Origin of the sequence: Duffyella sp. Ts4 (genome assembly GCF_051851875.1) — a bacterium.
Classification (GTDB): domain Bacteria; phylum Pseudomonadota; class Gammaproteobacteria; order Enterobacterales; family Enterobacteriaceae; genus Duffyella; species Duffyella gerundensis.
Window position 1 is genome coordinate 1 of record NZ_JBLYPN010000022.1, and the last position, 47,622, is coordinate 47,622.

Genomic DNA, 47,622 nt, shown 5'->3' on the forward strand with positions numbered 1-47,622 from the left:
AACCTGCGACCAATTGATTAAAAGTCAACTGCTCTACCAACTGAGCTAACGACCCACTTTATGCCACCTGAACCGCTTTAAGATATGTCCCGGCAACGGCGGCATATATTACTGATTTAGCGGGGGAGCGCAACCCCTTTTTCCGCGAATACCGCTAACTGCTTACCTTTAACGCACTAAGGCCAGAAATCATACGATATCTGGCTTTTCATCGCCTTTTACAGTGCTGCTATGCGTTTTTGCGCCTGCTTAGCAGATTCACTGTTGGGATACTGCTTAACCACCTGTTGAAACACTGCTTTAGCCTTCGCGTTATCACCTTTGTCCTGCATGATGACGCCGACCTTAAACAGCGCTTCCGCACTTTTTGGTGATTTCGGGTATTTTTTTACCACTGTGGCAAAAAAGTACGCGGCATCATCCTTTTTGCCCTTGTTATAAAAGAGCTGCCCAAGCCAGTAATTGGCATTCGGCTGAAAGGTAGAATCAGGGTATTTTTTTACGAAAGCCTGAAAAGCAGCGATCGCCTGATCGTACTGTTTCTTTTGCAATACCAGATCAACAGCGTTGTTGTAATCGGTATTGGCATCACCGCTTTGTACCGGTGCCGCGGCGGCATCGCTGCTGCTGTTGTCAGAGCCCGCTGCTGCTGCCGTAGCCGAGCCGGTATCTGCTGCAGCCGCATTGCTGCTGTTGCTGGCATTGCTGCTACTGAGCGCATCAATCTGCTGATAGAGCTGCTTTTGCCGCTCGACCACCTGATTTAGCTGATATGAGTTTTCCTGGATCTGCCCGCGCAGCGAATCGATATCGCTTTGGTTGGCGTTCATCTGCTGCTGGAGTTGCTGCAACAGTTGCGCCTGGGCATTAGAAATACGTTCAAGAGTGGTGACACGGTCTTCAACCGAGCCAGAGCCAACGTTACTGATTGTTGCCTGGGCATTAGCGGCCCAGGGGGCCGCTACGCCAACCAGTAACGACAGACTCAACAGGTGAGTTCTGAAGCTACTAATCATGTGGTTCTCTTAGTATACCAGTACGGCACGACGGTTTTTCGAGTAAGCCGATTCGTCATGACCCAGTACAGCTGGTTTCTCTTTACCGTAAGAAACGATAGAGATCTGATCGGCAGAAACGCCTTTACCCTGCAGATACATTTTCACTGCGCTGGCGCGACGCTCGCCCAGAGCAATGTTGTATTCCGGCGTACCGCGTTCGTCCGCATGACCTTCAACGGTCACTTTGTAAGATGGGTTGCTACGCAGGAAAGCCGCGTGCTGATCCAGCATCTGAGCGAAGTCAGACTGGATGTCATACTGATCCAGACCGAAGTAAACGATGTTGTTACGTTGCAGCTGTTCCATCTGCAGGCGAGCTTGCTCGTCTGAAGACATGTTGCCGCCGTTGCCGCTACCGTTCATGCCGCCGTTAGCATAAGCACCATCAGCGCCCATACCGTTGGTCTGGTCGTTGTTATTGTTTTTGTGTGAGCTACATGCAGCCACTGCGATCACTGGCAGAGCCAGCAGTAAACCCTTCAGCACTTTGTTCAATTGCATTTTTTGAATCCTATTATTTTGTTTGCCATACACATTTTCATATGCATCACAGATACGGCGACCAGGCAGGGAATTTTACCTGTCCATCAGTTGCCGGAAGACGCGCTTTGAAACGACCATCTGTTGATACCAATTGCAGTACGGAACCCATACCCTGAGTAGAGCTGTAGATTACCATGGTGCCATTAGGTGCAAGACTTGGCGTTTCATCCAGGAACGTGTCCGTTAAAGCTTGAACGGCTCCCGTTTCCAGATCCTGTCTGGCGACGTGCTGCGCACCGCCATTGGTGCTGACCATCACCATTGATTTACCGTCAGTGCTGACATCCGCGTCCTGATTCTGAGAACCTTCCCAGGTCACGCGCTGCGGAGTGCCACCGTTGACGCCAATTTTATAAATTTGTGGACGACCTGCCTGATCGGAGGTGTAAGCCAGCGTCTGGCTGTCCGGGAACCAGGTCGGTTCAGTGCTGTTAAAACGGCCGTCGGTGACCTGACGAATCTGGCCTGAGCCAAGGTCCATCACGTACAGGTTCAGGCTGCCGGTTTTAGACAACGCAAACGCGAGCTTGCTGCCATCCGGAGAGAAAGCCGGTGCGCCGTTGTGACGTGGGAAAGAGGCGATCTGACGGATAGCGCTGTTTGCCAGCGTTTGTACCACCAGCGCGGACTTGCCGCTTTCAAAAGTCACATACGCTACTTTGCTGCCATCCGGTGACCAGGCCGGTGACATCAGCGGCTGTGGTGAACGGTGAACCACAAACTGGTTGTAGCCATCGTAGTCGGCTACGCGCAACTCATAGGGGAACTGACCGCCATTGGTCTGTACCACATAGGCAATGCGCGTACGGAATGCGCCTTTGATGCCGGTGAGTTTCTCAAAGGATTCATCACTGGCGGTGTGCGCAGCGTAGCGCAGCCACTGTTTAGTCACCTTGAACTGGTTCTGAGCCAGCACGGTGCCCGGCGAACCTGCGGTATCCACCAGTTGGTAAGAGACAACATAGCTGCCATCGGCGCCTGGCTGTACCTGGCCAACAACAACGGCATCGATACCCAGCGCGCTCCAGGCGGCAGGCTGAACTTCAGCGGCCGTGGTAGGCTGCTGTGGCAAACGCGAGCGATCCAGCGGATTGAATTTGCCGCTGTTGCGCAGATCCGCAGCAACGATACCGCCAACATCTTCCGGCGCCGCTCCTGGTCCGGTCCACTTGAACGGCACGACGCCAATTGGACGGGCGGTATTTACACCCTGCGTAATTTCGATACGAACTTCTGCGTGCAGCGCGGCCGCCCACAGTATTAAAAAACTTAACGCAACACGAAATGCCTGCTTCATTTTCTCTCCCTTACCTGAACGCAACGTCCACGATAATTAGCAGTGTTCAATAACTATCAAATGTACAGCACATAGCCTGCACTGTTCCCGCACCATCAGAAGCCTGATGCAGGTGCCGACAGGCTTTAGATTACGGCAAGCTAAACATAGTTCAAGCTGCCATTTGTTACTCTCTTATTGCGGTTTAAAATAGAGTGGTGCGTTTTTGAAAACCTGGTACACATCCTGGCTCGGAGGCTTAGGAATGCGCGCCTGTCGGGCCGCTGCCATCGCAGCCTGACACAGTGCGGGATCGCCGCCTTCCGCCTTCACGCTGATCAGCAAACCGTCCGGCGCCAGATTAACCCGCAGCGTACAGGTTTTGCCCTTGTAGTTATCTGAATCGTAAAACTTGCTTTGAATCGCCGCCTGGATCTGACCAGCATAGTTGCTGATATCGGCTCCCGATGCGCCCGATTTTTTCTGATTCCCCTGCCCTGCTGCCCCGCCACCTGCTTTCGGCGCATTTTTGCCGGAAGCCAGACCGCCCAGCAGATCGTCTACCGCATCGCTGTCGCTGGCGGCTTCTGCGGCAGCTTTTTTCTTCGCGTCGGCGGCCGCTTTCGCTTTGGCTGCGGCATCTGCTTTAGCTTTCGCCGCGGCTTCAGCTTTCGCCTCAGCTTTGGCTTTGGCTTCTGCTTTCGCGTCGGCAGCAGCCTGCTCTTTTGCTTCCTGTGCCGCCTTCGCTTTAGCTTCAGCAGCGGCCTGTTCTTTCGCTTCCTGAGCGGCTTTTGCTTTCGCCTGCGCATCCGCTTTGGCCTTGGCTGCGGCTTCCGCTTTCGCCGCTTTTTCCTTCTCTTTTACCGCTTCTGCAGCAGCCGCTTTGGCCTGCTCTTCCGCCTCTTTTTTGGCGTTGGCCGCCGCTTTTTTTGCCTGCTCTTCTGCCTGTTTTTTCGCATCGGCCGCGGCAGCTTTCTTCGCCTGCTCATCAGCCTGTTTTTTCGCGTCGGCAGCGGCTTTCATCTGTGCATCAGCTTCCGCTTTGGCATCGGCTTTCGCCTTGGCCGCCGCTGCTTCTGCGGTTTTCTGCTGCTCTTGCGCCTGCTGTGCCGCCGCTTCCGCCTGCTTCTGCTCTGCTGCCTGGGCTTTTGCTTCTGCCTTCGCCGCTTCCTGCGCCTGCAAACGCTCTTTTTCCAGCGCTTTCAGCCGCTGTTGTTCAGCGGCCTGCTTTTGCTGCAGCTCTTCTGCCTGCTGCTGGGCCTGCTTTTTACGCTGTTGGGCGGCACGCTGGCTGTCGCTCTGCTGATTCTGCTGGCGGTTAAACTGCTCAACGACCGCACCGGGATCGACCATGACCGCGTCGATATCGCTGCCGCCACCGCCGCCACTCGCTTCAATATTTTCGTTAAACGAGCTCCATATCAGTAACCCAATCAAAACGATGTGCAGGATTACGGATACGATTATCGCGCGTTTTAACTTAGCGTTCTGCTCGGTTGCCTTCGACACTCTCGGTTCCCAAAAAACGGTTCGAATAAATTAGATCGGCTGCGTCATCAAACCCACAGACTTCACGCCTGCCTGATGCAGCAAGTTCAGCGCCTTGATAATTTCGTCGTAAGGCACATCTTTCGCGCCGCCGATCAAAAACACCGTTTTCGGATTCGCTTCCAGACGGCGTTGCGCTTCAGCCACCACCTGTTCAGACGGCAACTGCTCCATACGATCGTGATCCACTACCAGGCTGTACTGGCCGACGCCGGACACTTCCACAATTACCGGCGGATTGTCATCGCTGGAAACGGTTTTAGAATCGGTAGCATCTGGCAAATCAACCTCAACGCTCTGGGTGATGATGGGCGCCGTTGCCATGAATATCAGCAGCAGCACCAGCAGCACGTCGAGCAGTGGAACGATATTGATCTCAGATTTAAGTTCGCGGCGACCGCGACCACGTTTTCTGGCCATGCGTCACCTCGCTTACTTGTTGTTCTCGCTGGAGAACGCCTGACGATGCAGGATGGCGGTGAACTCTTCCATGAAGTTGTCATAGCCCTGCTCAAGCTTATTGACTCGCTGGTTGAGACGGTTGTAAGCCATGACCGCAGGAATAGCGGCAAACAGGCCGATAGCCGTGGCGATCAGCGCTTCCGCAATACCCGGTGCAACCATTTGCAGGGTCGCCTGCTTCACCGCGCCCAGGGCAATAAAGGCGTGCATGATGCCCCATACGGTACCAAACAGGCCGATATACGGGCTGATTGATCCGACAGTGCCAAGGAAAGGAATATGGTTTTCCAGTGATTCCAGCTCACGGTTCATGGAGATGCGCATGGCGCGACCCGCACCATCGAGCACCGCTTCAGGCGCATGGCTGTTGGCGCGATGCAGACGAGCGAACTCTTTAAAACCTGAGTAGAAAATCTGCTCTGAGCCTGACAGCTCATCGCGGCGGGCCTGACTTTCCTGATAAAGACGGGAAAGTTCGACGCCGGACCAGAATTTATCTTCAAACGCTTCCGCTTCCCGACCTGCGGCGTTAAGTATACGCGTACGCTGGATGATGATTGCCCATGAGGCAATGGAAAATCCAATCAAAATCAGCATGATAAGTTTGACCAGAAGGCTCGCCTTCAGGAACAAATCAAGAACGTTCATGTCAGTCACTGCTTGAACTCCGCGACAATAGACTTGGGAAGCGCTATCGGCTTCATAAGATGTGGGTTAATGCAGGCAATCAGGACTTCTGCTTCATTGAGCACTTTGCCTTCTTCATTCACAATACGCTGGGCGAAAGTCATCGACGCTCCGCTCATCGCGCTGACGTGACTCTCAACGATCAGCAGATCGTCAAGGCGCGCCGCCGCCATGTACTCAACCGTCATTTTTCGCACCACAAATGCCACCTGTTGTTCCAGCAGCGTTTGCTGATTGAAATGGCGCTGACGCAGCATTTCAGTCCGTGCTCGTTCATAAAAAGCGATATAGCTGGCGTGATAAACCACACCACCGGCATCGGTGTCTTCGTAATAGACGCGAACCGGCCATTGAAACAGCGTTGTACTCACTCTACATCCCGGTCAGGCTTTTAAACGTTGCTACTATACGCAAGAGCCAACGCCTTGGGAATGGATTGCCATAGCGCAAAGAAAATAATTATCGCTGGCAAAACGGCGCTGAAAAGTTGCGCCAACATCGTCAAGGCTCACTGACTGAAATCGCCACTAACTTGACGAAATCGCGGCGTTATTTCCCCTCGCCAACAAGACGAATCCTGCGGGTTAAGGGGGCTAAAAACGATCCGGATAAAGATAAGGTAATAAAAGGCGGGGCAACAAAAAAGCGCCCCGTACGGAGCGCTGTAAGAGGTCAGCGATTATCTGGCATCGGAGCCAGATTTCGTCGCGTCGACATGTTCAATCGCCAGGGCGGTGATCACGCCAAATGCGCAGGCGAGCAAGGTGCCGAGGATCCAGGCAAAATACCACATGATGTAGCCCCTGTTAGTAAAGTGAATGGGAGTGCGTTTCAATCTGCTCTTTACTGATGCGGCCAAACATTTTCCAGTAGCACCAGGTGGTATAGAGCAGGATGATGGGCACAAAGATAATGGCGGCGACGGTCATAATGCGCAGCGTCAACAGGCTCGACGTAGCATCCCAGACGGTCAGGCTGATGTTTGGCACCGTGCTGGATGGCATGATGAACGGGAACATGGCCACGCCCGCGGTAAGAATGACGCAGGCCAGCGTCAGCGACGAGAACAGAAATGCCCAGGCGCCGTTGCCGCGGCGTGAACAGATAATGGTGAGCAGCGGCAATAGCACGCCTGCGGCCGGAATCAGCCAGAGGACGGGCATGTTGTGGAAGTTGGTCATCCACGCGCCTGCCTGACGTACCACCTCTTTGCTCAGCGGATTGGATACGGCGCTGTGGTTCATCGCGCTGGTAACGACATAACCGTCAATGCCATACATGACCCAGACGCCGCCCGCCGCAAATGCGATCATCATTACCAGTGCGGAAATCTGTGCGGCGGTACGGGCGCGCAGTTCTACCTCGCCCAGCGTACGCATCTGCAGATAGGTGGCTCCCTGCGCCAGGATCATGGTCAGACTGACCACGCCAGCCAGTAAGCCAAAAGGATTGAGCAGCTGAAAAAAGTTGCCGGTATAAAACAGCCGTAACCAGCTGTCAGCGTGGAACGGTACGCCCTGTAACAGGTTACCGAAAGCGACGCCAATCACCAGCGGCGGCACAAAGCTGCCGACAAAAATGCCCCAATCCCAGGTTTCACGCCAGCGGCGATCTTCGATTTTTGAGCGATAATCAAAACCCACCGGCCGGAAGAACAGCGAGGCCAGCACCAGAATCATCGCCACATAGAACCCGGAGAACGCAGCGGCATAGACCATCGGCCAGGCGGCAAACAGCGCGCCGCCCGCGGTGATCAACCATACCTGATTGCCATCCCAGTGCGGCGCAATGCTGTTGATCATGATGCGGCGTTCCGTATCATTGCGGCCTATCAGGCGCGACAGCATGCCAACGCCCATATCGAAACCGTCGGTAACCGCAAAGCCGATGAACAACACGCCGATCAGCAGCCACCAGACAAAACGTAATACTTCATAATCGAACATATCAGGCTCCCGTTGCGGTGGTGAGGGTCAGCGGCTGTTCATGGTGATAGCGGCCCGTTCGCAGGCTGCTTGGGCCCAGCCGCGCAAATTTGAACATCAGGTACATTTCCACAATCAGAAACAGCGTATAAAGCCCGCAAATCAGCCCCATGGAAAACAGCAGGTCGCCGGTAGTTAATGAAGAGTTAGCCACCGCCGTCGGCAGGATTTCACCAATCGCCCACGGCTGACGACCATATTCCGCCACAAACCAGCCCGATTCGATGGCGATCCACGGCAGTGGAATACCGTACAGTGCAGCCTTCAGCAGCCATGGACGCTGACCAATGCGATTACGGATCACGCTCCAGAAGGCAAAGATGAAAATTCCCAGCATTAATACGCCGCTGAGCACCATGATGCGGAATGAGAAATAGAGTGGCGCAACGCGTGGAATGGAATCCTGCGTGGCCTGCGCGATTTGCGTTTCTGACGCATCGGCGACGTTATCGGTATAGCGTTTTAACAGCAGACCATAGCCGAGATCCTGCTTGTGGCGCTCAAACTCTGCCCGCACCGCCGGATCCTGGCTGCCTGAACGCAGCGTATTCAGCAGCGCATAGGCTTTCATGCCGTTGCGAATGCGCACTTCATGCTGCTGCAACAACTCTTTCAGGCCGGTAACCGGTTGATCCACCGATCGCGTGGCGATCAGACCCAGAAGATAAGGAATTTGAATTGCGTAACGGTTTTCCTGCGCCTCCTGATCCGGCAGGCCAAATAGCGTAAAGGCCGCCGGTGCCGGTTGTGTTTCCCATTCGGCTTCTATCGCTGCCAGCTTGGTTTTCTGCACGTCACCGATTTCGTAGCCTGATTCGTCACCCAGCACAATTACCGAAAGAATTGCTGCCATGCCGAAACTGGCGGCGATAGCGAAAGAGCGTTTAGCAAACGCGGTATCGCGACCCTTCAGCAGGTACCAGGCACTGATACCCAGCACAAACATTGAGCCTGCGGTATAGCCCGCCGCTACCGTATGCACAAATTTGACCTGCGCCACCGGGTTGAGCACCAGCTCAGAGAAGCTGAGCATTTCCATGCGCATGGTTTCAAAGTTAAATTCTGAGGCGACCGGATTTTGCATCCAGCCGTTAGCCACCAGAATCCACAATGCAGACATGTTCGATCCCAGCGCCACCAGCCAGGTTACCGCCAGATGCTGTACTTTGCCAAGACGATCCCAGCCAAAAAAGAACAGACCGACAAACGTCGACTCAAGGAAAAAAGCCATCAGCCCTTCTATAGCCAGTGGTGCACCGAAAATATCCCCCACGTAATGGGAATAATAAGACCAGTTAGTGCCGAACTGGAATTCCATGGTCAGACCGGTAGCCACGCCCAGCGCAAAGTTAATGCCAAAGAGCTTGCCCCAAAATTTGGTCATATCCTTGTAGATCTGTTTACCAGACAGCACATACACCGTTTCCATAATGGCCAGCAGGAACGCCATACCCAGCGTCAGTGGCACAAACAGAAAGTGATACATTGCAGTCAAGGCAAACTGCAAACGCGACAGTTCGACGATATCTAACATCTTGACTCCTTGTTCCGCATACTCTGCAAGGCATAACCAGAAATAACCGGTCGTAGTCCTGCGTCATTCATGTGAAACGATAGAAAGTGATCCCGGGTAAGTCGTGGTGACAAGGCGTTCCCTGCCAGAGCGACAGTAAGTTAATAAATGCTGAATAATTCCGGATTACGGTTACTGCCACAGCGAATAGCGCCTGTTTATTCCAGTAAACAGGTGGCGTACACATGAATGTGGTAGATCAATCTGGCAGGTTGATATCGACAGCGCTCAGCCTGCGATTTTGATGCAAAGCAATTTACTCGAAACAAGCGCAGCATATCCAGCGATATAGCTGGATATAAGCGGCAGCAACTTGATCTGGATTAAGGAATTAAAATGGGAAAAAGGCTGTAGCAAGGCGCTGTTAATTGATTGTATTTAATTGGTGGCGAAATAATTAAAGAATAAGATCGTTTAGTTTAATGGAAACTTTTAAATGTATTCAGAAAAAGCCGTGGTTTATTTTTGGTATTTTTAGACGCCTTTTAATAATAGTTTTTAACAGCCATTTCGCCAGGCTATTTTCCAAAGTATTAATTCACATCTCTAATGAATTAACCGTAATGCGTTTGTAAGATGGACATAAAAAAGGCCACCCGAAGGTGACCTTTTTTTGCTACCCACCAGCAATTACTGTGGCAGTACCGCTTTCACTGCATCGCCGATATCGGCCAGGCTGCGTACGGTTTTCACACCTGCCGCTTCCAGCGCAGCAAATTTTTCATCTGCTGTGCCTTTACCACCGGCAATGATGGCGCCAGCATGGCCCATACGCTTGCCTTTTGGCGCAGTTACGCCAGCAATGTAACCCACAACTGGCTTGGTCACATGTTCTTTGATAAAGGCAGCCGCTTCTTCTTCCGCACTGCCGCCGATTTCACCGATCATGACAATCACTTCGGTCTGCGGATCGTCCTGGAACAGCTTCAGGATATCGATGAAGTTAGAGCCAGGAATTGGGTCGCCGCCGATGCCGACGCAGGTTGACTGGCCGTAGCCAATGTCGGTGGTCTGCTTAACGGCTTCATAGGTCAACGTACCGGAGCGGGAAACGATCCCCACGCGGCCCGGCTGATGGATATGGCCCGGCATGATACCGATTTTGCATTCGCCCGGGGTGATCACACCTGGGCAGTTTGGACCGATCATGCGCACGCCAGCTTCATCCAGCTTCATTTTCACGGTCAGCATGTCCAGTGTAGGGATGCCTTCAGTGATGGTGATGATCAGCTTGATGCCCGCATCGATCGCTTCCAGAATGCCATCTTTACAGAACGGCGCAGGAACGTAGATCACTGATGCCGTTGCGCCGGTGGCTTCCACCGCTTCACGCACGGTGTTGAATACTGGCAGTCCAAGGTGCTCGGTGCCGCCTTTGCCTGGCGTTACGCCGCCAACCAGCTGCGTACCATAAGCCAGAGCCTGCTCTGAATGGAACGTGCCCTGTCCGCCGGTGAAGCCCTGGCAGATCACTTTGGTGTTTTTGTCGATCAGAATGGACATTATTTTCCCTCCGCTGCAGCGACAACACGCTGTGCAGCGTCTGTCAGGCTGGTTGCTGCAATGATGTTCAAGCCGCTGTCCGCCAGTTTCTGGGCGCCCAGCTCGGCGTTGTTACCTTCCAGACGCACCACGACCGGCACGTTGACACCCACTTCAGCGACTGCGCCGATGATGCCATCTGCGATCAGATCGCAACGGACGATACCGCCGAAAATATTGACGAATACGGCTTTAACCGCATCATCAGACAGGATGATTTTAAAGGCTTCGGTAACACGCTCTTTGGTCGCGCCGCCGCCAACATCGAGGAAGTTAGCAGGCTCGCCGCCGTGGTGCTTCACGATGTCCATGGTGCCCATTGCCAGACCGGCACCGTTCACCATACAACCGATATTGCCATCCAGCGCGACATAGTTCAGTTCCCACTGGGTAGCATGCGCTTCACGTGGGTCTTCCTGGCTTGGATCGCGCATTTCACGCAGTTCCGGCTGACGGAACAACGCATTGCCATCGGCGCCCAGTTTGCCATCGAGGCAGATCAGATCGCCCTGTTTGGTGATGACCAGCGGGTTGATCTCAACCATCGCCAGATCGCGCTCCAGGAACATGGTTGCCAGACCCATAAAGATCTTGGTGAACTGGTTAACTTGCTTGCCGGTCAGACCCAGTTTGAATGCCAGTTCACGGCCCTGATAAGGCTGTGGACCTGCTAAGGGATCAAGCGCCATTTTATGAATCAGGTGCGGAGTCTCTTCCGCCACTTTTTCAATTTCTACACCGCCTTCGGTTGAGGCCATAAAGACCACGCGGCGGCTGGCACGATCAACAACCGCACCCAGATAGAGTTCCTGATCGATATCAGTGGCCGCTTCAACCAGAATCTGATTTACCGGCTGACCGTGCGCATCTGTTTGATAGGTAACCAGACGTTTTCCCAGCCAGTTTTCAGCAAAAGCACGAATATCTTCTTTGCTGTTAACCACTTTCACACCGCCCGCTTTACCGCGGCCACCGGCATGAACCTGACATTTTACTACCCACGGGCCTGCGCCAATTTTAGACGCCGCTTCTTCTGCTTCGCGTGGCGTAGTACAGGCGTAACCGGTTGGTGCCGGCATGCCATACCGTGCAAACAGCTGTTTCGCCTGGTATTCGTGTAAGTTCATGATGTTCTATCCATTCATATCTGAAAAGATTAATAAGGTTGGGCGCAGCCTGAGCCGCGCCCGGCGAGAATTAAACGTCCAGCAACAGACGGGCTGGATCTTCCAGCATCTCTTTCACTGCCACTAAGTAACCCACGGACTCACGTCCGTCGATCAGGCGGTGATCGTAAGAAAGTGCGAGGTACATCATTGGCAGGATAACCACCTGACCATTCACCGCCATTGGGCGGTCTTTGATCGCGTGCATGCCGAGAATCGCGCTTTGCGGTGGGTTGATGATTGGCGTAGACATCAGTGAGCCAAATACGCCGCCGTTGGTAATAGTAAAGTTACCCCCGGTCAGCTCTTCAACCGTCAGCTTGCCATCACGGCCTTTGACCGCCAGTTCTTTAATTTTCTTCTCGATATCTGCCATGCTCAGCGCATCAACGTCTTTCAGCACAGGCGTGACCAGTCCGCGCGGAGTGGAAACCGCAATGCTGACATCGAAGTAGTTGTGGTAAACCACATCTTCGCCATCAATCGATGCGTTAACTTCCGGGAAGCGTTTTAACGCTTCAACCACCGCTTTGATGTAGAAGGACATAAAGCCCAAACGCACACCATGACGCTTCTCAAACACTTCGCCATATTGCTTACGCAAGTCCATGATTGGCTTCATGTTGATTTCGTTGAACGTTGTCAGCATTGCGGTGCTGTTTTTCGCTTCCAGCAGACGCTCTGCGACACGCTTACGCAGACGGGTCATCGGTACACGTTTTTCTGTGCGGCCAGCAACCGGTGGCTGCGGCGTTGCCGCTGGGGCTGGGGCTGCGGCTTTAGCGCCGGTGTTCTGCGCCAGATGTTTCTCAACATCTTCACGGGTCAGACGTCCGCCTACGCCGCTGCCTTTAATGGCGGCCGGGTCGAGCGAATGTTCAGCGATCAGGCGACGAATAGCTGGGCTCAGCGCATCGTTGCTTTCATCTTCCAGAGAGGCGGTTTGACGTTGGGCTGGTGTGGCATCTTTATCTTCTGATTTAGCAGAAGACTCTTTGCCCGCACTGTTGCCCTCTTTCAGACGTCCCAGAATCTGACGCGAGGTCACCGTAGCGCCCTCTTCTTCCAGCACGGCTTCCAGAATGCCGTCGGCTGATGCAGGCACTTCCAGTACCACTTTGTCAGTTTCAATTTCTACCAGCACTTCGTCGCGGCTAACCGCATCGCCAGGTTTTTTATGCCAGGTCGCTACAGTTGCATCAGCAACGGATTCTGGCAGGTCGGGAACGAGAATATCTACGCTACTCATTATCTATCCTTTAATTAATTAACGTTCAGCGCGTCATTGACCAGTTCTTGCTGCTGTTTCTGGTGAACGGACATATAGCCAACTGCCGGTGAAGCCGAAGCGGGACGACCGGCGTAACGTAACGAAGCACCAAATGGAACCACTTCACGGAAATGATGCTGGCTGCAATACCAGGCACCCTGATTCAGTGGCTCTTCCTGGCACCAGACAAAATCATGCACGTGTGCATAAGCTTGCAGCGCTTCCTGCACCGCTTTGTGCGGGAAAGGATAAAGCTGTTCGATGCGCACAATGGCAACATCGGTCTGTTCATTTTTGCGGCGCTGCTCAAGCAGGTCGTAATATACCTTGCCGGAACAAAGCACGACGCGCTTAACCGCTTTCGGATCCAGATCGTCGATTTCGCCAATGGCTGGCTGGAAGCGGCCATTAGCCAGTTCATCCAGAGATGAAATTGCCAGCGGATGACGCAGCAGCGATTTTGGTGACATCACGATCAGCGGACGGCGCATACCGCGCAAGGCCTGACGACGCAGCATGTGATAAACCTGTGCCGGGGTTGAAGGCACGCATACCTGCATGTTTTGCTCAGCACAAAGTTGCAGATAACGCTCAAGGCGTGCGGAGGAGTGCTCCGGACCCTGACCTTCATAGCCGTGTGGCAACAGCATCACCAGGCCACACATACGGCCCCACTTCTGCTCGCCTGAACTGATGAACTGGTCGATAACTACCTGAGCGCCGTTGGCAAAGTCACCAAACTGCGCTTCCCAGATGGTCAGCGTACGCGGCTCAGCCGTGGCATAGCCATATTCAAATGCCAGCACCGCTTCTTCAGACAGCACGGAATCCCAGACTTTAAAGATGCCCTGACCATTGTGAATATGCTGCAGCGGCGTGTAAGTCGATCCGTTGCTTTGGTTATGCACCACCGCATGGCGATGGAAGAAGGTGCCACGACCCATATCCTCACCAGACAGGCGACAAGGAATACCTTCGTCTACCAGCGTGGCATAGGCCAGATTCTCGGCGCCGCCCCAGTCGAAAGGTTTATTGCCTTCCGCCATGTCAGCGCGATCGTTGTAGATCTTCGCCACACGAGACTGCACTTCAATTGAATCAGGAACGGTGCTGATACGGCGCGCTAACTCCTGCAGCCGTTTCATTTCAACCTTCTCCGGATAGCTCTCTTCCCAGTCGTGATTCAGGTAAGGTGACCAGGTAAAAGAGTGCAGGCTCATTGGCCGCCACTCCGGTACTACACATTCACCGGCATCAAGCGCATCACGGTACAAATTGACCATTTCAGTAGCATCGGCCTGTGAAGCAACCTGATTGCTTTCCAGCTTGTCGGCATAAAGCTTACGCGGCGTTGGATGCTTTTTGATTTTTTGGTACATCAATGGCTGCGTGGCGCTTGGCTCATCCGCTTCGTTGTGTCCATGGCGGCGATAGCACACCAGGTCGATGAAGACGTCACGTTTAAAGGTGTTGCGGAAATCGAGCGCCAGACGCGTCACGAACGCCACCGCTTCCGGATCGTCAGCATTGACGTGGAAGATTGGCGCCAGCACCATTTTACCGATGTCGGTACAGTATTGAGTGGAACGCGCATCTTTCGGGTTGGAAGTGGTAAAGCCCACCTGGTTATTAATGACGATACGTACGGTACCGCCAACTTCATAACCGCGAGCCTGAGACATGTTTAATGTCTCCTGCACCACGCCCTGACCGGTTACCGCGGCATCACCATGAATTGTGATAGGCAACACTTTGTTGCTTGCGGGTTCATCAAGGCGATCGAGGCGCGCGCGCACTGAACCCATGACAACCGGGCTAACAATTTCCAGATGCGAAGGGTTAAAGGCCAGTGCTAAGTGCACCATGCCCCCTTCCGTCTCCACATCAGAAGAGAAGCCCATGTGATATTTCACATCACCGGTGCCCAGATGCTCTTTATGTTTGCCGGCAAATTCGTCAAACAGATCCTGCGGCTTTTTGCCGAGCACGTTGATCAGCACATTAAGGCGACCGCGGTGGGCCATGCCCAGAACCACTTCGCGCGTGCCGCTTTTGCCTGCATGGCGGATCATTTCGCGCAGCATTGGCACTAACGCATCGCCGCCTTCCAGCGAGAAGCGTTTTGCTCCCGGGAATTTTGCGCCGAGATATTTTTCCAGACCTTCGGCAGCGGTCAGCTCTTTCAGAAAGCCTTTCTTCTCTTCGGCAGTGAAAGAGGGTTGGCCCATTACCGATTCGATACGCTGTTGAATCCAGCGTTTCTCTTCCGTATTGGTGATATGCATATACTCGGCACCAATCGAACCACAATAGGTCTGCTGCAGTGCCTGATATAATTCGCCCAGTTTCATCGTCTCTTTGCCAATGGCAAACGAGCCGACGTTGAACGTTTCCTGGAAATCAGCTTCGGTTAAATCGTGGAATTCAGGTGCCAGATCCGGTACTGACTCCTGTTTCCACAAACCGAGCGGATCGAGATTGGCCTGTTGATGGCCACGGAAACGGAAGGCGTTGATCAGTTGCAGGACTTTAACCTGCCTGGAGTTCGTTACCGGATCGGTAACGGATGCGGTGTAGCGAGAAGCGTCTTTCGCCAGACGGCGGAAATATTCGCGGGTCGTGGAGTGAATCTGTTCTGGTTTAACTCCGGTTCCGGGAAGCTGCTGGAACCTTTCGCGCCATACAGCATCGACAGAGTCAGGATCGGTTAGAAAATCCTCATAGAGCTGCTCTATGTAAGATTGGTTCGCGCCGGCCAGCCAGGAAGAGTCCAGCCAGGGTTTCATCGCGCTGTTCTGCATTGTGATCCCTTAAGCATGAAATGCTTTTTTTCGAGGTTTCATTGTTACCGGGTTAACGGCTTGCCTAAGACTGCATCCTGCGCTTGCGCGTGTAACTTCTTCACAAACAAGGGCGGGACACGGCCTAAACAGGTTCAGCGATACGAGTCCATTGCGCTACCGGGGCGCGTACCCGTAAGGGAACCCTGATAAAGCGTTTTGGTGAACACGCTTTATCAGGATTTCCGAACGTGCCGGAAGCCCAGGGCTTCCGGCAGCGGAGGATAAATTTAGCCTTTACGCGCCACGTTGCAGCAGCATTGACTTGATATGACCAATTGCCTTCGTTGGGTTAAGACCCTTAGGACAAACGCTCACGCAGTTCATGATGCTGTGACAACGGAACACGCTGAAGGCGTCACTAAGATTGTCCAGACGCGCTTCGGTTTCCGTATCACGACTGTCGATCAGGAAGCGATAGGCCGCCAGCAAACCTGCGGGTCCAATAAATTTATCAGGATTCCACCAGAATGAAGGGCATGAGGTTGAGCAGCAGGCGCACAGAATGCACTCATAAAGCCCATCCAGATGCTCACGTTGATCTGGCATCTGCAGGTGCTCACGCGCTGGCGGATTCTCGCCATTGTTGATTAAGAAAGGTTTAATTTTCTCATATTGCGCGTAGAACTGGCCCATATCGACAACCAGATCGCGGACTACCGGCAGACCTGGCAATGGACGGATGACAATTTTCTGCTTGCCGTTGCCCAGGGCAGAAATGGGCGTAATGCAGGCCAGACCGTTTTTACCGTTCATGTTCAGACCGTCAGAGCCGCAGACACCTTCACGGCATGAGCGACGAAACGCCAGCGTGGGATCTTTTTCTTTCAGGCGAATCAGCGCATCCAGCAGCATCATGTCGCGCCCTTCGTCTGACTCCAGCGTATAGTCCTGCATGCGCGGCGCATCGTCGACATCGGGGTTATAGCGATAAATTGAAAATTCAAGTCTCATCGACATTACTCCGCAATTAGTAGGTTCGAGCTTTTGGCGGGAAAGCGGCACGCAGTTTTGGCTGCATATTCACTTCACGACGCGTCATGCTCTCATTCTCCGGCAGATAAAGACTGTGGCAGAGCCAGTTGTCATCATCACGCTCCGGATAGTCAAAGCGGCTGTGTGCGCCACGACTCTCTGTACGGTAGTTGGCCGACATTGCCGTCGCATAAGCTGTTTCCATCAGGTTGTCCAGCTCAAGGCATTCCACACGTTGGGTGTTGAAGTCACTTGAACGGTCATCCAGACGGGCATTTTTCAAACGCTCACGCAGCTCTTTTAATTCAGCCAGGCCTTTTGCCATTGCATCGCCTTCACGGAACACCGAGAAGTTATTCTGCATACAGGCCTGTAATGCTTTACGCAGTTCGGTTGGGTCTTCGCCGGTAGTATTGTTATCCCAGCGCTGATAGCGTGCCAGCGAGGCATCAATGTTTTCTGCTGTGGCGTCACGCAGTTCACCCTGCTCCTGGATTGATTCCAGCAGATGCAGGCCTGCCGCGCGACCAAATACCACCAGGTCCAACAGCGAGTTACCGCCAAGACGGTTGGCACCGTGTACAGATACACAGGCAATTTCACCGACGGCGAACAGGCCAGGAATCACGACATCTTCACCCTGCGCATTTACGGTTAATGCCTGACCGGTGACTTTGGTCGGAATGCCGCCCATCATGTAGTGGCAGGTTGGGATAACCGGAATCGGCTCTTTTACCGGATCGACATGCGCAAAGGTACGGGAAAGCTCAAGAATGCCTGGCAAACGTGATTCCAGAACATCTTTACCCAAGTGATCAAGCTTCAGTTTGGCATGTGGGCCCCACGGACCTTCACAGCCACGGCCTTCACGAATTTCAATCATGATAGAACGCGCTACAACGTCACGACCGGCGAGATCTTTAGCGTTTGGAGCATAACGCTCCATAAAGCGTTCGCCGTGTTTATTCAGCAGATATCCGCCCTCACCACGACAGCCTTCTGTGACCAGTACGCCCGCACCGGCAATGCCCGTCGGGTGAAACTGCCACATTTCCATATCCTGAACCGGCACGCCTGCACGCAGCGCCATGCCAACGCCGTCACCCGTGTTGATGTGGGCGTTAGTGGTTGACTGATAGATACGGCCAGCGCCACCGGTGGCCAGCACTGTTGCTTTGGCCTTGAAGTAAACGACTTCGCCAGTTTCGATGCTCAGTGCGGTACATCCCACCACTGCGCCATCTTCATTTTTCACCAGATCCAGTGCATACCACTCAGAAAAGATGGTGGTTTTGTTTTTCAGGTTCTGCTGATAAAGGGTATGAAGCAGCGCATGGCCGGTACGGTCAGCAGCGGCTGCGGTTCGCGCCGCCTGCTCACCGCCAAAATTTTTGGACTGTCCGCCGAAAGGACGCTGATAAACGCGACCATCGTCCAGACGGGAAAAAGGCAGCCCCATATGTTCCAGTTCCAGAATCGCTTCCGGACCGGTTTTACACATGTATTCGATGGCATCCTGGTCACCGATATAATCGGAGCCCTTCACCGTATCGTACATGTGCCATTCCCAGTTATCTTCATGGCTGTTGCCCAGCGCAACGGTAATACCGCCCTGCGCCGACACCGTATGAGAACGGGTAGGAAAGACTTTTGATAGCAGCGCACAGCTCTGGCCTGCCTGGGAGATTTGCAGTGCGGCACGCATACCTGCGCCACCTGCGCCGATCACTACGGCATCAAACTCTCTAACGGGTAAATTCATCACGCACCCCATACCACAACGGTTCCATAAAGTGCATACGCCAGCAGCACAACCACAATCACCAGCTGTCCAATCAAACGCACGCTGAGCGATTTAACGTAATCGGTCAGTACCTGCCACATGCCAATCCAGCCATGGACAAGAATCGAAAGCAGCGTCAGCAACGTGAACACTTTGGTAAATGAAGAGGCAAAGAACCCGCGCCATATGTCGTAGGTAAGTGTGTCCGCCATCAAGATGAAGCCGAGGATGTACACGATATAGAGGGTGATCAGAATTGCAGAAGCACGCAGTAGCAGCCAGTCATGGATGCCATTACGCCCCAATGCAGAAGCATTGCTTACCATACGAACACTCCAGCCAGAATTGAAAGCACGACGGTGAGACCCATTGCAAAATACGCAGAGCGCCTTCCTACTGCCATCGTCTCTGCAAGATAACCAAAATCCATCAGCATATGACGAATACCGCTCGCGGCATGATAAGCCAGCGCGGTAAGGATGCCCCACATGATGAATTTAACAAAAAAGCTATCCATAACAGCGGATGCTTGCAGGAAACCTTCAGGCGATGAGAGCGAGAGACCCAAAAGCCACAGCAGAATGCCAACCGCCACAAAGGTGATGACGCCGGAAACGCGATGAAGAATGGATGATACTGCAGTAACGGGAAACCGGATCGTAGAGAGATCCAAGTTGACAGGTCTTTGTTTTTTCACGGTTTTGCCCACACAGCTTTTTTTATTTTGCTCCCTCCGGTCCTGAAGGTGCCAGTTTAATCGCTGCTGCAATCAAACTTTAACCGTCACCAATACAGCAACATCCAGTGTTAATTAAGGCGCCAGAAACGCTGGGTGGCTCTCGGTGTCAGGATATTCCGGAGACCTGGCGAAAGTATAAGGGGATCACATTCTTATTACAATTCCCCTACAATCTCTTTGGTGAAATTTAGGTGGAACAGTGATCTGACTCACGAATTTCACAATTTATACAAATTTAATTATCTGATTTGACAAAAGTTCAACAATTCGGTTACAAACGATGCATCAAAAAACCGATGATGCGCAAAAGTTATGGGGATACACTTTCCCCTAAGCATAAGTTATGTAACATTGGCATGTTAATATTGCTTAAAAGCATCAGGTTATTGGTTCAACATACGTTATGACCAGAACAGATCTTTAACAACCGCGAAACGCAGTTAGCCATGCCTGCCGGACTCTTGCCTGGATGCGCTCCTCACTCTGTACCTTGCTACAGTCACCGTGCCGCAGAGTGAACTGACCTCAAAAATATATGAGGCTGTCGGTAACATGACCGTTTTAAAGGTGTCTAAGATCTCTACCTACAAGGCGCTAAGGAGACCATAAATGTCTGATAAAAAAGTGACGCTTACCCTACAAGGCGAAGCCCCCGTTGAACTGGATGTACTGCACGGCACCCTGGGTCAGGATGTTGTCGATGTGCGTACGCTGGGAGCGCAAGGCTTATTCACCTACGATCCTGGTTTTACTTCTACTGCGTCCTGTGAATCCCAAATTACCTACATTGACGGTGACGAAGGCATTCTGCTCCATCGTGGTTTCCCGATTGATCAATTGGCTACCCACTCTAACTATCTCGAAGTTTGTTACATTCTGCTGAATGGCGAAGCGCCAACCCAGGTCCAGTTTGATGACTTCTGCACCACCGTTACTCGTCACACGATGATCCATGAGCAGATTACTCGTCTGTTCCACGGTTTCCGTCGTGATTCACACCCGATGGCGGTGCTGTGTGGTGTTACCGGCGCGCTGGCTGCGTTTTACCACGATTCGCTGGATGTAAACATTGAGCGCCATCGTGAAATCGCTGCTTTCCGCCTGTTATCGAAAATGCCGACGGTAGCGGCGATGTGTTACAAATATTCGATCGGTCAGCCTTTCGTTTATCCGCGTAACGATCTCTCTTATGCCGGTAACTTCCTGAATATGATGTTCTCCACACCGTGTGAAGAGTACGTGGTTAATCCGGTACTTGAGCGCGCTATGGATCGCATTCTGATTCTGCATGCCGATCACGAGCAAAACGCTTCCACATCAACCGTCAGAACCGCAGGTTCTTCTGGTGCTAACCCGTTTGCCTGTATCGCAGCAGGTATCGCGTCCCTGTGGGGGCCCGCGCACGGCGGCGCTAATGAAGCGTGTTTACGTATGCTTGAAGAGATCAGCACCGTTGATCACATTCCTGAGTTTGTGCGCCGTGCAAAAGACAAAAATGACTCTTTCCGCCTGATGGGCTTTGGTCATCGCGTCTACAAAAACTACGATCCACGTGCCACCGTTATGCGTGAAACCTGCCATGAAGTATTGAATGAGCTGGGCATGAAGGATGACCTGCTGGAAGTTGCTATGGAGCTGGAACATATTGCGCTGAACGATCCCTACTTTATTGAGCGCAAACTCTATCCAAACGTCGATTTCTACTCTGGTATTATTCTGAAAGCGATGGGCATTCCAAGCTCAATGTTTACCGTTATCTTTGCGATGGCGCGTACCGTTGGCTGGATCGCCCACTGGAAAGAGATGCACGATGACGGCATTAAAATCGCGCGTCCGCGTCAGCTTTATACCGGTTACGAAGCGCGTGAGTTTTCCTCACAGCTGAAAGAGTGATCGTTCCCTAACGCAGAAGTGTAAAAAACGGGTCAATTGACCCGTTTTTTTATTGCTGGCAGGCAGGACACCAGTAAAAAGGGCGCGACGAGAGCGTGGTCTTTTCTATTGTTTCGCCACAGCGTGGACACGGCTTACCTCCGCGGTGAAAGACGTTGAAGGTAAATGCGGCGCCATGATGATAATCCTTCATGGTACCCCGCGTCTGATAGGAATGACGCGGCACTGATAACAATGCGGCGCTCAGGATATCCAGTTGGTCTTCGGTTAAATCCTGCGCCTTATGCTGCGGCTTCAACGCTGCCAGCCACAAAATCTCTGCCCGCAAATAGTTACCCAGCCCCGCCAGGAAAGATTGATCAAGCAGTAAACCGCTAAACTGCCGACGGCGAAAGCGCGTGGACAGCAGCCGCTCTTTCACCTGTTGATCCGTTAGCGTCGCATCAAGTACATCCGGGCCAACCCGCTGTAAAAAAGGATGTGCCGCCAGCGTATCCTGATTCAATAACTCAATATCCGACGCACTGTAGAGCAGGATGCTTTTTTTGGCATTGCTCAGCCGCACGCGCAGGATACGGTTGGTTTCCGGCTCTTTCCCTGCTGGCATCACCCGCCAGACGCCATAAAGCTGATTGTGACTGTAGAGCACCAGACCGTTGGAAAAGTAGGTCAGCAGCGCTTTACCGCGCGTTTCAATCGCTGTTACCGTTTCGCCAATCAATGAGGAGGCGTAGGTAGCCAACTGAGGAAAAGCGAACCAGACATCGATCAGCGGCTTTCCAAGAATGGCCTTCTCAAGGCGATCGGCGGCACGGCGGATCTCTGGCCCTTCAGGCATAACATCTTCCCTTGATTAATGAGTGGTACCGCCGCTAATACGGCTGTCTTCTTCCGTGCGCAGCGCCACGGCGATCGCCGTTTCCAGCGCCGCGATAACCGTTTCTGCCGACAGACTCGCCGTGCCAGCATGGCGAGCAGCCTGTTCAGGCAGGTAGGGGATGTGGATAAAGCCGCCCCGGGTTCGGTTGCCGTTTTGCTGCAAATGGTGCAGCAAGCCGTACATCACGTGGTTGCAGACAAAGGTGCCTGCGGTTTGTGATACCGACGCCGGAATACCGGCTTGCCGTATCGCCTCGACCATGGCTTTAATCGGCAGCGTTGAAAAATAGGCAGCCGGCCCGCCCGTTACCACCGGCACATCCACCGGTTGATTACCGTGGTTATCCGCAATACGTGCGTCATCAACATTGATACCGATGCGTTCAAGCGTGATATCCACGCGCCCGCCCGCCTGCCCCACGGCAATAACCAGTTCGGGCTGCAGGTTTTCAATCGCTGAGCAGAGCGTGTCCAGCGACTGCCCAAATACACAGGGCAATTGCTTCGCTACGACTTTAGCACCAGCGATAATATGTTGATCGAGCTGCCGGACCGCTTCCCACGAAGGATTAACTGTTTCATTTTCAAAAGGCTCAAAAGCCGTGATTAACACCGTTTTCATGGCGACGCCTTCTTTAAAACATCAGGAAATAGAGCAGGACCACATTGACCATTAACAATAGCACGCCGGTTGGAACCTGCGCCTTGATCACCGCGTTGCGATCGGGTAGCTCAAGCAGCGCTGCAGGCACGATATTGAAGTTAGCCGCCATCGGTGTCATCAGCGTGCCGCAGTAGCCGGAGAACATACCGATAGCGGCCATAACCGCCGGATCGCCGCCGTGCTGGACCACCAGCACCGGAATGCCCACGCCCGCGGTGATAATCGGAAAAGCAGCAAAGGCGTTACCCATCACCATGGTTAACAGCGCCATGCCGATGGCGTACACCGCAACCGCAATAAAGCGATTATCGACCGCCAGCCAGGTTTCAGTCAGATGTGAAATTGCCGTGCCCACGCCCGCCGAAGTAAAAAGCAGACCCAGCGTAGCGAGGATCTGCGGCAGGATAAACGCCCAGCCGATCGAGTCGAGCAGACGACGCGCTTCCTGCAGCGATTGCGCCGGTCCCTCCAGCGTCAGCTTCAGCGTAATCACCCAGGCCAGCAGACAACCCAGCGTCATCGAAAACAGGGTTACCAGCGTGGCGTGATTACCGGCGCCAAAGATCGCGGTTTGCAGGCCGGGTATATGGTTAAAGGCCAGCACACCAATTACCGTTACCAGCGGGATCACCAGCGCCGGAAGAAACAGTTTGTTATGCAGACGTTTGGCGCTCTGCTGCCGCTCTTCAGCGCTGCGCTGATGGTAACGACCCAGGCGCACGCCGCCGCAACCGGCGATGACCGCCATAATCACCACCAGCACGCCCACGGTAATATGCAGCGCACGCGCACTCTCTTCCACGCCCACCAGCTGCGCAAACAGGTTTTGTGTCCAGTCACCGACAAAGAAAATCAGCCCGTAAAGCGCCCAAAACAAGCCGGTGGTCAGGCGTCGCGGATTGGCGCTGTCACGCCATGACATCACCGCCACCACCAGTAAAATCAGTCCGGCCAGCCAGAAAAGATAGTGTTGTTGAAACATCAGCGATCTCCCCGTGACTGCAATGCCTGTGCATTCAGGCTCGCCAACTCAGCAGCCAATTTTTTATCCATTTGCTGCAGGCGAACGGCATGAATAATAAAGGCGGCTACCGCAGTGGGAATGCCCCAAACCGCAATGTGCAGCGGCTCGGTCTGAATACCGGCGGACTCCAGCATAAAGTTGTGCATGAAAATGATCGCACCGAAGGCGACAAAAATATCCTCGCCAAAAAAGAGGCCAATATTGTCGGTCGCGGCGGACATCGCCCGGAGCCGATGACGCACGTCGGCAGGCAGTTCACCATAACGATTTTCTGCTGCGCCCTCGGCCATCGGTGCCAGCAGTGGGCGCACCATTTGCGGATGGCCGCCCAAGCTGGTCAGGCCCAATGCAGCGGTAATTTCACGGACAAACAGGTAGACGATCAGCAATCGCCCCGCCGTGGCGCTTTTGATTTGCGCGATCCAACCCTGCGCGCGCTCTTTCAAACCGTGCCGCTCAAGCAGGCCGATCACCGCCAGTGGAAGCAACAGAATCAACGGTAAATTGCGGGTATTAAGAAAACCGGTGCCCAGCTTTTCCAGCACATCCATCACCGGCATCAATGCAGCAAATCCGGTAATAAATCCCGAGACGATAACCACTAATACGGGATTGAAACGAAGTAAAAAGCCGACGACGATGGCGGCGATACCCACCAGAGGCCAGAGGTTAACTGCTGTTTCCATCATATTTTCCCATCAAGGTAAAGGTCAGCACCGCCGTTCAGAGGGCGGCAAATCCGCCCGGTCTATTGACCGGTGACGGTAATATTTTCACTGGCAAACGCCTGATGTAGCCGGCGGGCAAAATTCAGCGCATGTTCGCCATCGCCATGCAGACAAACGCTTTCTGCCTGCAATGCAACCCATTGCCCATCGACACTTTGCACCCGGCCCTGCTGCACCATCGCCAGCGTTTGTGCAATAGCGCGATCTTCGCTGTCGATCATCGCGCCAGGCTGGCCACGCGGCACCAGTGCGCCATCTGCCTGATAACCGCGATCGGCAAACACTTCCTGCCGGGTCTTCAGCCCCACTCGTTTCGCCACCTCGATCGAGACGCTGTTGGCCAGTCCGACTAAAATTAACCCTGCATCGACCGCCTTGACCGCACGGGCGATCGCATCCGCCAGCAGCGGATCGCGTGCCGACTGGTTATAGAGCATGCCGTGAGGCTTCACATGCACCAGCTTTGCCCCCTCGCTTTCGGCCAGCGCTTTCAACGCACCAACCTGATAAACCACCTGCGCATAAACCGTTTCAGCCGGTAACTGCATGGCGGTACGGCCAAAATTTTCCCGATCGGGGAAGCTGGGATGCGCGCCGATAGCTACGCCAAACTCCTGCGCCCAGCGCACCGACTGCAGCATGGTTGCCGCATCGCCAGCATGAAAGCCACAGGCGATATTGGCGGAGCTAACCAGTTGCAGCAGTGCGCGATCGCTGGCGCAGCCTTCACCTAAATCGGCATTAAAATCAATTTTCATGTTGCAGCCCCCATGAGATCTGATTGAGAACGTGCTGTTGCTGCCGCTTCGCTTCCAGCGCCTCTTGCAGCGAACAGTGGACAAAATGGATCGGCTCGCCCAGGCGAATCTGCGCCAGATGATAGAGGTCAGCTTCAATAACACAGGCGATACGTGGGTAGCCGCCCGTGGTTTGCGCGTCGGACATCAGCACAATCGGCTGGCCATTTGGCGGCACCTGCACCACGCCCGGCAAGGTCCCGTGTGACAGCAGCTCGCGTGGTATTTCGCGGCTAAGCGGACGCCCCTGCAAGCGATAACCCATGCGGTTACTTTGCGGGTTCAGTGTCCATGAGACGCGCCAGAACGCTTCCTGAGACTCATGGCTGAACTCATGGTATTCCGGTCCCGGCAATGCCCGGATGCGGTTTCCCCACAGCAGCTGCCGCACACCTGCGGGCTGCGTGAAATGTCGGGTCGCTGCGTTCAGGGGAATGCGATCGCCCTCCTTCAAAGCCCGGCCGCCAAAACCACCAAATCCCGCCTTGAGATCGGTACTGGCGGAGCCAAGCACGGGCGTAATGGCGAAGCCGCCGTTGATCGCCAGATAGCTGCGCATGCCGCGCACCGGCGTCGCCAGGGTCAACCGTTGGCCTTTTTTCACCGGCAGCCGCCAACCGGTCCAGACAGCTTTGCCATCCAGCTCAGCGTGACATCCGGCGCCGGTCAGTGCAAACCAGCCATCCCGTTCAAACTGACAGCAAAACTGACCAAGCGTCACTTCAATGACTGCGCTATGCGGATCGTTACCGGCCAGCAGATTGGCGGTGGTCATAGCGGGCAGATCAAGCGCGCCGCTTTGACCAATACCCGACTGCCGCCAACCGTTGCGGCCAGCATCCTGAATTGAGGCGCTCATACCGCTGCGAATAATGGTTAACATACGCCCTCCTGCTGTGGCACGAAGCGCACGCTGTCGCCGGGGCGCAGCAGCGTGGGTGGCTGCTGGTAGGGATCAAAAAGCGCTGCCGAAGTGTGGCCAATCAGCTGCCATCCGCCTGGCGAAGCGGGCGGATAAATGCCGGTCTGACTACCGCCAATACCAACCGAACCTGCCGGAACGCTCACCCGCGGCTCGGCGCGGCGCGGCATATGCAGACGTTGATCGAGGCCGCCAAGATAGGGAAAGCCAGGCTGAAAGCCGATAAAATAGACAACGTAACGGCTACTGCTGTGAAGCTCGACAACCTGTTTCTCTGTCATCTGGCAGTAGCGCGCAAGTTCGGGGAGATCGGGGCCCGCGCTGCCGCCGTAGGTCACCGGAATATCAACCTGCCGGGCATCCGGCACGCTGCTTTCACTCTCTTCCCACCAGCGTTGCAAATGCTCAATGGCATCCAGCGCCATCTCTTGCGGATTACGCAGCAGTAAGGTCAGGTTATTCATGCCAGGGATGGCTTCGATTATCTGCGGATGATCTTTTAGCTGCTCACACAATCCCCAAATTCGCTGCTGGCTGACCAGGCTGACTGGGGGTTCAAGCTCAAGCACTACCGCGCGTTCACCTAACAGGTAACAACGTGCTCGTTGCAAAACGTACCTCCGGGTTGATGTAACAAAAACCTCAAGCAGGCAAACAGTTATGCGGAAGTGTCAGGAATGTGTCAACTGCTTTGCATCCTCATGAAGTTGCATGAGGATGCGGGAAGAAGTGGTTCAGGCAGGATTGTTGATATCGATAAAGGTAACGTCGAGCTGATGGGTGCTGGCCAGCCATTCCCCCAGCGCCTTGATGCCGCCGCGCTCGGTGGCATGATGTCCGGCGGCAAAAAAATGCAGGCCGTTTTCACGGGCGCTGTGGATCGTTTGCTCTGAAACTTCGCCGGTAATAAACGCATCCACGCCAAACTCAGCGGCGTTATCGATAAAGCCCTGGCCACCGCCGCTGCACCAGGCGATACGGCGAATGCGTGCCGGCGCGTTATCTCCGCAGTGCAATGGCTGCCGCCCCAGCACCGTACCGATGCGCTCAGCCAGCTGCTCGCCGCTTAAGGCTTCCGTTAACTCACCCCAGGGCACCAGCGGCATGACTTCGCCTTTGACCTGAATATCCAGCATGCGCGCCAGCTGGGCGTTATTACCCAGTTGCGGGTGCGCATCCAGCGGCAGATGCCAGCCGTACAGATTGATATCGTTTACCAACAGCGTGCGCAGGCGTGAACGTTTCATGCCCTTGATCAACGGCGATTCGTTTTTCCAGAAATAGCCGTGATGTACCATTACAGCATCGGCCTGTAACCGCACCGCTTCGTCCAACAGCGCCTGGCTGGCCGTCACGCCGGTGACGATTTTTCGTACCTCTGCTCGCCCTTCAACCTGCAGGCCATTCGGTGCGTAATCCTTAAAACTGTCGCTGTTAAGCTGCTGATTAACGACTGCTTCTAACTGAAAATTTTGCATATCTCGTTCTCCCGCGCCTTATGAGGCATTGCGTGCCGCTTCAAAGGCGTCCAACGTTTTTTTACGTGCGTCCTTATGTTCCACGATCGGTTGCGGATAATCGAGTTTCTTATGGTTTTTCTCTGCCCACTGCTGCGGAGAGTGAATGTCGCTATCCGGCACATCCTTTAGTTCCGGCAGCCAGCGGCGGATAAACTCGCCGTCTTTATCAAAACGTTCGCCCTGCGTGGTGGGATTGAAAATGCGAAAATAGGGCGCGGAATCGGTGCCGGTAGACGCTGCCCACTGCCAGCCTCCGTTGTTTGCGGCATAGTCACCATCAATCAACTGACGCATGAAGTACCGTTCACCTGTTCGCCAGTCAATCAGCAGATCTTTGACCAAAAAGCTTGCGGTGATCATACGCAACCGGTTGTGCATCCAGCCCAGCGCATTCATCTGCCGCATGGCGGCATCCACGATGGGATAGCCCGTCTGCCCCTGCTGCCAGGCGGTGAGCAAAGCATTGTTTTCCTGCCACTGCACTTTTCTGGTCCAGCCAATGAAAGGCTGGTGCTTACACAGCATTGGCCAGGCGACCATCAGGTGAGTATAAAACTCTCGCCAGATCAACTCGTTGAGCCAGACGAAGCTTTTGCCATCGTCGAGCGCATCTGGATGGTGCTTTAACAACCGATGAAGACACTGGCGCGGCGAAAGCGTACCGGTAGCGAGATGCACCGATAAACGGCTGGTGCCGTCCAGTGCCGGAAAATTACGTCGATCCTGATACTGCACCACCGGCTGCTGGCAAAATTCACGCAGTCGCGCCAGGCCGCCCTGCTCACCCGGCGGAAACAGCGTTTCATCAAATGCTTCCTGAGGATAATCAAAAGGTGTAAGGCGGTGCAGCGTTTTCAGCGGCGCACCGTCGCGTGCAGCCGGTGCCGGAACACACTCGGGCAATTCCTGATGCAGGCGACGCACAAATGCTTTGCTGAAGGGGGTGAAAACTTTATACATGCCGTTGCTGCCGCTCTGCACGCTACCCGGTGGAAGCAGCAGGCCGTCATCAAATCCCTGACAGGCAATATCCAGCGCATTAAGCGCACGTTCCACGGCAGCATCGCGCTCGCGCTCGTTGACCGCATATTGATAATTATAGAAAAGCGCATCGACCTTTTGCTGCTGGCAAAACGTTTTTACCGTTTCCACCGCATCGTCATAGCGATCGCATTGTTGGTAGTGCAGCGCAATGCCGCGCTCGGCCAGCGACTGCTGCAGCAGATGCAGGCTTTTTGCAATAAAGGCGGCCTGTTTGGGCGCCATATCGTGGTCCTGCCACTGCCCGGGCGTGGCAACATAAAGGGCAATAACGGTAGCCTTGTTGTCGCGGCAGGCGGCATGCAGTGCATAGTTATCATTAATGCGTAAATCATTACGCAGCCAAACCAGATGAGTAGCCATAACGATCCCTGTTTAGTTGCCGTAGCGCAGACGCAGTGCTTCCGGATATGGGTCAAAATAACGCTGCTTTGCCAGCCAGGGATGCGGATATTCCGCCATATAATGTTTCAACAGCGTAATCGGCGCCAGTAACGGCTGCACGCCTTTGCGATAGCGATCGATGAGCTGGGTCAACTCCTGACGCTGTGCCGGCTTGAGCTGCTCACGAAAATAGCCCTGCACGTGCATCAGCACGTTGGTATGGTTTTGACGGCTGGCACGATAGCTCAGCAGACGCATTAACCGGCTGCGATACTCAACGGCATACTCTTCCAGTGAGTCCCATTCACCCATTTTCGCCACGAAGCGTCCCAGTTCGCGATACTCATCCTGATGATGTGACAGCAGCAGCAGCTTGTAGCGCGTATGAAAATCCATCAGTTCAAAACGACTCAAGCCTTCATTCATCAACTGATTGAATTCATGTAAAGCGTAAACGCGGCCAACAAAATTTTCGCGCAGCACGTCATCATGCAGACGGCCATCCTCTTCCATCGGCAACCACGGCATTTCGCGCTGCAGTTCGCGGGCAAAAATGCCCATGCCCGCTTTGCGATTGTTGTTATTGTCAGGTTCATATACCCGCACGCGCTCCATGCCGCAGCTTGGCGATTTCGCGCAAAGCACATAGCCGCAAAGATGATGCAGAGAAGCGACGCGATCTGCAGACCAACCGCGCATCCGACCGGTGATGTCTTCACCGCCCTCTTTGCTAAAGCAGAGTGCTACCTCACCTTCTTCTTCGCCCGCTTTAACCAATCGCAACGCCGGACGCGGCGTCGGCAAACCAATTGCCATTTCAGGACAAATCGGCTCATAGCGGACATAAGGTGCGAGATCATCGGTAGCAAACGCAAGACGCTTATGACCGCCGTCGAAGCGGACGCTATTTCCAAGCAGACAGGCGCTGATGCCAACCGGTATTTTCTCGCTCATACTTGTACAACCTTTTTAAATTTTGTATAGGTTTTCAGTGTAGCGTATTCAGTCCGTTTAGCCCAGCCCTGGCCGATGTCTCAAACCGCAGCCATAAAAAAAGCCCCGTTAATACGGGGCTTTGTCGATCTGTTCATCATGCCGGTCAGAAAATTACCAGATATCGCGTCCGGCGGCCTCAGCCTGAGCCAGCCACACCGGTTTCTGGCTGGTTTTACACCAGACACGGTGTAGATAACTGTAAAACCGCGCGCGATCGTTGCGCAGTAACATAATCGGTAATGCCAATAAGCCGATCACGATAACGGCGATGCGTCGTGTAATTATTTTTAGTGAAGAGTAGTTTTCATACATGTTCGGCCCTCCCTCTTGCGTATGTGCTGCGAAAGTAAATGTGATCTGGCTCTAATATTACGCCCGGAGCTGTACAATTACTACTCATCAGACCAGAATTATTGTGCTTTTTTTAAGCACGTCAGACGACACCACACGTAAAAGAAAAACGCGCTTAGAAAGGCCATAAAAAAAGGCGCTGACCAGCAGCGCCTTTCATACAGTAACGGGAAATTATCAGGCGTTTTTCAACACTTCACTGACGATCTCTACCGCTTCTTTTTCAATCTTTTCGCGATGCTCAGCGCCGAGGAAGCTTTCACAGTAGATTTTGTATGCATCTTCGGTGCCCGAAGGACGCGCAGCAAACCAGCCGTTTTCCGTCATCACTTTCAGTCCGCCAATTGCCGCGCCATTACCTGGTGCTGCGGTCAGACGTGCAATGATCGGATCGCCTGCCAGCGTGTCAGCACTGACCATTTCTGGTGACAGTTTAGACAGCGCCGCTTTCTGTGCGGAGGTCGCAGAGGCCTGCAGGCGATTATAGCTTGGTGCACCAAAACGCTCAGCCAGCTCATCATAGTGCTGCTGTGGGTTTTTGCCGGTAACTGCGGTGATTTCAGCGGCTAACAGGCAAAGAATGATGCCATCTTTGTCAGTTGACCACGGCGTACCGTCGAAGCGCAGGAATGAAGCGCCAGCGCTCTCTTCGCCGCCAAAACCAAAGGTGCCATCGTGCAGGCCATCCACGAACCACTTAAAGCCAACCGGCACTTCTACCAGCTTACGGCCAATATCGTTAACCACACGATCGATCATCGCGCTCGATACCAGTGTTTTACCGACCGCAACGTCTTTGCCCCACTGCGGGCGATGCTGGAACAGATAGTTAATCGCTACCGCCAGGTAGTGGTTCGGGTTCATCAGGCCCGCCGGCGTAACGATGCCGTGACGGTCGTAGTCAGGATCGTTGGCGAAGGCGAGATCGAATTTATCACGCAGCGCCAGCAGGCCTGCCATGGCAGATTCGGATGAACAGTCCATACGAATCACGCCGTCTTTATCAAGGTGCATAAAGCGGAACGTCTGATCGACAGCATCGTTCACAATGGTGAGATCAAGATTGTAGAACTCTGCGATGCGCTGCCAGTAAGCGATACCGGAACCGCCTAATGGATCAACACCGATTTTCAGACCCGCTTTCTGAATGGCTGGAATATCGATAACCTGCGCCAGGCCTTCGATGTAAGGCTGGATCAGATCCTGTTCCTGAATACGTCCGCTGGCCCAGGCTTCGCTCAATGGCAGACGCTTAACCTCTTTCAGGCCGTTAGCGATCAGCTGGTTAGCGCGATCTTCCACCACTTTGGTCACGTTGGTATCAGCCGGTCCGCCGTTAGGTGGGTTGTACTTGATACCGCCATCTTCCGGTGGGTTATGCGAAGGCGTGATAACGATGCCATCAGCCTGCGCGCCAGCCGCTTTGTTATGCTCGAGAATCGCATTGGAAATAGCAGGCGTTGGCGTATAGCCGTTATCCTGCTGCACAATGATATCCACGCCGTTCGCTGCCAGTACTTCCAGCACGGAGATGATAGCGGGCTCGGAGAGCGCGTGCGTGTCTTTACCGACGTAGCACGGGCCAGTAATGCCGTTCTTCTGACGCTCTTCAGCAATTGCCTGCGCAATAGCCAGAATATGCATTTCGTTGAAGCTCTGGCGTCCCGCGCTGCCGCGATGGCCGGAGGTGCCAAATTTCACCGCATGTTCCGGATTGCCCAGCTCGGGCTGAAGGACATAATACTGAGATGTTAACTGTGCAACGTTAATCAAATCGCTCTGCTGAGCAGGTTGCCCAGCTCTTGGGTGACTGGCCATTGGCGCTTCTCCCTGACGCTTCGGTTAAATGGTGCCGCAGACTTTGTCAGTCAGTTCCTGTGGGAACTGCATGGACTGCATGATGTGTTCGATCATGCTGCCTTTGCGGCCTGTGTTGGTATTCGTAATGACCCAGTACGGAGTGCCGGGAACATGTTTTGGCTTCGTATGGGTGCCGTGCTGTAAAAGCGTTTGCTGATCGCCAGCAAAATAGACGCGCGTCCGACCCTGCAAAGAGGCGGTCGCATCAGCAAAAGCTTTAGGATCAAGACGATATAAAGTTGACAAAATCAGCATAAAACGGCTTACCGCCTTATTCTGTTCTGCGTATTCATCAGACAGCAGCATTTCACGCACAGCCCGTACGCGATCCTGCGGACGCGATTCCTCTTTTTCCGCAACAGCCGGCGAGCCAGCTACCACCGGGGTGGTTTTTACCGGTGCGCTTTGACCTGCGGTAAATTTCAGCATGCGCCGTAAAATGTCGGAGGCGCTTTCACCAATGTGCTGTGTGTGGCTGGCAATATAGCGATACAGCTCTTCGTCGACTTCAATCGTTTTCATCTTTATCCGTACGGTTTTAACGAGTGGCAGAACCAGTCCATCCTGGAGTGTGACATCAGTACGCAATGCGCTGCAAAATGTGACCTGGTTCTAACATAAGGATTATAAAGTTAAATCCTGAGGGTCGGTAGCGCTGACGTCGCCAGAAGACAAAAGTCAGAATATGCCTTATTCGCGCGGCGCCCTTTTCCAGGACAAGTAAAAAACATGATACCCTAAGCCTTCGTCCCCGCCGTAAGAACTTTGCCATGAATTTGAATGCTCGCTTGCAAACTGAACAATCTGCGCCGCAAGGCACGCCACTGCTGTTAATCCACGGCCTGTTTGGCAGCCTGGATAACTTAGGCGTGTTGGCGCGCGGCCTTCGCGACAGGCGTCAGGTGATCCAGGTTGACGTGCGCAATCATGGGCTGTCCCCGCGTTCAGATCAGATGAGCTATGCCGCCATGGCAGCTGATATGTTCGATACGCTGGATACGCTGGGCATTGAGAAAGTATCGGTGATTGGTCACTCAATGGGCGGAAAAATTGCTATGACCATGGCATCGCTGGCCGCGGCGCGCGTTGAGCAACTGGTGATGATCGATATTGCGCCGGTGGATTATCAAACGCGCCGTCATGACGCCATTTTTGCTGCGGTTAACGCGGTGACGGCAGCGGGAGTGGAACAACGTGCTCAGGCCGCCGAGCTCATGCGTCAGTACATCGATGAAGAGGGCATTATTCAGTTTTTACTGAAGTCTTTTCACGCCGGTGAATGGCGTTTCAATGTGCCGGTTTTGTGGGACAACTATGCTGCTATCTCCGGCTGGAACAGCCTGCCCGCCTCGCCGCATGCTGCACTGTTTATTCGCGGCGGCGATTCTTCCTATCTGGATAACGCCTATCGCGACACACTGCTGGCGCAGTTTCCGCACGCGCGAGCCCATGTGATTGCCGATGCAGGACACTGGGTGCACGCAGAGAAGCCCGATGCGGTGCTGCGCGCCGTGCGTCGGTTTTTAGCTCTGCCAGCATAAATGTCTGTCGAAGCGGGAAATAATTGTTCCCTGCGCTACAGCTGGGTTATTATACCGCGCTAAAATTTACCGGCATCAGGTAAATCGGCTCATTTCAGTTACACTTTGACAGGTTCACCCTCGTCATCCTTTCACTATCGCGAAGCTATGGCAAAAGAAAACACGGACCGCACCACACTCGATCTGTTCGCAGATGAACGTCGACCGGGTCGGCCAAAAACCAGTCCGCTGACGCGTGATGAACAGCTCCGTATCAACAAGCGAAACCAGCTAAAACGCGATAAAGTGCGCGGCTTGCGTCGTGTTGAGCTGAAAATGAACGCCGATGCGGTTGATGCACTTAATGAGCTGGCCGATCGGCGGCAGATGAGCCGCAGCGAATTGATTGAAGAGATGATCATGGCGCAATTAAAGCTATAGTCATCGCCGCGCGAGGAGGAGAACGCACAAAGCGACAAATGCACGGGCTTTGTGAGTTCCGCCCTCTTCGCCTCTCTGCTATCATTGCGTTTATCTGTGAATAAAATTCACCACCAATTAATTACGTTTCAAGAGGTTATCAAGCGCATGGCAATCGTAGGCATTTTCTTCGGCAGCGATACGGGCAATACCGAAAACATTGCAAAGATGATTCAGAAGCAACTCGGTAAAGACGTTGCAGAAGTTCATGACATTGCCAAAAGCAGCAAAGAGGACCTCGAAGCGTTCGATATTCTGCTTTTAGGCATTCCGACCTGGTATTACGGCGAAGCGCAGTGCGACTGGGACGACTTTTTCCCAACGCTGGAAGAAGTGGATTTCAATGGCAAACTGGTGGCGCTGTTTGGCTGTGGCGATCAGGAAGATTACGCAGAATACTTCTGTGATGCGCTGGGCACTCTGCGCGATATCATCGAACCGAACGGCGCGGTTATCGTCGGTCACTGGCCAACCGAAGGTTATCACTTTGAAGCCTCTAAAGGCCTGGCGGACGATAAGCACTTCCTTGGTTTAGCTATTGATGAAGATCGTCAGCCAGAACTGACCAACGCACGCGTGGACGCGTGGGTAAAACAAATTTCTGATGAGCTTCATCTGCAGGAAATTATTGAGGCGTAATCTGAACGCTCAATGTGGGCGCTGGCTCACATTGAGCAGATGGATTTTCCTATGGAAATAATAGATACATATTTGTAACTTTAATCGGCAAATCTGTAGAATACCCCCATCGGTCACACGCTTAATCATCTTAACCATAAAAGTGTTGGTGGTAAGCGAAATGTTAACATATGCTTGCAGCATGATTTCTTCGGACGTAGCGACATTTCTCCTTACATCCAACTGAGTTTTCAGGCTTCCCCTGTAGTTTTCATTTCGATGCTTGAATTTTATAATGAGACACAATTCGTCTAAACGTCGACCGATGTTCAGGGCTTTTCAGCCACATTGTGACTAGCAAAGTAACAGGACAATATCCGCATGACTGACAACAACTCCGCATTAAAGAAGGCCGGCCTGAAAGTCACGCTTCCTCGTTTGAAGATTCTGGAAGTGCTTCAGGAACCTGAAGGCCATCACGTCAGCGCGGAAGATTTGTATAAACGCCTGATTGATATGGGCGAAGAGATTGGTTTAGCGACCGTTTATCGCGTGCTGAACCAGTTTGATGATGCCGGTATCGTAACCCGCCATAATTTTGAAGGCGGCAAATCGGTATTTGAGCTGACGCAGCAGCATCATCACGATCACCTGATCTGCCTCGACTGTGGCAAGGTCATTGAGTTCAGCGATGAATCTATCGAATCGCGTCAGCGCGATATCGCCACGCGTCATGGCATCAAACTCACTAACCACAGTCTCTATCTGTACGGCCACTGCTCCACCGGCGACTGCCGTGAAGATGACACGCTGCACGATAAGTAAGTTCGACTCAGTAGCGTCATAAACCGGTGAATACACCGGTTTTTTTACGCCTTAATTCAGGCACACAACGTTTCCTGCAGATAACGCCAGCGCGGGTTAGCCGTAGAACAGTCAAGAATCGCCACCGCAATGCGCTTCTGGGTTTCACCATTGCGCATCTGTAACTCGCAGTACTGAATTACCACGTCAGTGCCATTCTGTGACAGGATTTCATACTCGCCGGTCGCAATACGCACCCCTTCCCGCTGGCCTTTCAAGCCACGAAACAGCGCTTCCATCGCGGTCAGAGAGAGTCGCTGCCCGGCAGGCGTAATCAGCATAAAAGAGGGGTGAAAGTAAGAGAGGAAAAGATTAAGCGTTTCTTCGGATTCGGAAGCGTTATTAAATATTCTTTCGATCAGCTGGTGCACCACGACCACGCTATGCTTCGCTTCCTGGACCATATCTGTCATTACCTGTTCCTGCTTCTCTCGGTAGAATTAAGTGCGCATAGCCTACCTTAAAAAGAATATTTAACACCCGGAGATTGATTAATTTTTGTTAACTGAGTGGGTATTTTTAACAGCGACCAGCGGCTGCGTTTGCCAGGCAGGCATAAAAAAAGGAGCGAATCCTCGCTCCTTTTTAACATTCATTCAGTTACAGGTATTATTCGCCTGTTTTAGCCCAGGTATCACGCAGGCCAACGGTGCGGTTAAACACCAGGTTAGATGGCGTTGAATAGACGCTGTCCGCACAGAAGTAGCCTTCCCGCTCGAACTGATGCGGTGTTGTTACCGCCACATTGCGTAAGCCAGGCTCAACAAATCCCTGCCTGATAACCAGTGAATCTGGATTAATCGTCGCCAGGAAATCGTCCGCTGCGCCAGGATTCGGCACGCTGAACAGCCGATCGTACAAACGGAATTCCGCAGCCTGCGCATGCACCGCGGACACCCAGTGAATCACGCCTTTTACTTTGCGGCCATCAGCAGGATCTTTGCTCAGCGTATCGGTATCACAGGTGCAGTAGATGCAGGTGATATTGCCTTCTTCGTCTTTGGCAATGCGTTCAGCACGAATGACATACGCATTACGCAGGCGCACCTCTTTGCCCAGAACCAGACGCTTATACTGCTTATTGGCTTCTTCGCGGAAATCGGCGCGATCGATCCAGACTTCGCGGCTGAAAGGCACTTCGCGCGTGCCCATCTCCGGCTTATTCGGATGATTCGGCATGGTGATGATCTCTTCGTGCGTTGATGGCAGATTCTCAATCACCACTTTCAGCGGATCCAGAACCGCCATTGCACGCGGCGCGTTCTCATTCAGGTCGTCACGAATACAGGATTCCAGCGAGGCCATTTCAACGATGTTGTCCTGTTTGGTCACGCCGATACGGCGGCAGAACTCGCGAATAGACGCAGACGTGTAGCCACGACGACGCAGGCCTGAAACGGTCAGCATGCGCGGATCGTCCCACCCTTCCACCACATTTTCGGTGACCAGCTGGCTCAGCTTGCGCTTCGACATGATGGCGTATTCAAGGTTGAGCCGCGAAAACTCATACTGACGCGGATGCACAGGAATGGTGATGTTATCCAGCACCCAGTCGTAAAGGCGGCGGTTATCCTGAAACTCCAGCGTACACAGTGAATGCGTAATGCCTTCCAGCGCATCAGAAATGCAGTGCGTAAAATCGTACATCGGGTAGATGCACCATTTGTCACCGGTCTGATGGTGAGTGGCGAACTTGATACGGTAAATCACCGGATCACGCATCACAATAAAGTTAGAGGCCATATCGATTTTCGCCCGCAGGCAGGCAGTGCCTTCCGCGAACTCGCCGTTACGCATTTTTTCAAACAGCGCGAGGTTCTCTTCCACGCTGCGATCGCGATAGGGACTGTTTTTACCCGCAGAAGTCAGCGTACCGCGATACTCACGGATCTGCTCCGGCGTCAGCTCATCAACATACGCCAGGCCTTTATTGATCAGCTCAATAGCATACTGATGCAACTGGTCAAAATAGTTAGAGGAATAGCAAATCTCACCACTCCACTGAAAGCCCAGCCACTGGACGTCCTGCTTGATCGACTCAACGAATTCGATATCTTCTTTCGCCGGGTTCGTGTCATCAAAGCGCAGATTACATTCGCCCTGATAATCCTGCGCGATACCAAAGTTCAGGCAGATCGATTTTGCATGGCCAATGTGCAGATAACCATTAGGCTCCGGTGGAAAACGGGTATGCACACGTTCGTGCTTACCGCTCGCCAGATCTTCATCAATAATCTGACGAATAAAGTTAGTTGGGCGGGCTTCAGCCTCACTCATCTCAATTTCCTCAACGCGAATGTCTGTGATTTGCACCACGAAATAACCGGTATGATCCACAAAGCGGAGATGGGAAACAACCGTTTGTTCGTTGAATCCCATAAAAAAGGGCAGGAAAGTGTTCCTGCCCTGGCGTGACGTTTTAGCTGATTAGCCTTTGACCTCAAACAGTGGCGTTTCCCCCGCCACAACCTGCTGTCCTGCCAGCAGCGTAATGCCGGCAAAATCATCGATATTGCTGATGACAACCGGACTAACCATGGAGCGGGCATTGGCGTTCAGAAACGCCAGATCCATCTCCAGTATCGGCTGGCCTGCGGTCACAACGGCGCCCTCTTCCACCAGCCGGGTAAAGCCCTGTCCCTGCAACGCCACGGTGTCGAGCCCCATGTGCACCACAATCTCAAGATCATCATCGGTGGCCAGACAGAAAGCGTGATTGGTGTTGAAAATTTTAACGATGGTGCCAGCAATTGGCGCCACTACCGTACTGCCTGTGGGCCGAATGGCCACACCCTCACCTACGGCTTTGCTGGCGAACGCCTCATCTTCAACCTTTTCCAGCGCAACGACATCGCCACTCACCGGCGCCACCAGCGTGGCAATCACCGTTTTATCGACGTTTCTTACCGCCTGCGGTAGCGGTTCTGCCACGGCAGCGGGAACCGCGGTCGATGCGGCAACCGGTCCTTTAGCCAGCACGTTTTTCATAGCAGAGGCGATGGCTTCGGCGCGCGTGCCCACAATAATCTGCACGCTCTGCTTGTTAAGACGAATAATGCCAGAGGCACCCAGCCGCCTGGCTACGCTTTCATTCACGGTGGCCGCATCTTTAACGTTCAGGCGTAAACGGGTAATACAGGCATCAATACTGGTCAGGTTATCTGAACCGCCCACCGCGCTGATATAACGACGAGCCAGCGTTTCGGTCTCGCTTTCGCCATTCGTTTTCGTGTCGATATTAACGTCATAGCCGTCACTTTCATCGCCCGCTAGGGCCAGTTCGCGACCAGGCGTCATCAGGTTGAACTTTTTGATGGTAAAGCGGAAAACCACATAATAAAGCACGAAGAAGACGATGCCCTGCGGAATCAGCATGTACCAGTGGGTGGCCAGCGGGTTACGCGTCGACAGGACCAAATCCACTAGCCCGGCGCTGAAGCCAAAACCAGCAATCCAGTGCATGCTGGCGGCGATGAACACCGACACGCCAGTCAGGAAGGCGTGGATAACATAGAGCACCGGTGCCACAAACATGAAAGAGAATTCCAGCGGCTCGGTAATACCGGTAAAAAAGGCGGCAAAGGCAGCGGCTAACATAATGCCCGCAACTTTGGCGCGATTTTCTGGCCTGGCGCAGTGATAGATCGCCAGCGCAGCGCCCGGCAGGCCAAACATCATAATCGGGAAGAAGCCCGCCTGATAACGACCGGTGATGCCGACGATGCCTTTACCGCTTTCGATAGATTGCGCGCCGCCGAGGAAATTAGGAATGTCATTAATACCCGCAACATCAAACCAGAACACCGAGTTCAGCGCATGATGCAGGCCGACCGGAATCAGCATGCGGTTAAAGAAGGCGTAGATGCCCGCGCCCGCCGAGCCCATTTTCTGAATATGTTCGCCAAAGCCCACCAGGCCATTAAAGATTACCGGCCAGATATACATCAGAATAAAGGCGACCACGATCATCAGGAATGAGACCAGAATCGGTACCAGTCGACGTCCGCTGAAGAATGAAAGCGCCTTCGGCAGTTCAACCTGGCTGAAGCGATTGTAAACCTCGGCAGAGAGCACCCCAACAAGGATGCCAACAAACTGGTTGTTGATTTTGCCAAAGGCCGCCGGCACCTGCTCAACGGGTATTTTTTGAATCATCGACACCGCTGCCGGTGAACAGAGTGTCGTCACAACCAGAAAGCCGACAAAACCGGTCAGTGCTGCCGCGCCATCCTTATCTTTTGACATGCCGTAAGCGACACCAATCGCAAATAGCACCGACATATTCTCAATAATTGCCGCGCCCGACTTAATCAGTAAAGCGGCAAAGGCATTGCCGGCACCCCAACTGTCAGGATCGATCCAGTATCCGACGCCCATCAATATTGCCGCCGCCGGTAACGTTGCCACCGGCACCATCAGCGCCCTGCCAACCCGTTGTAAGTAACCTAGCATTTACCTTTCCCCCTGTGAGCCGAACCGGTACCTGAAGTTGTTTGTTTTTTTGTCACCATCTTCAGGCATTTTCATGACACTACACACCACGCTGCGCAGTGTAAAAAGAAATTAATTCGCTTCGCAAATTAAACCGCGCTTTGTGTGATAGTTATCACCTAAATATGTTTATTAGGACACTTACTAATGGCCTGCAGACAAAACTTATTTTATTATTAAAAATAACAAGACGTAAAAATGTCTGCTGTACGGCTACTTCCGCCGCTATTGGTAGATTAACGTCACGAATCCTTTCCAACTAAACTTGTCTTTTCCATTTATTTGAGGTGCCGCATGAGACTGATTCCACTATCTTCCGCCAGCGACGTGGGCAAATGGGCCGCGCGCCACATCGTTAACCGTATCAACGCGTTTAACCCCACCGCCGATCGCCCTTTTGTCCTTGGCCTGCCAACCGGCGGCACGCCACTTGAAGCCTATAAACATCTTATTGAGATGCATAAAGCGGGCCAGGTTAGCTTCAGGCATGTGGTGACGTTCAATATGGATGAGTATGTCGGCCTGCCGGAGTCACATCCGGAAAGTTACCACACATTCATGCACCGCAATTTCTTTGACCACGTTGATATAGCGAAAGAAAATATCAATCTTCTTAATGGCAATGCCCCGGACATTGACGCAGAATGTCGCCAGTACGAAGAGAAAATTCGCGCTTATGGCAAGATCCATCTGTTCATGGGCGGCGTCGGCAACGATGGTCATATTGCTTTCAATGAACCGGCCTCATCGCTGGCCTCCCGCACGCGCATCAAGACCTTAACGCATGACACCCGCGTGGCGAATTCACGCTTCTTTGATGGTGACGTCAGCCAGGTGCCGAAATATGCGCTGACCGTGGGCGTTGGCACGCTGCTTGATGCCGAAGAGGTGATGATTCTGGTTACTGGTCATGTCAAAGCCCAGGCGCTACAAGCCGCGGTCGAAGGCAATGTGAATCACATGTGGACCATCAGCTGTTTGCAGCTGCATGCCAAATCGATTGTGGTATGCGATGAGCCGGCCACCATGGAATTGAAAGTCAAAACAGTAAAATATTTCCGCGAGATGGAAGCGGAAAATATGAAAAACCTTTGAACACATCGATAATTATCCGGGCTTCGCTAAACGCATCTGCCTTAAGGGGTGCGTTTTAGTTACCCGGAATTGTCGGGAGAGAAAATATGTATGCTCTGACCAATGGCCGCGTTTTTACCGGTCATCACGTTCTTGATAACCATGCTGTCGTCATCGCTGATGGCCTGATCGACCGCGTTTGTCCGTTCACTGAGCTGCCCGCAGGAATTGAGCAACGCGATGTCCAGGGGGCGAATATTACCCCTGGCTTTATCGATCTACAGCTTAACGGCTGTGGTGGCGTGCAGTTCAATGACGACATTGAGGCCATCAGCCTCGATACACTGAATACCATGCAAAAAGCCAATGAAAAATCGGGCTGCACCAGCTTCCTGCCGACGCTGATTACCAGTACCGATGCGCTGATGAAACGTGCCATTGACGTAATGGGTAGCTGGCTGGCTGAACATCGCCATCAGGCGCTGGGCCTGCATCTGGAGGGGCCGTGGCTTAACGTGATTAAAAAAGGCACCCACAATCCCGATTTGATTCGCACGCCCGATCCGGCATTAGTTGATTACCTTTGCCAGCATGCAGAGGTCATCAGCAAAGTCACGCTGGCGCCAGAAATGGCGGGCTCGGCGGTGATAGAGCAGCTTGTGGCTGCAGGTATTGTGGTTTCGGTTGGCCACTCAAATGCTACTTATGAGCAAGCGCAGGCAGGCATTGGCGCCGGTGCCCGTTTCGCTACCCATCTCTATAATGCTATGCCGCCGATGATTGGCCGCGAGCCTGGTCTCGCTGGCGCGCTGTTCGACGCGCCTGACGTTTACTGCGGCATTATCGTTGATGGACTTCACGTGCATTACGCCAATGTGCGCAATGCCAAACGTCTCAAAGGCGATAAGTTGGTATTGGTCACCGATGCCACCGCCCCGGCAGGCGCAGAGATTGACCAGTTCATTTTTGCAGGAAAAACAATATACTATCGCGACGGACTCTGCGTTGATGAAAACGGCACGCTCAGCGGTTCAGCGTTGACCATGATTGAAGCGGTCAAAAACTGCGTTGAACAGGTTGGCATTGCACTGGATGAAACGGTGCGCATGGCGACGCTTTATCCGGCACGGGCAATCGGCGTTGATCGGCAGTTAGGCACTATCGAAGCGGGAAAAGTGGCTAACCTTACTGTTTTTACACGCGATTATCGAATTACCAAGACTATCGTTAACGGCGACGAAGTCCTCAGCGAGTAAGTATTGAATGACCACTGGCGGCCAGGCACAAATCGGAAATGTTGATCTCGTTAAACAACTCAACAGCGCGGCCGTCTATCGGCTGATCGATCGGCAAGGGCCGATTTCACGTATTCAGATTGCGGAACTGAGCCAGCTTGCGCCCGCCAGCGTCACAAAAATTACCCGCCAGCTGATTGAGCGCGGCCTGATCAAAGAGGTCGAGCAGCAGGCCTCCACGGGCGGACGACGCGCCATCTCTATCGTCACCGAAACCCGCGGCTTTAATACCATCGGCGTGCGCCTCGGCCGCAATGATGCCACCCTGACGCTGTTCGACCTGAGCGGTAAATCCCTTGCGGAAGAGCATTACCCTTTGCCTCAGCGCACGCAGGAAACGCTGGAAAATGCGCTGTTCGACATCATTGCGCAATTTAAAGAGCTCTATCAGCGCAAGCTGCGTGAATTGATTGCCATTGCCGTGATTCTGCCCGGACTGGTGGATCCTGATAAAGGCGTAATCCGCTATATGCCGCATATCACCGTTAGCCACTGGCCGCTGGTCGCTAACCTGAAAAAAAGATTCAGCGTCACCAGCTTTGTCGGTCACGATATTCGCAGCCTGGCGTTAGCAGAGCATTATTTTGGTGCATCTCGCGACTGCGCCGACTCTATTTTAGTGCGTGTCCACCGTGGAACCGGTGCCGGCATTATCACCAACGGCCATATTTTTCTCGGCAGTAATGGCAATGTCGGTGAGATTGGTCATATTCAGGTCGATCCTTTGGGTGAGCGCTGCCATTGCGGCAATTTCGGCTGCCTGGAAACCATTGCGGCCAACGGTGCCATAGAAAACCGCGTGCGCCATCTGCTACAGCAGGGCTATTCCAGCTCATTAACGCTGGATAATTGTCAGATAGCCGCCATTTGCAAAGCGGCTAATAAAGGTGATGCGCTGGCCTGCGAGGTAATTGGCTTTGTTGGACGCTATTTAGGCAAGGCGATCGCCATTGCCATCAACCTGTTTAACCCACAAAAAGTGGTGATCGCGGGTGAAATCACCGATGCTGGTAGGATATTGCTGCCCGCAGTGGAAAGCTGCATTAATACTCAGGTACTGAAGGCATTCCGCAAAAACTTGCCGGTGGTACGTTCCGAACTCGATCATCGCTCAGCTATTGGCGCTTTTGCCCTGGCGAAACGCGCGATGCTCAATGGCCTTCTTTTACAACATCTGTTGGAAGAGTAACTGCGCCTTTTACGATGGATAAAACCAAGATGATTAAAAATGTAATCTGCGATATTGATGGCGTGCTGATGCACGACAACACCGCTGTGCCAGGTGCAGGCGAGTTTCTGATGCGCATCGTTGAAAAAGAGATGCCGCTGGTTCTGCTGACCAACTACCCTTCCCAAACCGCGCAGGATCTGGCCAACCGCTTTCTTTCTGCTGGCATAGAACTGCCCGCTTCCGCTTTTTATACTTCGGCTATGGCAACCGCAGATTTCCTCAAGCATCAGGAAGGCAAAAAGGCGTATGTGGTCGGTGAAGGCGCGCTGATCCACGAACTTTATAAAGCAGGCTTTACCATTACGGATATCAATCCTGACTTTGTCATCGTGGGTGAAACCCGCTCCTTTAACTGGGACATGATGCACAAGGCGGCGTTTTTCGTGGCCAATGGTGCACGCTTTATCGCTACCAACCCGGATACGCATGCGCGTGGCTTTGTGCCCGCCTGCGGTGCTCTGTGCGCCGGTATCGAAAAAATCTCGGGCCGTCGGCCTTTCTATGTCGGTAAGCCGAGCCCGCTAATCATTCGCGCTGCACTGAATAAAATGCAGGCGCATTCGGAAGAGACGGTCATTGTCGGCGATAATTTACGCACCGATATCCTTGCGGGTTTCCAGGCGGGGCTCGAAACCATTCTGGTGCTTTCTGGCGTTTCTACGCTAAGTGATATTGATGCCATGCCATTCCGGCCAAACTATATCTATCCCAGCGTGGCGGATATCGATCTGTTCTGAAACCAACCTGGCGCCGCCAGGTTTTTTTTGGTCTTTATGCTGGCTACTTTTCATACTCAACGCCACTTTCATTGCTGAATCCTCAATGAAATGCCAATAAAATTAGATAAAATCTAATTTTACTCCCTCTGCAACAGCCTTTTTATCAGCAAATCGCTAAAACAGTTGCATCACCGGGGGGAAATAGCGCATTTTCTTATACATCACGCAGTCATTCGCGCTGCTTCATACAAAGACGTTATGACAACATCACCTCAGCGGTGAGAGCCAGGAGTAAGATATGTGTTCGATTTTTGGTGTTCTGGATTTAAAAAGCGATCCTACCGAGCTGCGCAAAAAGGCGCTTGAGCTGTCACGTCTGATGCGCCACCGCGGCCCGGACTGGTCCGGCGTATATGCTGATGATAAAGCGATTCTGGCTCACGAACGCCTTTCTATTGTTGATGTAAACAATGGCGCTCAGCCGCTGTATAACGCAGCGCATACCCATGTGCTGGCGGTGAACGGTGAAATTTATAACCACCAGGCGTTGCGTGCTGAACTGAGCGATCGCTATGAATTCCAGACCGGCTCCGACTGTGAAGTGATTCTGGCGCTTTATCAGGAAAAAGGTGTCGACTTCCTCGATGAGCTGGAAGGCATGTTTGCCTTTATTCTCTATGACAGTGAAAAACAGACCTGGCTGATCGGCCGCGACCACATCGGCATAATTCCGCTCTACATGGGCAACGATGAGCACGGCAACCTGTTTGTCGCCTCAGAGATGAAATCGCTGGTGCCGGTATGCCGCTCGATCAAAGAGTTCCCGGCCGGTAGCTACATGAGCAGCACCGACGGCGAAATTCATCGTTATTACCAGCGCGACTGGATGGAATATAAAAACGTTGAGCACAACGTTACCGATGCTGGCGTGCTGAAAAACGCGCTGGAAGATGCGGTGAAAAGCCACCTGATGTCTGACGTACCTTATGGCGTGCTGCTTTCTGGCGGCCTCGACTCCTCGATCATTTCCGCAGTGACCAAACGGTTTGCGGCCAAGCGCGTGGAAGATCAGGATAAGAGCGAAGCCTGGTGGCCTCAGCTGCACTCATTTGCGGTAGGACTGGAAGGTTCGCCGGATCTCAAAGCCGCCAAAGCGGTGGCTGAGCATCTTGGCACCGTGCACCATGAGATCCATTTCACCGTGCAGGAAGGCCTTGATGCTATCCGTGACGTGATCTATCACATTGAAACCTATGACGTCACTACGATTCGCGCTTCAACGCCAATGTATCTGATGTCGCGTAAAATCAAAGCGATGGGCATCAAAATGGTGCTGTCGGGCGAAGGCGCGGATGAAGTATTCGGTGGTTATCTCTATTTCCACAAGGCACCAAACGCTAAAGAGTTCCACGAAGAAAACGTGCGTAAGCTGATGGCATTGCATATGTACGACTGCGCACGCGCCAACAAGGCGATGTCCGCCTGGGGCGTGGAAGCGCGCGTGCCGTTTCTGGATAAGAAATTCCTTGATGTGGCCATGCGCATCAACCCGGCCGACAAGCTGTGTGGCAGCAACGGTAAAATGGAAAAGCATATCCTGCGTGAATGTTTCTCCTCTTATTTGCCGGAAAGCGTCGCCTGGCGCCAGAAAGAACAATTCTCTGACGGCGTTGGCTACAGCTGGATCGACTCGTTGAAAGTGGTGGCCGCGCAGCAGGTCAGCGATCAACAGCTGAAAACGGCGCATTTCCGTTTTCCTTACAACACGCCTGGCTCCAAAGAAGCTTATCTCTATCGTGAGATCTTTGAAGAGTTGTTCCCGGTTCCGAGCGCTGCTGAGTGCGTTCCGGGTGGCCCATCCGTTGCCTGTTCATCAGCCAAAGCGATCGAGTGGGACGAAGCGTTCAAAAACATGGATGACCCATCAGGCCGTGCGGTGGGCGTTCATCAGTCAGCTTACTGATCGCTCTGTTACGATGTGCAGCGGGCCAGCAATGGCCCGTTAATCTGGCAGAAAAACAGCTGCAACAATGAATTTTGTTTAATATTCGACCATGCTGGTTATAACCCAGACAAACAATCGCATCCGGGTAAAAAACGGGAAAAAACTTGTTGACGCTTTTAGGTCAACTCCGCATAATGCGCCCCGCAACGCCGATGAAGGTAGCGCGAAAAAAGATGGCTACGTAGCTCAGCTGGTTAGAGCACAGCACTCATAATGCTGGGGTCACAGGTTCGATTCCCGTCGTAGCCACCATCTTTTTTGCGGGAGTGGCGAAATTGGTAGACGCACCAGATTTAGGTTCTGGCGCCGCAAGGTGTGCGAGTTCAAGTCTCGCCTCCCGCACCATTTCAGTCATCGGTTTGCACGGATGGGGTATCGCCAAGCGGTAAGGCACCGGTTTTTGATACCGGCATTCCCTGGTTCGAATCCAGGTACCCCAGCCATTTTTTCTGGTGAGTTCACGGGTACGTGTACGAATTGGGATATCGCCAAGCGGTAAGGCACCGGTTTTTGATACCGGCATTCCCTGGTTCGAATCCAGGTATCCCAGCCAATCCAGAGCAGTACAATAATTTGGCTACGTAGCTCAGCTGGTTAGAGCACAGCACTCATAATGCTGGGGTCACAGGTTCGATTCCCGTCGTAGCCACCATATTATTGGGGTGTCGCCAAGCGGTAAGGCACTGGTTTCTGATACCAGCATTCCGGGGTTCGAATCCCTGCACCCCAGCCATACTAAGATGTAGAAAATTTGATTTAACACCTATTGGGGTGTCGCCAAGCGGTAAGGCACTGGTTTCTGATACCAGCATTCCGGGG

General features: G+C 53.1%; 44 protein-coding genes and 6 tRNA genes. 16 read left to right on the forward strand and 34 right to left on the reverse strand.

Annotation, left to right across the window (positions count from 1 at the left end):
* Positions 1 to 218 precede the first annotated feature (218 nt).
* The 18 genes from cpoB to sdhC all read right to left on the reverse strand — a co-directional run bounded on the left by cpoB (position 219) and on the right by sdhC (position 19,417).
* Positions 219 to 1,016 carry a cell division protein CpoB gene (gene cpoB / locus ACJY2L_RS19100; RefSeq protein WP_067428798.1) on the reverse strand — a complete coding sequence of 266 codons (798 nt, stop codon included), beginning with the start codon at positions 1,014 to 1,016 and terminating at the stop codon, positions 219 to 221.
* Positions 1,017 to 1,025: 9 nt separating this feature from the next.
* A complete protein-coding gene (gene pal, locus ACJY2L_RS19105; RefSeq protein ID WP_067428795.1) occupies positions 1,026 to 1,559 on the reverse strand; it encodes a peptidoglycan-associated lipoprotein Pal in 534 nt (177 codons plus the stop codon).
* Between the two features lie 46 nt (positions 1,560 to 1,605).
* On the reverse strand, positions 1,606 to 2,898 hold the full coding sequence (gene tolB / locus ACJY2L_RS19110; protein WP_439212816.1) for a Tol-Pal system beta propeller repeat protein TolB: 1,293 nt from the start codon (positions 2,896 to 2,898) through the stop codon (positions 1,606 to 1,608).
* 174 nt (positions 2,899 to 3,072) lie between these two features.
* Positions 3,073 to 4,386 (reverse strand): cell envelope integrity protein TolA, encoded by a 1,314-nt coding sequence (gene tolA, locus ACJY2L_RS19115; protein WP_187487909.1) that lies wholly within the window; start codon positions 4,384 to 4,386, stop codon positions 3,073 to 3,075.
* Between the two features lie 30 nt (positions 4,387 to 4,416).
* Entirely contained in the window at positions 4,417 to 4,845 is a 429-nt protein-coding gene (tolR, locus tag ACJY2L_RS19120; protein WP_067428782.1) for a colicin uptake protein TolR, read from the reverse strand.
* 12 nt (positions 4,846 to 4,857) lie between these two features.
* Entirely contained in the window at positions 4,858 to 5,544 is a 687-nt protein-coding gene (gene tolQ / locus ACJY2L_RS19125) for a Tol-Pal system protein TolQ (RefSeq protein WP_067428779.1), read from the reverse strand.
* Positions 5,541 to 5,945, reverse strand: a complete 405-nt coding sequence (gene ybgC / locus ACJY2L_RS19130) for a tol-pal system-associated acyl-CoA thioesterase (RefSeq protein ID WP_439212815.1) — start codon at positions 5,943 to 5,945, stop codon at positions 5,541 to 5,543. Before ybgC ends, tolQ begins: the two co-directional genes overlap by 4 nt.
* A 308-nt stretch (positions 5,946 to 6,253) precedes the next feature.
* Positions 6,254 to 6,367: a cytochrome bd-I oxidase subunit CydX gene (gene cydX, locus ACJY2L_RS19135; RefSeq protein ID WP_067428775.1), complete on the reverse strand. Its 114-nt coding sequence runs from the start codon at positions 6,365 to 6,367 to the stop codon at positions 6,254 to 6,256.
* Between the two features lie 13 nt (positions 6,368 to 6,380).
* On the reverse strand, positions 6,381 to 7,520 hold the full coding sequence (gene cydB / locus ACJY2L_RS19140) for a cytochrome d ubiquinol oxidase subunit II (RefSeq protein WP_439212814.1): 1,140 nt from the start codon (positions 7,518 to 7,520) through the stop codon (positions 6,381 to 6,383).
* 1 nt (position 7,521) lies between these two features.
* Positions 7,522 to 9,093 (reverse strand): cytochrome ubiquinol oxidase subunit I, encoded by a 1,572-nt coding sequence (cydA, locus tag ACJY2L_RS19145; protein ID WP_439212813.1) that lies wholly within the window; start codon positions 9,091 to 9,093, stop codon positions 7,522 to 7,524.
* Positions 9,094 to 9,762: 669 nt separating this feature from the next.
* Positions 9,763 to 10,635: a succinate--CoA ligase subunit alpha gene (sucD, locus tag ACJY2L_RS19150; protein WP_067428769.1), complete on the reverse strand. Its 873-nt coding sequence runs from the start codon at positions 10,633 to 10,635 to the stop codon at positions 9,763 to 9,765.
* Positions 10,635 to 11,801, reverse strand: coding sequence for an ADP-forming succinate--CoA ligase subunit beta (gene sucC / locus ACJY2L_RS19155; protein ID WP_067428767.1), 1,167 nt, complete (start codon positions 11,799 to 11,801; stop codon positions 10,635 to 10,637). The genes sucD and sucC overlap by 1 nt, the downstream gene beginning before the upstream one ends.
* Positions 11,802 to 11,871: 70 nt before the next feature.
* Positions 11,872 to 13,089, reverse strand: a complete 1,218-nt coding sequence (gene odhB / locus ACJY2L_RS19160) for a 2-oxoglutarate dehydrogenase complex dihydrolipoyllysine-residue succinyltransferase (protein WP_439212812.1) — start codon at positions 13,087 to 13,089, stop codon at positions 11,872 to 11,874.
* A gap of 14 nt (positions 13,090 to 13,103) precedes the next feature.
* On the reverse strand, positions 13,104 to 15,911 hold the full coding sequence (gene sucA, locus ACJY2L_RS19165; protein WP_067428762.1) for a 2-oxoglutarate dehydrogenase E1 component: 2,808 nt from the start codon (positions 15,909 to 15,911) through the stop codon (positions 13,104 to 13,106).
* Between the two features lie 276 nt (positions 15,912 to 16,187).
* Entirely contained in the window at positions 16,188 to 16,904 is a 717-nt protein-coding gene (locus ACJY2L_RS19170) for a succinate dehydrogenase iron-sulfur subunit (protein ID WP_264272957.1), read from the reverse strand.
* Between the two features lie 16 nt (positions 16,905 to 16,920).
* The gene (gene sdhA / locus ACJY2L_RS19175) at positions 16,921 to 18,687 is read right to left on the reverse strand and encodes a succinate dehydrogenase flavoprotein subunit (protein WP_187486145.1); all 1,767 of its coding nucleotides are present in this window, start codon (positions 18,685 to 18,687) and stop codon (positions 16,921 to 16,923) included.
* Complete coding sequence (gene sdhD / locus ACJY2L_RS19180; RefSeq protein WP_067428754.1) at positions 18,687 to 19,034, reverse strand: succinate dehydrogenase membrane anchor subunit; 348 nt, start codon at positions 19,032 to 19,034, stop codon at positions 18,687 to 18,689. Before sdhD ends, sdhA begins: the two co-directional genes overlap by 1 nt.
* A complete protein-coding gene (sdhC, locus tag ACJY2L_RS19185) occupies positions 19,028 to 19,417 on the reverse strand; it encodes a succinate dehydrogenase cytochrome b556 subunit (protein ID WP_067428751.1) in 390 nt (129 codons plus the stop codon). The genes sdhD and sdhC overlap by 7 nt, the downstream gene beginning before the upstream one ends.
* A gap of 639 nt (positions 19,418 to 20,056) precedes the next feature.
* On the opposite strand from sdhC, the gene ACJY2L_RS19190 reads away from it, so the two are divergent.
* A complete protein-coding gene (locus ACJY2L_RS19190; RefSeq protein ID WP_439212811.1) occupies positions 20,057 to 21,340 on the forward strand; it encodes a citrate synthase in 1,284 nt (427 codons plus the stop codon).
* Between the two features lie 49 nt (positions 21,341 to 21,389).
* Here ACJY2L_RS19190 and nei read toward each other — a convergent pair whose 3' ends face one another.
* From nei to seqA, 13 genes are all read right to left on the reverse strand, one after another.
* Positions 21,390 to 22,178 carry an endonuclease VIII gene (nei, locus tag ACJY2L_RS19195; protein WP_439212810.1) on the reverse strand — a complete coding sequence of 263 codons (789 nt, stop codon included), beginning with the start codon at positions 22,176 to 22,178 and terminating at the stop codon, positions 21,390 to 21,392.
* 15 nt (positions 22,179 to 22,193) lie between these two features.
* On the reverse strand, positions 22,194 to 22,841 hold the full coding sequence (gene pcp, locus ACJY2L_RS19200) for a pyroglutamyl-peptidase I (RefSeq protein ID WP_187486146.1): 648 nt from the start codon (positions 22,839 to 22,841) through the stop codon (positions 22,194 to 22,196).
* A gap of 13 nt (positions 22,842 to 22,854) precedes the next feature.
* The gene (locus ACJY2L_RS19205; RefSeq protein WP_067428738.1) at positions 22,855 to 23,865 is read right to left on the reverse strand and encodes a DUF979 domain-containing protein; all 1,011 of its coding nucleotides are present in this window, start codon (positions 23,863 to 23,865) and stop codon (positions 22,855 to 22,857) included.
* Positions 23,865 to 24,593, reverse strand: coding sequence for a DUF969 domain-containing protein (locus ACJY2L_RS19210; RefSeq protein WP_439213092.1), 729 nt, complete (start codon positions 24,591 to 24,593; stop codon positions 23,865 to 23,867). The genes ACJY2L_RS19205 and ACJY2L_RS19210 overlap by 1 nt, the downstream gene beginning before the upstream one ends.
* A gap of 62 nt (positions 24,594 to 24,655) precedes the next feature.
* Positions 24,656 to 25,393 carry a 5-oxoprolinase subunit PxpA gene (gene pxpA, locus ACJY2L_RS19215; protein WP_209500315.1) on the reverse strand — a complete coding sequence of 246 codons (738 nt, stop codon included), beginning with the start codon at positions 25,391 to 25,393 and terminating at the stop codon, positions 24,656 to 24,658.
* Positions 25,383 to 26,315, reverse strand: a complete 933-nt coding sequence (pxpC, locus tag ACJY2L_RS19220; RefSeq protein WP_439212809.1) for a 5-oxoprolinase subunit PxpC — start codon at positions 26,313 to 26,315, stop codon at positions 25,383 to 25,385. Before pxpC ends, pxpA begins: the two co-directional genes overlap by 11 nt.
* Entirely contained in the window at positions 26,309 to 26,965 is a 657-nt protein-coding gene (gene pxpB, locus ACJY2L_RS19225; protein ID WP_439212808.1) for a 5-oxoprolinase subunit PxpB, read from the reverse strand. Before pxpB ends, pxpC begins: the two co-directional genes overlap by 7 nt.
* Positions 26,966 to 27,088: 123 nt before the next feature.
* Positions 27,089 to 27,832 (reverse strand): type 2 GTP cyclohydrolase I, encoded by a 744-nt coding sequence (locus ACJY2L_RS19230; RefSeq protein ID WP_187486149.1) that lies wholly within the window; start codon positions 27,830 to 27,832, stop codon positions 27,089 to 27,091.
* Positions 27,833 to 27,850: 18 nt separating this feature from the next.
* Positions 27,851 to 29,278 (reverse strand): deoxyribodipyrimidine photo-lyase, encoded by a 1,428-nt coding sequence (gene phrB / locus ACJY2L_RS19235; RefSeq protein ID WP_439212807.1) that lies wholly within the window; start codon positions 29,276 to 29,278, stop codon positions 27,851 to 27,853.
* A 12-nt stretch (positions 29,279 to 29,290) separates the two neighbouring features.
* Positions 29,291 to 30,253, reverse strand: coding sequence for a YbgA family protein (locus ACJY2L_RS19240; RefSeq protein WP_439212806.1), 963 nt, complete (start codon positions 30,251 to 30,253; stop codon positions 29,291 to 29,293).
* Between the two features lie 153 nt (positions 30,254 to 30,406).
* Complete coding sequence (locus ACJY2L_RS19245; RefSeq protein ID WP_439212805.1) at positions 30,407 to 30,607, reverse strand: YbfA family protein; 201 nt, start codon at positions 30,605 to 30,607, stop codon at positions 30,407 to 30,409.
* A 216-nt stretch (positions 30,608 to 30,823) separates the two neighbouring features.
* Complete coding sequence (gene pgm / locus ACJY2L_RS19250) at positions 30,824 to 32,464, reverse strand: phosphoglucomutase (alpha-D-glucose-1,6-bisphosphate-dependent) (RefSeq protein WP_067428712.1); 1,641 nt, start codon at positions 32,462 to 32,464, stop codon at positions 30,824 to 30,826.
* Positions 32,465 to 32,488: 24 nt separating this feature from the next.
* Positions 32,489 to 33,028 carry a replication initiation negative regulator SeqA gene (gene seqA / locus ACJY2L_RS19255; RefSeq protein WP_067428709.1) on the reverse strand — a complete coding sequence of 180 codons (540 nt, stop codon included), beginning with the start codon at positions 33,026 to 33,028 and terminating at the stop codon, positions 32,489 to 32,491.
* Between the two features lie 248 nt (positions 33,029 to 33,276).
* On the opposite strand from seqA, the gene ybfF reads away from it, so the two are divergent.
* The 4 genes from ybfF to fur all read left to right on the forward strand — a co-directional run bounded on the left by ybfF (position 33,277) and on the right by fur (position 35,949).
* Positions 33,277 to 34,047 (forward strand): esterase, encoded by a 771-nt coding sequence (gene ybfF / locus ACJY2L_RS19260; RefSeq protein WP_187486153.1) that lies wholly within the window; start codon positions 33,277 to 33,279, stop codon positions 34,045 to 34,047.
* 147 nt (positions 34,048 to 34,194) lie between these two features.
* Complete coding sequence (gene ybfE / locus ACJY2L_RS19265) at positions 34,195 to 34,467, forward strand: LexA regulated protein (RefSeq protein ID WP_067428703.1); 273 nt, start codon at positions 34,195 to 34,197, stop codon at positions 34,465 to 34,467.
* Positions 34,468 to 34,614: 147 nt separating this feature from the next.
* The gene (fldA, locus tag ACJY2L_RS19270; protein ID WP_067428700.1) at positions 34,615 to 35,145 is read left to right on the forward strand and encodes a flavodoxin FldA; all 531 of its coding nucleotides are present in this window, start codon (positions 34,615 to 34,617) and stop codon (positions 35,143 to 35,145) included.
* 360 nt (positions 35,146 to 35,505) lie between these two features.
* Positions 35,506 to 35,949, forward strand: coding sequence for a ferric iron uptake transcriptional regulator (fur, locus tag ACJY2L_RS19275; RefSeq protein WP_067428697.1), 444 nt, complete (start codon positions 35,506 to 35,508; stop codon positions 35,947 to 35,949).
* A 56-nt stretch (positions 35,950 to 36,005) separates the two neighbouring features.
* On the opposite strand, the gene ACJY2L_RS19280 is transcribed toward fur, so the two are convergent.
* The 3 genes from ACJY2L_RS19280 to nagE form a co-directional block, all read right to left on the reverse strand.
* Positions 36,006 to 36,401, reverse strand: coding sequence for a hypothetical protein (locus tag ACJY2L_RS19280; protein WP_067428695.1), 396 nt, complete (start codon positions 36,399 to 36,401; stop codon positions 36,006 to 36,008).
* A gap of 196 nt (positions 36,402 to 36,597) precedes the next feature.
* On the reverse strand, positions 36,598 to 38,265 hold the full coding sequence (gene glnS / locus ACJY2L_RS19285) for a glutamine--tRNA ligase (RefSeq protein WP_187486154.1): 1,668 nt from the start codon (positions 38,263 to 38,265) through the stop codon (positions 36,598 to 36,600).
* Between the two features lie 150 nt (positions 38,266 to 38,415).
* Positions 38,416 to 40,440: an N-acetylglucosamine-specific PTS transporter subunit IIBC gene (nagE, locus tag ACJY2L_RS19290; protein ID WP_439212804.1), complete on the reverse strand. Its 2,025-nt coding sequence runs from the start codon at positions 40,438 to 40,440 to the stop codon at positions 38,416 to 38,418.
* A 333-nt stretch (positions 40,441 to 40,773) separates the two neighbouring features.
* Between nagE and nagB the strand changes: the two genes are divergently transcribed.
* The 11 genes from nagB (at position 40,774) to ACJY2L_RS19345 (ending at position 47,536) form a co-directional block, all read left to right on the forward strand.
* A complete protein-coding gene (gene nagB / locus ACJY2L_RS19295; RefSeq protein ID WP_439212803.1) occupies positions 40,774 to 41,574 on the forward strand; it encodes a glucosamine-6-phosphate deaminase in 801 nt (266 codons plus the stop codon).
* A gap of 86 nt (positions 41,575 to 41,660) precedes the next feature.
* Positions 41,661 to 42,809 carry an N-acetylglucosamine-6-phosphate deacetylase gene (gene nagA / locus ACJY2L_RS19300; protein ID WP_067428689.1) on the forward strand — a complete coding sequence of 383 codons (1,149 nt, stop codon included), beginning with the start codon at positions 41,661 to 41,663 and terminating at the stop codon, positions 42,807 to 42,809.
* A 7-nt stretch (positions 42,810 to 42,816) separates the two neighbouring features.
* Positions 42,817 to 44,037: a DNA-binding transcriptional regulator NagC gene (gene nagC, locus ACJY2L_RS19305; protein ID WP_439212802.1), complete on the forward strand. Its 1,221-nt coding sequence runs from the start codon at positions 42,817 to 42,819 to the stop codon at positions 44,035 to 44,037.
* A gap of 29 nt (positions 44,038 to 44,066) precedes the next feature.
* Complete coding sequence (locus ACJY2L_RS19310) at positions 44,067 to 44,816, forward strand: HAD-IIA family hydrolase (RefSeq protein WP_067435206.1); 750 nt, start codon at positions 44,067 to 44,069, stop codon at positions 44,814 to 44,816.
* 280 nt (positions 44,817 to 45,096) lie between these two features.
* The gene (gene asnB / locus ACJY2L_RS19315; RefSeq protein WP_439212801.1) at positions 45,097 to 46,761 is read left to right on the forward strand and encodes an asparagine synthase B; all 1,665 of its coding nucleotides are present in this window, start codon (positions 45,097 to 45,099) and stop codon (positions 46,759 to 46,761) included.
* A gap of 217 nt (positions 46,762 to 46,978) precedes the next feature.
* Positions 46,979 to 47,055: transfer RNA gene (locus ACJY2L_RS19320), tRNA-Met, on the forward strand.
* An 8-nt stretch (positions 47,056 to 47,063) separates the two neighbouring features.
* Positions 47,064 to 47,148, forward strand: a tRNA-Leu gene (locus ACJY2L_RS19325).
* Between the two features lie 23 nt (positions 47,149 to 47,171).
* Positions 47,172 to 47,246: transfer RNA gene (locus tag ACJY2L_RS19330), tRNA-Gln, on the forward strand.
* A 35-nt stretch (positions 47,247 to 47,281) separates the two neighbouring features.
* Positions 47,282 to 47,356, forward strand: a tRNA-Gln gene (locus ACJY2L_RS19335).
* A 22-nt stretch (positions 47,357 to 47,378) separates the two neighbouring features.
* Positions 47,379 to 47,455, forward strand: a tRNA-Met gene (locus ACJY2L_RS19340).
* A 6-nt stretch (positions 47,456 to 47,461) separates the two neighbouring features.
* Positions 47,462 to 47,536, forward strand: a tRNA-Gln gene (locus ACJY2L_RS19345).
* The last annotated feature ends 86 nt before the right edge of the window (positions 47,537 to 47,622 follow it).

Excerpts from the sequence above, each read along its gene's own strand:
- asnB (WP_439212801.1), top strand. The coding sequence starts at position 45,097 with ATGTGTTCGATTTTTGGTGTTCTGGATTTAAAAAGCGATCCTACCGAG.
- phrB (WP_439212807.1), bottom strand. The coding sequence starts at position 29,278 with ATGGCTACTCATCTGGTTTGGCTGCGTAATGATTTACGCATTAATGAT.
- ACJY2L_RS19190 (WP_439212811.1), top strand. The coding sequence starts at position 20,057 with ATGTCTGATAAAAAAGTGACGCTTACCCTACAAGGCGAAGCCCCCGTT.
- pxpC (WP_439212809.1), bottom strand. The coding sequence starts at position 26,315 with ATGTTAACCATTATTCGCAGCGGTATGAGCGCCTCAATTCAGGATGCT.
- fldA (WP_067428700.1), top strand. The coding sequence starts at position 34,615 with ATGGCAATCGTAGGCATTTTCTTCGGCAGCGATACGGGCAATACCGAA.
- odhB (WP_439212812.1), bottom strand. The coding sequence starts at position 13,089 with ATGAGTAGCGTAGATATTCTCGTTCCCGACCTGCCAGAATCCGTTGCT.
- tolB (WP_439212816.1), bottom strand. The coding sequence starts at position 2,898 with ATGAAGCAGGCATTTCGTGTTGCGTTAAGTTTTTTAATACTGTGGGCG.
- glnS (WP_187486154.1), bottom strand. The coding sequence starts at position 38,265 with ATGAGTGAGGCTGAAGCCCGCCCAACTAACTTTATTCGTCAGATTATT.
- cpoB (WP_067428798.1), bottom strand. The coding sequence starts at position 1,016 with ATGATTAGTAGCTTCAGAACTCACCTGTTGAGTCTGTCGTTACTGGTT.
- cydB (WP_439212814.1), bottom strand. The coding sequence starts at position 7,520 with ATGTTCGATTATGAAGTATTACGTTTTGTCTGGTGGCTGCTGATCGGC.
- ybfF (WP_187486153.1), top strand. The coding sequence starts at position 33,277 with ATGAATTTGAATGCTCGCTTGCAAACTGAACAATCTGCGCCGCAAGGC.
- nagB (WP_439212803.1), top strand. The coding sequence starts at position 40,774 with ATGAGACTGATTCCACTATCTTCCGCCAGCGACGTGGGCAAATGGGCC.
- ACJY2L_RS19205 (WP_067428738.1), bottom strand. The coding sequence starts at position 23,865 with ATGTTTCAACAACACTATCTTTTCTGGCTGGCCGGACTGATTTTACTG.
- cydA (WP_439212813.1), bottom strand. The coding sequence starts at position 9,093 with ATGTTAGATATCGTCGAACTGTCGCGTTTGCAGTTTGCCTTGACTGCA.
- sucA (WP_067428762.1), bottom strand. The coding sequence starts at position 15,911 with ATGCAGAACAGCGCGATGAAACCCTGGCTGGACTCTTCCTGGCTGGCC.
- sucC (WP_067428767.1), bottom strand. The coding sequence starts at position 11,801 with ATGAACTTACACGAATACCAGGCGAAACAGCTGTTTGCACGGTATGGC.
- ACJY2L_RS19210 (WP_439213092.1), bottom strand. The coding sequence starts at position 24,593 with ATGGAAACAGCAGTTAACCTCTGGCCTCTGGTGGGTATCGCCGCCATC.
- seqA (WP_067428709.1), bottom strand. The coding sequence starts at position 33,028 with ATGAAAACGATTGAAGTCGACGAAGAGCTGTATCGCTATATTGCCAGC.
- ACJY2L_RS19280 (WP_067428695.1), bottom strand. The coding sequence starts at position 36,401 with ATGACAGATATGGTCCAGGAAGCGAAGCATAGCGTGGTCGTGGTGCAC.
- sdhD (WP_067428754.1), bottom strand. The coding sequence starts at position 19,034 with ATGGTAAGCAATGCTTCTGCATTGGGGCGTAATGGCATCCATGACTGG.
- ybfE (WP_067428703.1), top strand. The coding sequence starts at position 34,195 with ATGGCAAAAGAAAACACGGACCGCACCACACTCGATCTGTTCGCAGAT.
- nagC (WP_439212802.1), top strand. The coding sequence starts at position 42,817 with ATGACCACTGGCGGCCAGGCACAAATCGGAAATGTTGATCTCGTTAAA.
- ACJY2L_RS19170 (WP_264272957.1), bottom strand. The coding sequence starts at position 16,904 with ATGAGACTTGAATTTTCAATTTATCGCTATAACCCCGATGTCGACGAT.
- ACJY2L_RS19230 (WP_187486149.1), bottom strand. The coding sequence starts at position 27,832 with ATGCAAAATTTTCAGTTAGAAGCAGTCGTTAATCAGCAGCTTAACAGC.
- pal (WP_067428795.1), bottom strand. The coding sequence starts at position 1,559 with ATGCAATTGAACAAAGTGCTGAAGGGTTTACTGCTGGCTCTGCCAGTG.
- nagE (WP_439212804.1), bottom strand. The coding sequence starts at position 40,440 with ATGCTAGGTTACTTACAACGGGTTGGCAGGGCGCTGATGGTGCCGGTG.
- sucD (WP_067428769.1), bottom strand. The coding sequence starts at position 10,635 with ATGTCCATTCTGATCGACAAAAACACCAAAGTGATCTGCCAGGGCTTC.
- tolR (WP_067428782.1), bottom strand. The coding sequence starts at position 4,845 with ATGGCCAGAAAACGTGGTCGCGGTCGCCGCGAACTTAAATCTGAGATC.
- nei (WP_439212810.1), bottom strand. The coding sequence starts at position 22,178 with ATGCCTGAAGGGCCAGAGATCCGCCGTGCCGCCGATCGCCTTGAGAAG.
- pcp (WP_187486146.1), bottom strand. The coding sequence starts at position 22,841 with ATGAAAACGGTGTTAATCACGGCTTTTGAGCCTTTTGAAAATGAAACA.
- ACJY2L_RS19310 (WP_067435206.1), top strand. The coding sequence starts at position 44,067 with ATGATTAAAAATGTAATCTGCGATATTGATGGCGTGCTGATGCACGAC.
- ACJY2L_RS19240 (WP_439212806.1), bottom strand. The coding sequence starts at position 30,253 with ATGAGCGAGAAAATACCGGTTGGCATCAGCGCCTGTCTGCTTGGAAAT.
- pgm (WP_067428712.1), bottom strand. The coding sequence starts at position 32,464 with ATGGCCAGTCACCCAAGAGCTGGGCAACCTGCTCAGCAGAGCGATTTG.
- fur (WP_067428697.1), top strand. The coding sequence starts at position 35,506 with ATGACTGACAACAACTCCGCATTAAAGAAGGCCGGCCTGAAAGTCACG.
- ACJY2L_RS19245 (WP_439212805.1), bottom strand. The coding sequence starts at position 30,607 with ATGTATGAAAACTACTCTTCACTAAAAATAATTACACGACGCATCGCC.
- cydX (WP_067428775.1), bottom strand. The coding sequence starts at position 6,367 with ATGTGGTATTTTGCCTGGATCCTCGGCACCTTGCTCGCCTGCGCATTT.
- pxpA (WP_209500315.1), bottom strand. The coding sequence starts at position 25,393 with ATGAAAATTGATTTTAATGCCGATTTAGGTGAAGGCTGCGCCAGCGAT.
- nagA (WP_067428689.1), top strand. The coding sequence starts at position 41,661 with ATGTATGCTCTGACCAATGGCCGCGTTTTTACCGGTCATCACGTTCTT.
- sdhA (WP_187486145.1), bottom strand. The coding sequence starts at position 18,687 with ATGAATTTACCCGTTAGAGAGTTTGATGCCGTAGTGATCGGCGCAGGT.